We start from the raw sequence: 44023 nt of genomic DNA, 5'->3' as shown, positions 1-44023 counted from the left end.
CCAGCCCACGCCGCCCCGCCAAACCAGCAGCAACCCAGAGCCGCTTGTGAAGTTGCTGTTGCAGTTGCCGTTGCTTGAGAAAAGCGGTGCAGCCGCAGGCTGCAAAACACCCTCAATCCTGATCGTGCGCGCGCGCCGCCTCCGCCTGGGTCTCCTCCTGCGCCGCCATCTCGCGTGCGATCCATGCATCGATCATGTGCCGCTGGCGCTGCGCTTGCCGCCGCTCGCGCGTGTACTCCTGGTCCAGCACCCGGTACAGCGACACCATCACCAGCACCATCAGCAGCGCGAATGGCAAGGCCGCGATGGTGATGACCCCCTGCAGCGCGTCCAGGCCACCGGCCAGCAGCAGCGCACCGGCGATCAACGCAACCCCCACGCCCCAGGCCAGCTTGCGCTTGGGCGGCGGATCGCCGGCTTCATCGGTGGACATGCTCGCCAGTACCAACACTGCGGAATCAGCCGAGGTCACGAAGAAAATCATCAGAAGCACCAGCGCGATGCACGACAGCAGCAACGGCAGCGGCATGCTGTCGAACATGGTGAACAGCACCGTTTCATAGCCATTACCCAGTGCCTGCAGTAGATCGGCCTGGCCGAAGATCTGCATCCAGATCGCCGTGCCGCCGAACACCGAGAACCAGAAGAAGCCGAGCAGCGTTGGTGCCAGCACCACGCCGATGACGAACTCGCGCACGCTGCGCCCGCGCGAGATGCGGGCGATGAACGAACCGACGAACGGTGCCCAGGAAATCCACCAGGCCCAGTAGAAGATCGTCCAGTCGGCCACCCAGGTGCTGGACGAGAACGGTGACATGCGCAGGCTCATCGTCACCAGCTGGTTCAGATACGAGCCCAGCGTGGTGGTAAAGGTGTTGAAGATCGCGCCGGTGGGGCCCAGCACCAGCACCAGCGCCAGCAGCAGAGCGGCCAGCGCCAGGTTGAAATTCGACAGCCACTTCACGCCACGCTCGACACCACTGAGCGTGGAGGCCATGTACAGCACGAACGCGACTGCGATGACGGTCAGTTGCAGCGGAACGCCTGCGTGCAGGCCGAACACACGCTCCATGCCGGCCGCGATCTGGATGGTGCCGAAGCCCAGCGTGGTGGCAACGCCAATCGCGGTGGCGACGACGGCGGCGATGTTGACCACGCGCCCGATCCAGCCGCGGTGATGGCGGCCGATGATCGGCTGCAGCATGTCGCTGACCAGGCCGCGGCCGTTGCGGTTGAACTGGAACCAGGCCATTGCCAGGCCGATCAGCGCATAGATGGCCCACGGGTGCAGGCCCCAGTGGAAGAACGCATAGCGCATTGAGGCGCGCGCGGCATCCATGCTTTCAGGTGCCAGCCCTTCCGGTGGCTTGCTGAAGTGCGAGATGGGTTCGGCGGCACCCCAGAACACCAGGCCGATGCCCATGCCGGCGGCGAACAGCATCGACATCCAGCTGGCGCGCGAGAATTCCGGTTCAGCGTCTTCGCCACCGATGCGCAGGTTGCCGAAACGACCGAAGGCCAGATACATCAGGAACACCAGCGCGAGGAACACGACCAGCAGGTACAGCCAGCCGATGCCGCGGATGAGTTCACCGAGGATGCTCTGCACCACGGCATTGAAGGGGCCCGGTGCAACACCGGCAAGCAGCACCAGAAGCAGAACCAGTGCGATGGAAACGCGAAACACCATGAAGGAGCTTCTCCGATCAAGGGATTGAGGGGAGCGAGCAGAGCTTGCTGCGAGGGGCCGGCGACATGCAGCACAGACCGGGCAGGGGCCGCGAAGGCGGCGAGGAAAACACCGGCCGCAGCGGCACGATGCGCGTGCACGTTACTGAACGCGATGTCACGGTTCTGTTAATGCCGATGGAGCAGCGCCACGCCATGCATGGATGAACGGCCATGAGCTGCAGTGCTTTCTATGCTCTAATGCACGCCAAGAAGCGGGGGTACCGCGGCCATGTGGCCACGGTTGAGACAGTCCCTTGGAACCTGATCCGGCTCATACCGGCGTAGGGAAGCTTTGCAATGCAGCCGTGCCCGGACTCCGCCCAAGGACCGTCCGTGCGCGGTCGCAGTGCGCCGCCGCTTCGTCCCTGACCTTCCTGGACGATGCCCGATGAACGCACAGCTCTCCGCCCTGCAGCAACAGGCCCAGCAACTCTCCGAATCCGTGACCCGGCCGATACCCGGTTCGCGCAAGATCCATGTGCCCGGTTCACGCCCGGATCTTCAGGTGCCGATGCGCGAGATCGCGCTGACCCGCACGCCGACGCTGTTCGGCGGTGAAGAGAATGCACCGGTCACGGTCTACGACACGTCGGGCCCGTATACCGATCCGGACGTGCGTATCGATCTGTCCGTCGGCCTGCCGACGCTGCGTCGTGGTTGGGTGGAGGAACGCGGTGATACCGAACAGCTCGACGGCCTCAGCTCGTCGTTCGGCCGCGACCGTGAGCATGATCCAAAGCTTGATGCAGTACGCTTCCCCGCGCGCAGCCTGCCACGGCGTGCACGCGCAGGCGCGAACGTCACCCAGATGCACTACGCGCGCCGCGGCATCATCACGCCGGAAATGGAATTCGTCGCCATCCGCGAAAACCAGCGACTGGACGCGATCCGCGATGCCGGCCTGCTGCAGCAGCACCCGGGCGAGGCGTTCGGGGCTTCGATCCAGAAGATCATCACACCGGAGTTCGTGCGTGAGGAGATCGCGCGCGGCCGCGCGGTGCTGCCCAACAACATCAACCATCCGGAAAGCGAGCCGATGATCATCGGCCGCAACTTCCTGACCAAGATCAACGCCAACATCGGCAACAGCGCCGTGTCTTCGGGTATTGCCGAGGAAGTGGAGAAGCTGGTGTGGGCGATCCGCTGGGGCGGTGACACGGTGATGGACCTGTCCACCGGCAAGCACATCCACGAAACCCGCGAGTGGATCATCCGCAATTCGCCGGTGGCGATCGGTACCGTGCCGATCTACCAGGCGCTGGAGAAGGTCGATGGCCGTGCCGAAGCACTCACCTGGGAGATCTTCCGCGACACGCTGATCGAGCAGGCCGAACAGGGCGTGGACTACTTCACCATCCACGCCGGCGTGCTGCTGCGCTATGTGCCGCTCACCGCCAAGCGGGTCACCGGCATCGTCAGCCGCGGTGGCTCGATCATGGCCAAGTGGTGCCTGGCGCACCACAAGGAGAATTTCCTCTACACGCACTTCGAAGAGATCTGCGAGATCATGAAGGCCTACGACGTGACCTTCTCGCTGGGTGACGGCCTGCGCCCGGGCTGCATCGCCGATGCCAACGACGCGGCGCAGTTCGGTGAGCTGGAAACGCTGGGTGAACTGACGAAGATCGCCTGGAAACACGATGTGCAGACCATGATCGAAGGCCCTGGCCACGTGCCGATGCAGCTGATCAAGGAAAACATGGACAAGCAGTTGCGCGAGTGCGGCGAAGCGCCGTTCTATACGCTGGGGCCGCTGACCACCGACATCGCACCGGGCTACGACCACATCACCAGTGCAATCGGTGCGGCGATGATCGGTTGGTTCGGTACGGCCATGCTCTGCTATGTGACGCCGAAGGAGCACCTCGGCCTGCCCAACCGCCAGGACGTGCGCGACGGCATCATGGCCTACCGCATCGCTGCGCATGCGGCCGACCTGGCCAAGGGCCACCCCGGTGCGCAGGTACGCGACAACGCGCTGAGCAAGGCGCGCTTCGAGTTCCGCTGGGAAGACCAGTTCCACCTTGGCCTGGATCCGGAGAAGGCCAAGGAGTTCCATGACGAGACCTTGCCGAAGGATGCGCACAAGCTGGCGCACTTCTGTTCGATGTGCGGCCCGCATTTCTGTTCGATGAAGATCACCCAGGACGTGCGCGACTACGCCGAGGCCGGCATGAAGGAGAAGTCGGAGGAGTTCCGCGCTGCGGGGGCCGAGGTCTACCACCAGGGATGATGCGGAAACGGGGGTGCCGGCCAGCGGCCGGCACTACCGCTCATCACGCCGCGCCCGGCTATGCTCCGCCCATTGCCCAGGGGAAAGGACGCCATGCCCGTTGCCATGACCACCCGTTGGCTGGCCATCGCCCGCCGCCATCCTTCGGCCTGGCTGCTCGCGGCCCAGTTGATCGCGGTGCTGCTGTATCCCGCACTCGATGACACCGCTGGCGGCCGTGCGGCGCTGGGCATGTTCGGCATGGCGGTGCTCGGCCTGGCGCTGTGGGTGGTCCAGCGCAGTCCGCTGGGTACGTGGCTGGCGCTGCTGCTGGCCATCCCCTCGGTGGTGTTCTCGCTGGCCGGCGCGCTGTTGGACCGCACCGGCCTGCTCACCACGGCGCAGCTGCTGGAGAGCCTGCTGTATTTCTATACGGCGGGGGCGTTGATCGCCTACATGCTGCAGGACCATAAGGTCACCCGCGACGAACTGTTCGCTGCGGGCGCGACCTTCACATTGCTGGCCTGGGCGTTCGCATTTGCGTTCGCCGTATGCCAGCAGTGGTATCCGGGCAGTTTCCACGGCACCGGCGGTGGCGATCAGCGCAGCTGGATGGAGCTGCTTTATCTGAGCTTCAGCTTGCTGTCCGGGGTGGGATTGAGCGACGTTGTACCACTGCATCCGCAGGCGCGTGCACTGGTCATGCTGGAGCAGTTTTCCGGCGTGATGTACGTAGCTTTGGTGGTTTCGCGACTGGTCGGACTGACCATGTTGAGGCGCATGTGAACATGAACGCCAGATAAAAATTTCGCGCCCCGAAGGGCGCGAATGGTGCTGCAGATTATGTGAATTCGTCGGCGAGAGAGAGCCTGGATGTCGACCACGCGATAGGCGAGGTAACCCGCATAGGCTAGTATTCGCCCGCTTCATTGTTTTTGCGGTATGCGCCGATGCTTTGTGCGGAGTCTGGCTTTTTGCTGTTCCCAGGACGGGAGGGTATCGAAGGCAAACGCTGCCCCGGACCTGTCTCTACTGTGTAGCGGAAAATGAACAGCAGTGAAAACCAGCCCCCCGGATTCGATCGGATCCGGATAGGAGAGTGCACTGTCACTCTGTCCTCGCGCGAAGTCGAGGTCGTCGGTGCGCGTCGCCCGCGTCGGCTGACGCCGAAGGCGCTGGGCGTGCTGCGTGTACTGCTGCGCCAGCCGGGGCGTGTTGTCACCCGCGACGAACTGTTCGCGGAAGTCTGGCCGGACACGCTGCCGACCAATGATGTGCTGACCCAGGCCGTCACCCAGCTGCGCAAGGCGTTCAGCAACGACGATGACAACGGCCAGGCCTACATCGAAACCATCGCCAAGACCGGCTATCGCCTGCTGGTACCGGTACAGGTGCTGGACGATGTCGAGTCGACACCGACAGGATCGTCCGACGACCACGCTGTGGATGTGCAACCCGCGCTGGCCGTCGGAGTGGCACCCGCAGTGCCTGGGCAGCCCTCACGCCACCGTTGGCGCCATGTTCGCCGGCGTGCGCTGCTGGCAGTGGGCGTGCTGCTCCTCGCTACCGTGGTGGTGCTGGCCGCGCTGTTGCTGCGCCGGACACCGGCTGGCAGCTCGCCCGTGGATGCGGCCGTTGAGAACGGCACGCGTGTGATCGGCAGTCCGCAGCGTCCCTATCGACTGATCACTGCGACCAGCGGTTTCGAAACCTATCCCACGCTCTCGCCCGATGGTTCGCTGGTGGCCTATGAAGGTGCCAACGAGGATGGGTTGGGGGGTGGTGCCATCAAGGTGCAGACTTCCGGCAATGCGCCGGCGCGGCAATTGCTGGCTCCGCCAGCGGGTTCGGTTGATCGCTTCCCGAGCTGGTCGCCGGATGGACGCGAGATTGCTTTTGCACGCTTCGGTGACAATGGCAGCTGCCAGGTGCTGATTGCCAGCGCGACCGGCGGCGCACTGCGCCAGGCCACGCGTTGCGATGGCACCGAACTGCTCAGTTTCGACTGGACGCCGGATGGTCGCGGCCTGGTGTTCGGCAGCATGGTGGGCCGCTATGCCCATCGCGGGATCCGGACGCTTGATCTGGCCAGCGGCCAATGGCAGGCACTGGACTACGCTGTCGATGCGGATGACTTCGACTATGCGCCCCGCTACTCGCCCGATGGCAACTGGCTGGTGTTCGTACGCAACCCACAGCTGGGCGACCTGTGGCGCATGCCGGCCACGGGGGGAACGCCCGAGCAGTTGACCAACGAGGCGGCGGAGTTGCGCGGTTGGGCCTGGCTGCATGATGGCCGCACGATCGTGTTCGGGCGGCGTGTCGACAGTGAAGTGCGTCTCTACTACCTGGATGTTGAAAGCCGCACGCTGCGCGACGCCGGGCTGGACGACGCGCAATGGCCGGCGACATCGCGTCGCGGTGGCATGTTGGCGTTCGTCCACCGGCGCGCGCAGTTCGGCATCTTCAAGGTACCGGTGGAGGGCCACTCGCCGCCCGTCCGCCTGTTCGCTTCCAGTGGCCGCGATGGTCAACCCATGGCGGCGCCGGATGGACGGCAACTGGTGTTCACGTCTGATCGTTCAGGCAGCTTCGCGCTGTGGTGGGCGGACATGGATCGTCCCGACTCGCTGCGACCGATCGAGGGATTGCGGCCGGAGGCGCGCCAGGCCCCGGACTGGTCAGCCGACAGCCGGCGATTGCTGGTGGTGGGGCGCGACGAGCATGGGCGCACGGTGGTCTACGAGATCGCGCCGCGTGATGAACGCCTGCAGCCACTGCCCGTGCCTTCGGAGCAGCCCCTGCAGGCGCTGTACGGAGCAACGCCCGACCAGTTGCTGGTGGTCGAACGCGATGACCAGCAACAGACCCGGCTGAGCCTGTTCGATCGCAGCGTTCAGCCGTGGCGTCGGCTGGCCAGCATCGATGGCGTGTCGCAGGCCCGGTTCGACCGCAGCAGCGGACGGGTCCTGTTCACGCGGTTGGCGGCCGGAGGACTGTGGTCGGTGGACGCCGGGTTGGCCGCGGACAGCGTGCAGCAGATCAGTGATGACCGACCCAGCCGTTGGCGGTACCGGGCCTGGACCGTGGCCGGCAACAGCGCGATTGGTTACCTCGGCACGTCCACCACCTGTGGCACCACGCTGGTGCGGATCCAGGCCGGACGCGAGGAGCCGGAACGCTGCCTGGACGCGGAACGGCTCAGCGCTGGCAATGGGCTGAGCGCCAGCGCCGATGGGCGCTCGCTGTTTGTCGCGATGGCGGTCAGCGACGGTGCCGACATTGGTGTGATGCGCTTGCCCGAACGCTCGCCAGCGCTGCTGCCGGCATTCTCCAAGTTGTTGTTGTTCAAAGGAAATGGGCCTTCGTAAGTTTTTCGTCTGGACCTCGTCGCGAATTCGTGGCGATCTCGTCTGACTTTCCTGACGCGGTGCCGCCTGATTTGGCAAAACGGAGTCCTGTACTAGGCAAATCCGTGGTGCCCCCATGCGTCAACTCTCGCTGGCCGATCGCGGCCAATCCGTCTCTCTGGACCGGTCGCTCGATGATGCTGCGCCGACTTGCCTGGGCGTGGCCCGGCTGGGCAGCCTGCAGACCGCCGGCAGCAGCTTCACTGTCTGGATGCAGGTGCGTGGAAGCTCCTGGGTGGAAGCCAAGGAAGGACGCTTCCGCTTGCGCCAGGGCGAGTGGATCGCCTTCGAGAAGGAATCGCGGCCGCTGGTGCAGGCCGGCCGAAACGGGCTGTGCGTCGGCCTGAACCTGAACGCCGAAGCGCTGCGCGTGCTGGCCGAGATGGCCGACTGTGGCCTGTATGCAGGTCGTGGCCGCATGAACCGTGGCGATGCCCGCGTTGCGTTGCGCCTGTGGCGCGACGCGCTGGCCAGCGGGCAGCCGGCACAGGCCCTGCGGCCGTTGCTGTTGCACCTGGCAGGCCTGCAGCGTGGGCTGGCCGACAACGTACAGCGTTGCCCGGGCCGTTCGCGCAGCCGCAAGCGCCAGGTGTTCGGCCGCATGCAGCGTGCCCGCCTGTACCTGGAAGGCAACAGCCACCGCGTGGTGCGCATCGGTGAACTGGCCGAGCTGACCAATTTCTCCAGCTGGTATCTCTCCAAGACCTTCCAGAGCCTCTACGAAGAAAGCCCGCAGTCGCTCTCCGCACGCCTGCGCCTTGAGCGCGCCGCCGACCTGCTGCGTGACACCGACATGATGGTCGGCGAGGTCGCTGCGGCCAGTGGTTTCGACAACTGCTGCAGCTTCGCGCGTGCGTTCCGTGCCCGCTACGGCCAGTCGGCCTCGCGCTTCAGGGAGAACGGCGGCTTGCTGCCGCCACAATCTGCAAAGTCTCCGGTTGGTTCGCGCAAATACAGCGCTGCAACGCAATCGTAACGTGCTGGGGTGTTTTAACACGCTGCTAACACGTACCTTGGAGAGATTGATGAACGTTCGTAATCCCGCAGTGCGGTTCGGCTTGCTGCCGGCCGGCATCGCGCTGGCGCTGGCGCCGGCCTTTGCTTCGGCTCAGGAAGCAAAGGGCACCACCGACCTGGACCGCATTTCGGTCACCGGCTCGCGTATCCGTGGCGCTGCAGTCGAAACCCAGCAGCCGGTCGTTACCCTCAGCCGTGAGAACCTGGAAAAGCAGGGCTACACCTCGGTTGCCGACGTCCTGCAGAACCTGACCTCGGCCGGTTCCCCGGCCATCTCGCGTTCGGAATCGCTGGCTTCCGGCGAAAACGTCGGCGGCTACTACGTCGACATCCGCAACCTGGGCGCCCAGCGCACTCTGGTGCTGATGAATGGCAAGCGCCTGGGCGCGACCACTTCGGGTTACCAGGATCTGAGCCAGATCCCGATGTCGGCCATCGAGCGCATCGAAATCCTGAAGGATGGCGCCTCCGCCATCTACGGTTCGGACGCGATCGCCGCCGTGGTCAACGTGATCACCCGCAAGCGCTTTGACGGTGCTGAAGCCAGTGTCTATGTCGGCCAGTACGGCAAGGGCGACGGCGACACCACCACCTATTCGTTCACCCTCGGCAGCGAAGGCGAGCGCGGTGGTGTGACGCTGGCCGCCGAGTACTCCAAGCAGGACCCGGTGTGGGCCAAGGACCGCTGGTTCAGCCGTGACGGCAACGCCGGCCCGAACTACCCGGGTTCGGGTGCCAGCCCGATCAACCAGAAGGGTGGCTTCTGCGACCCGTGCGTGACCCCCGACCTGAAGAAGGGTGAGCCCGGCTACATCGGTCCGAACGACCAGCGCTGGTACACCCTGCGCGATGGCGGCGACCCGACCAAGCGTTCGGACTACCGTCTGGAAACCAGTGCTGACGCCGTCAATGCCAACGAGCAGATGATGGTGCAGACCGGCATCGAGCGTAAGTCGCTGTACGTCAACGGCAACTACGACTTCACCGACTCGATCGCGTTCAATGCGGACGTGATCTACAACGAGCGCACCACCAACCAGCAGATCGCCGGTTACCCGTACCAGTCGGCTTCGTTCGATACCCCGCTGTCGAAGGACAGCGCGTTCAACCCGACCGATCAGGACCTCACCTTCCGTCGCCGTCTGTGGGAAATGCCGCGTACCACCGAAAGCAAGCTGAAGACCCTGCGCTTTGCGCCGAGCGTCAGCGGCTTCTTCGAGTTCGCCGGCAGGACTTTCGACTGGGACGTCGGTGCGCTGTGGAACCGCAACGAATCGACCAAGACCGGTCACGGCGACATGAGCCTGATCGCCTCGCGCAAGGCGCTGGGTGCTTCGTTCGTTGGTCCGGACGGCGTGGCCCGTTGCGGCACCAGCATGGCTGACCCGCTGGCCACCAGCAATTGCCGTCCGTGGAACCCGCTGCTGCCGTACGGCGTGGCAGGCAATGGCTCGCTGGCTGACCCGGCTGCCCAGTCGTTCCTGTTCCCGTACTTCACCGACACCGGTTTGACCAAGACCACCAGCTTCACCGCCAACCTGTCCGGTTCGATCGTGACCCTGCCGGCCGGTGATCTGGGCTTCGCCGTGGGCGTGGAGCACCGCAAGGAAGAAGGCCGCTTCTCGCCGGACGCCTTCGCACAGTCGGGTGAGTCCACCGGTCTGGGCAAGCAGACCACCCAGGGTGACTACTCGCTGGATGAAGTCTACCTGGAGCTGAACGTGCCGGTCCTCGCCGACATGCCGTTCGCCAAGGAGCTGACCCTGAATGCTGCGACCCGTTACTCGGATTACAGCAACTTCGGCAACACCCTGAATTCCAAGTTCGGCTTCACCTGGCGCCCGCTGGACGAGCTGCTGGTCCGTGGCACCTGGGCTGAAGGCTTCCGCGCCCCGACCATCGATGATCTGTACGGTGGCCTGAGCAGCAGCTTCGAGTCCTACACCGATCCCTGCGGCGTCACCGCTCCGGGCTCGGTCAATGGCAACGGCGCTTGTTCCTCGCGTGGTGTGCCGGTGGGTTACACGCAGTTGGGTCAGGGCCTTGTTCCCTGCACCTCGACCCCGTGCGCTACCCCGGACCAGTTCATTTCCGGTTCCAACTCCGCACTGAAGCCGGAAACCTCCAAGAGCACCACCGTGGGTGTGGTGTGGAGCCCGCGTTGGGTGCAGGGTCTGGACATCTCGCTGGACTGGTACAAGTACGAAATCAGCGACATGATCATCGCCGACAGCGTCGATCGTATCCTGCGCGACTGCTACGTGCTGGGTGATTCGGCCCGTTGCGCCGGTCACACCCGTGCTGGCGATGGCCACATCTCCGCGATGACCTATGGTTTGGCCAACCTGGGCCAGATGGAGACCCAAGGCTACGATCTGGGTATCAAGTACCGCCTGCCGGAACTGGCGATCGGCCAGTTCAACATCGATTGGCAGACCAGCTATCTGTCCAAGTACGACGAGCAGGGCCAGAATGCTGATGGCAACAACATCACCATCGGCCGTGTCGGCGAAGCCGGCCTGTTCCGTCTGCGCTCGAACGTCGGTGTTACCTGGTCGAAGGGTGACTTCGGTGTGTCCTACATGGCGCGTTACTACTCGGGCATGAACGAAGCCTGCGTGGCCAACCGTCCCTGCGACGTCGCCGACCGTTATCAGAACGGCGAGAAGTCGCCGCTGCGCAAGACGGGCTCGAACACCTTCCACGACCTGCAGGTCAGCTGGAAGGCGCCGTGGGATGCCACGATCGCCCTGGGTGCCAACAACGTGTTTGACCACAAGGGTCCGATCATGTTCACCCAGCCGAACTCGAGCTTCGCCTATTACGGCGGCTTCGACGTCGGTCGCTTCCTGTACATGAAGTACACCCAGCGCTTCTGATCGTTCGAAGTGCGATAGCAGTACCGGGAGGGCGGACCGAAAGGTCCGCCCTCTTTTTTTGTAGGGAAATTCCGAAACATGTTGGAAGGTGAGTGGAGTCTCATTCCTGTCATGTCGTATTCAACACAGTTGACGGGTCCACTCACGGACGCCTGCACATGGAGAGAGAGATGAAGAGCACGCTGTTGCACAAGCTGTCTGCCGCTGCACTGATCTATGCGACGCTGGTCGGTGCGGTGTTTGCCCAGACCGGGGGCGTCTGTGGTGGCGGGCTGTACTGCGAGGAGCTGCGTCAGGAATGCCTGGCCGCAGGCAAGTCGAAGGTTCTGTGCGATCTGCAGTATCGTCACTGCGTGCAGGACGCCTGCGGCGCGCGCTGATGCAAAAAAGGGCGCGCCGTCAGGCGCGCCCCTTGAGTCTTCCTGGCATGCAGGGGGCTCAGGCGTCGCTGGGTACCAGTCCCATCAACGCATTGGCATGCTCCCGCCACTGCGGCAGCCTGTTGAGTACACCCGCGCGTTGCAGGTAGTCCTCATCCACCGGATCGCCGTTGACCAGCGCCAGCGCCACATGCACCGCTCCGGTCACCCAGAAGCTGCGCGTATTGGCGCGTTGCGGCTGCAGGTGGAACGCCACCGCTTCGATGATGGGCATCGGCAGGCCCCACAGGCCGAGAAGATAAGCGCCGGCTTCCGCGTGGCCCGGGCGCGTGTCACCGGCCAGCGTCGGCTCGCTGCGTTCGTTGCGTACGCCGGGCAGCAGCAGGCCGATGTCGGCCAGCAGTGCGGCGGTCGCGCCCAGTTCGGCACTGGATTCGGGCAGCAGGCGCGCGGCCAGGCGCGAAGCGAGCAGGGCGCGCTGCTGCAGCGAATTGCGTTCGGCGGTGGACAGCGTGGGTGCGGAAAACACCTCGCTGGCCAGCACCAGGTCGCGCAGTGTCGACAGGCCCAGGCGGGTCACTGCCGTGCGCAGGTCGGCGATGGTGCGTCCCTGGCTGAAGAACGCCGAGTTCGACAGCTGCAGCACCTTGGCGGCAATGGCCGGGTCGGCCGCCACCAGCTTGGCGACGTCGGCGCTGTCGGCGTCGTCGTCATGCTCCAGCGCCTGGGTCAGGCTCAGGTACAGGTGCGGCGGCGAAGGCAGTTTCTCGATACGGCCGATGGCATCGCGCAGGCGTGGGCTGTCCAGTACTTCGCGCAGCTCTTCCAGGCTGGTCAGCGCTTCCAGCAGCACTTCCGGTGCCAGTGGCAACGGCAGGAAACGGTGAGCGACACCGATCAGGCGTGCCGGCGGCGGCCGGTTGCCATGCTGGGCATCCACCAGCGCAATGCGGATGGTTTCCGGGCGCAACGTCCGGATCTGGCCCAGCAGCGTGGTGGCATTGAGGTCCGGCAGCTGCGGGCAGACGATCACCGCATCCACACCCTGCGTAGCCACCGCGGTCATCGCGGTCTGGCCATCAGTGGCGGTCAGCGGCTGCCAGTCTTCCCCAAGATCGGCAATGAATTCGGTCAGCTCGGCCGGCAGGCTGGCTGCATCCCCAACAAGCAGAATACGCACGACACATTCCCCTGGCTGTCTCGACGATGGATGTCGATGACGTGTGAAGTGACGCAATTTACCTAATACGGCGGCACGTGTGATGTGCCGTCGTCGTGAAACGTGACCCGCATCGCTCCGGCAGGGCCTGCCGGAGCAATCCGGTTCAGGCTCAGGCCTTGCTGTCGAGATGGCGCTGGTGCGCCTCGATCAGGATCTGCTTGGCCTCAGCGGCGCCGCCCCAACCGTCCAGCTTGACCCACTTGCCCTTCTCCAGGTCCTTGTAGTGCTCGAAGAAGTGGCCGATGCGCTCCAGCCAGTGGCTGGACACCTGGGCGATGTCTTCGACGTGGGCATAGCCACTGAAGATCTTCGAGACCGGCACGGCCAGGATCTTCTCGTCGCTGCCTGCCTCATCGCTCATCTTCAGCACGCCGACCGGACGGCAGCGCACGACCGAGCCCGGCACCAGCGGCAGCGGCAGCACCACCAGCACGTCGGCCGGATCGCCGTCGCCGCACAGGGTGCTCGGCACGTAGCCGTAGTTGCAGGGGTAGCGCATCGGGGTGGACAGGATGCGGTCGACGAAGATCGCGCCGGTTTCCTTGTCCACTTCGTACTTCACCGGCTCCGAGTCCTTCGGGATCTCGATGATGACGTTGATTTCTTCCGGCGGGTTCTTGCCGGGCGAGACGAGTTCCAGACCCATGGTCGTGCTCCAGGTGGGGGATATAGACGGATAGCCCCCCATTTTATGCCTTTGCCGGGCGCTGTGCAGGGGAGGGTGCCGACAGTACGGCACGGCGGCCGCCCACACGTGCTGGTGGGGTTGCCCGATGGGGACGTCGGGACGCCGGGTGCAGGCTGGAACCCTCATCCCAAGGAGCTCCCGCATGAAAGCATCTGCCCTGCCGTTCGGCCTGAGCTGCGCGCTGCTGATGGCGCCGCCGGTACAGGCATTCCCCTATGTCGACCTGATCGACTACCCGCACCAGGAGGCCAACTGGGACCGCTTTTTTGCTCTGGAAGGCCGTTTGCAGCATGGCTTCGACGCGATCTGTGGCGACACCTTCTGCGAGGGCGAATACAGCGACATCCGGGCGCTGCGCCTGCGCTGTTCGGTGGATGCGGTGCGGGGAACCATCCATGAGTGCCTGTGGGCATTCGCCGCCAGCGATCTGGAGGTGTCCCGCAGCGATGGCGCGATCGTGGCCCGGCAACCGACCTGGCTGTGCCGCTTGCCGCTGGTGACGGGAACCCCGGTGGAAGCCTTCCATGCCGCGCTGGTCGCGCGCAATCCCCTGCATGACCCGCTGCCGGGGACCTCGCAGAGCGTCTATGACGGACTGACCGGGTGCATCCATTGATGCGAACGTGACTGATTCTCATTAACGGAGTAGCATGCGCGGCGCCTTCCGTCTGTCGTCCCGGTTCCGCGCATGTCCTCCAATGCCGCCTCCCTCACCGAACTGCTGATCCGCGAGCGGCCCGCGCTGCTGCGCCGGGTGCAACGCATCCTGGGGGGCGACAACGGCGCCGAAGACGTGATCCAGGCGGTGTGGTTCAAGGCGCGCGGGGTCGACGACAGCCAGGCCATCGACAACCCGCGCGCCTATCTGTACCGGCTGGCCGCCAACCTGGCCACCGACCATGGCCGCGAATCGACCCGGCGCAACCGTCTGCTGGCCGACCACTACCTGTGGGGGCCGGACGAGGTGATCTCGACCGAGGAGCAGGCGATGGCACAGGACGAGCTGCAGCGGGTGCTCGACGCGGCGGGACACCTGCCGGAGCCGACCCGCACCATCTTCCGGCTCAACCGCCTGCAGGGCCTGACCCAGGCCGAGATCGCACGCCGTCTGGGTGTGTCGGTGACTACCGTCGAGAACCATGTGCGCACCGCGCTGCAACGCCTGGCCTGGGCGCGCAGCGGCCGATGAACGCCCCGGCTTGGGGCTGGCCCTCGCTGAAACGTCTTGATCACTGGACCGTGGATGCGGTCTAGTTCCTCCGCCCGCGCTTGAATGCGCCTGTCCGCCAGCCGATGAGCCCGCCGAACACGCTGCCCGCCGCCAATGACGATGCCCTGGCCGAACAGGCCCGGAGCTGGATCGCGTGGCTGGCCTCGGGTGACATCGGCGAGGGGCGCATGCACGAGTTCGAGCACTGGCTGGCACAGCCGGGGCACCGCCGCGCCTTCGAGCACGAGCGCGCGCTGTGGCGCAGCGTCGGACCACGCCCGCAGGCCCAGCCCGTCGAACGCCGGCGCCCGCATCGAATGCGCTGGGCAATGGCCGCTGCAGCTGCGTTGGCGATGCTGGTGGCATGGCCGGAGGCCTGGTTGCGGCTGCAGGCTGACCATCGCAGTACGCATGTCGTGCAGAGCGTGAATCTGCCCGATGGCAGTCGCGCCGTGCTGGATGCGGACAGTGCGATTGCTGTGCGTTTCGATGCACATGCGCGCGAGATCGAGCTGCTGCGCGGGCGGGCCTGGTTCGAGGTCAGCCCGGATGCGCAGCGACGTTTCAGCGTGCGCGCTGGCAATGGCCTGGTCGAAGACATTTCCACTGCCTTCAGCGTGGCACGCAGCGATGGCCGGGTGGAAACCCAGGTCGGGCAGGGCAGGGTGCGTGTGGCCAGCCCGGTCGACGGTGGCTGGACCTACCTGCAGGTGGGACAGCGTGCGGTCTATGGCGAGCACAGCGGCGTGACGCGTCTGCAGGATGTGGTGGCCGACAGTGTCGGCGCGTGGCGGCAGGGCGAACTGCTGCTGGAGCAGGCCAGCGTCGCCGACGCCGTGCAGTGGGTCGGGCGCTATCGCGCTGGCCCGACCTTCGTGCGTGGCGATCTGTCGCAGCTGCCGGCTGTCAGTGCGGCGTTGCGCATTGATCGCCCGGAGCAGGCGCTGGATGCGTTGGCGGCAACAGCAGGTCTTCGGGTTACTCGTCTGCCATTCGGCGTCGCCATCGTGCAGTAGATCCACGCCATGCGTGGATGACCGTCCCTGTGCCGCCCAGCGGTCGGCACCTGCCGCGGCCGCAAATCGCTCTTGGGGTTGCCACGCTGTCATCCGTCTTACTCCGTGAACGTACCCGCCGCCGCCAGTACGTCGCCGTGTCCGCCCGTGTTGCGGATGTCGCCGCGCCCGCGGCACCGATTACCTGACAGGTTCCCCCATGTTCGATCTCCATCGTCCGGGCCGCATGCCGCGCCCGTCCCGCCTGTGCATCGCCCTGCTGGCGGCCGGCCTGGCCAGCGCCGCGCCGTCCGTACTCGCGCAGGATGCAAGCGGTGACCACGCTGCCGTGCAGCGCTTCGATATCCCCGCGCAGCCACTGGACGAGGCGCTGCGCAGCTACATGCGCCAGTCCGGCGTGCAGGTCGTGTACCCGGCCACCCTGGCCCGGGGTGTGACCTCGCGTGCGGTCAGCGGCAGCCTGTCGGCCAGCGAGGCTTTGCAGCACCTGCTGCAGGGCAGTGGCCTGGCGGTGCGCCGGGTCAGTGCCGATGCGGTGACCCTGGAAGCAGCAGCATCGGCGCAGGCCGACAGCGGTGTGATCGTCACCGATACGCTGAGCGTGGCCGGCGACCGTATCGACAGCGGCGCAACCAGCGACGAGGCGCGGCTGCTCGACGGCTATCGCAGCGTCGGCTCCACCACCAGGCTCAACCGCACGCACCTGGAGCGATTCCGCGGTACGTCCAACGGCGACATCGTCAAGGGCGTGGCTGGCGTCACCGCCGGTGATCCGCGCGTGGGCAACGGCTTCGACGTCAACATCCGTGGCATCCAGGGCCAGGGCCGCGTGCCGGTGATCATCGACGGTGGCCAGTCCAGCATCGATACCTACCGTGGTTATGCCGGCCAGTCGCAGCGCACCTACCTCGACCCGGACCTGATCTCCAGCCTGACCATCACCAAAGGCCCGAGCCTGCAGGCCAACGCCTCCGGTGGCATCGGCGGCGTGGTCGAGATGGAGACGCTGAAGATCGGTGACGTGCTGCGCGAAGGCCGGGATTTCGGCGTGCGCGTGCGTGGCGGCCTGGCCAACAACAGCGCCAACAACCTGCCTTCCTACAGTGCCGCGCCGCGCAACGATCGCAGCGCCACCGGCAGCCAGTTCTTCAACGTCGCCGCTGCGGGACACTGGGATCGCTTCGATCTGGTCGCCGCCTACGCCTACCGCGACAATGGCAACTACTTCTCCGGCAAGCACGGCTACGACGACTTCCCGCAGACCCGGCGCACACTGGCGCCGCTGAACCCGCCGCGTACCGAGGTCTTCAATACCTCGGCCCGCTCGAAGTCGGCGCTGCTCAAGGGCACCTGGCGCATCGACGATGCACAGACCCTGGAAGCGGGCTACCGCCGCTACGAGGGCACCGCCGGCGAGATCATGGCCTCGCAGATCATCCGCGTCGATCGTGACCGCATTCCGCAATGGGATCCGGGCCACGTCGACATGGACAGCTACACCCTGCGCTATCGCTTCAACCCGGACAGCGAGCTGGTCGACCTGCGCGTCAATGCCGCGTACACCGACACCGACAGCGTGATGTACAACAGCCTGACCGGCATCACCCCGTGGTATTTCGATCGTCGTACCGAGTGGTACGACGCGCCCAGCTTCAGTGGCGACCCCGGTTACAAGGATGCCTACCGCAATCCGCTGCGGCAGAAGCGCTTCGGCCTGGATGCCAGCAATACCTCGAAGTTCGATACCCGCGCCGGTGCATTCACCCTCGACTACGGCCTGTCCTACAGCGATGAGGACATCGCACCGGGCAGCTCGGGGCCGGTCATGCACGATGACCTGATCAACAACCGCTTCCTGCGCAACGCCGAGCGCAAGGAATACAGCGCCGTGGCCTCGCTGAAGTGGCAGCCCGATGAGCACTGGGAACTGCTGGCCGGCGGCCGCTGGAACCGCGTGGACGTGCACGACCGCAACCGCCTGGCCACGCCCGATGCCTACGAGGTGCAGGGCCAGTACCGCTACACCGAGCTGCTCAATGGCAACCCGGCGCTGCCGTCGTGGCGGGCCAAGCGCATCGCGCTGCTGAACTGGTATCCGGACGCCAACGGCAACTTCACCCAGGAATCGCTGCTGGCTTCACCGTACAAGAAGGGCACGGTGGGCGACATCGGTGGCTGGAACTTCTACGACGCCGGCAAGGCGCAGGACCTGGAAGTGCCGGTCAGCTGGACCTGGTCGCAGCCGATCCGTCGCCGCGACACCGCGTTCTCGCCGACCGCCAGCGTGGCCTACCGCTTCAGCGAAGACACCATGGTCTACGTGAAGTACGCCGAAGGCACCAAGCTGCCGAGCCTGTTCGAGACCACGCTGGGTCTGTTCACCGCCGCCAAGCCGGTGGGCGAGCTGAAGCCGGAGCGTGCGCGCAGCTGGGAGATCGGTGCCAGCACCATCCGCTATGACCTGTTCACCGCCGGCGACCGCCTGGCGCTGAAGCTGGCGTACTTCGATACCCGCATCGACGACCTGATCACCCGCGACTACCGCACGCTGTCGGCTGGCCTGATCCGCAACGTCGACCAGTTCAAGGTCTCGGGCATGGAGTTCCAGTCCAGCTATGACAGCGGCAAGGTTTTCGCCGACCTGTCCGCGCACTACTACTTCAAGGCCAAGACCTGCGCGCCGGACATCGCCGCCGAGCGCCGTGCCTATGGTGCGCAGCGCAGGAACGATGAGCTGGCCAACACGCCCAACTGCGTGGACGGCGGCTTCGAGGGCTCGTACACCAATACCCAGAACCCGCCGCGCTACATGGTCAACCTGACCCTGGGCTCGCGCCTGTTCGACGAGCGCCTGACCTTCGGCACCCGCGTGGTCCACAACGCCGGCCCGATCAGCAAGCTGGACAAGGACTGGAACGTGGGCCTGTCGGCGATCCAGCAGCTGTACCGGCCGACCACCCTGGTCGACCTGTTCGCCAGCTGGAGCTTCAACGACCAGCTGTCGGTGGAAGCCGGCGTGGACAACCTGACCGACCGCTACTACCTGGACCCGCTTGCCCTGGGCGTGATGCCGGCCCCGGGCCGTACCGCGCGGTTGGCGTTGACCTGGAAGTACTGATCGGTCGCGGATGAGTGGTGGGGTCGGATCCCTTTCCTGCGGAAAGGGCTCTGACCCCAGCGAGCCTGCGTAGCCCGCTTACAGCCCGGTCGCCGCCTTCACCGCATCTTCGTGCAGCGACTCGTTCAGCTCATCCACCACTGTGCTCCATGCAGCATCGGCCTGCAGCGACTCGGACAGGAACTGGCGCTGGGCATCGTTCCAGTACGGTGCTTCGACCACTTCCACGTCGGTGGCCAGCTGGTGTTCGCGGATGAAGCGGGCGATGCCCTCGGCGCTGGCATCCAGGCCCAGCTGCAGGAACAGGTTGGTCATGCGCGGTTCGGTGGTGATCATCGTCGGTTCCTGCGGGAAGAAGGGATGCGCCATTATCGGTGCACATGGCCTTGGGGAAAGCCCCGTGGCGAACGTCTACAGCAGGACGACCCCTTTGGCATCCCCATGAACGCACACATCGCCCCTGAAGACAGCCGCAGCCTGCGGCTCAAGGCCGCCACCCGCGACAGCCATGGCGCGCTGGACAAGCGCATCATGGCCGGCGACATCTTCGCCGACCGCAGCAACTTCGCCCGTTTCCTGCGCGTGCAGTACCGCTTCCACCGCAGCATCGATGCGTTGTATGCCAATCCTGCGCTGGACGCACTGCTGCCGGACCTGGGCGAGCGCCGCCGCCTGACCCAGGTCGCGCGCGACCTGCAGGATCTGGAGCAGACCCTGCCGGGGGCCGACATCGCGGCGTTGCCGTCTGATCTGGAACTGCCCGCCGCGTTGGGGTGGCTGTATGTGGCCGAGGGCTCCAACCTGGGCGGCACGGTGCTGTACAAGATGGCCGCCAAGCTGGGCCTGGACCGCGATTTCGGCGCCCGCCACCTGGCCGCGCATCCGGATGGTGCTGCGCGCCACTGGCGTGAATTCACTGCTGCGCTGGACGCGGTGCCGCTGAGCGCCGAGCAGGAGCAGCAGGTGATCGATGCGGCCGATGCTGCGTTCCGCAGCGTGCACGGCCACGTTGAAGTGGAATTCGCCTGATGCACGCCTCCCGCCTATCGGCGCAACGCTGATGCGCTGGCTCTGGTTCGCGCTGGGCTGGCTGATGGTCGGCCTCGGAGTGATCGGCGCGCTGCTGCCGGTGATGCCGACCACCATCTTCCTGATCCTGGCCGTGGGCTGCTTCGCGCGCAGTTCACCAAAGTTCGAACAGCGCCTGCTGGCGCATCCGCGCTACGGCCCGTCATTGCGGCTGTGGCGCGAACAAGGCGCGGTGTCACGCAAGGGCAAGGCGTTCGCCAGCGCCGGCATGGCGGTGGGCTTCGCACTGTTCTGCTGGGGTGCGCACCCGTCCTGGCGCCTGCTGCTGGGCGTAGGCCTGTTCTTCGCGGTCAGCGCCGGCTACGTGCTCAGTCGGCCCGCACCGCGGCTGGAGCCCAATCCGGTCGTGGAAGTGGACGACGCCAATGATCCGCGCGCGGCCCGCCACCGCGCAGCGACACCTGATGCTGATGGAAACCGAGACGATGCTGCCTGCTGACCTGGCCCCCGTGGCCGCCCACGCATTGACCCCGTGGGGCATGTACCTGGCCGCCGACGTGGTGGTGAAGACGGTGATGATCGCGCTGGCACTGGCGTCGCTGGCCACCTGGACCGTGCTGCTGGCCAAGGGCTGGGAGCTGGCTCGCCAGGGCCGGCAGCTGCGCGCAGCGCGCACGCTGTTGCTGCAGGCGCCGAGCCTGTCCGGCGAGAGCGCCGAGGCCTGCCTGCAGCAGGGCACCGCACTCGCCATGCTGGACGCTGTCCGCACCGAGCTGCGCCTGTCGCAGGAACTGGACAGCCGCGACGGCATCAAGGAACGCGTCGCCTCGCGCCTGGACCGCATTGAACTGGAAACCGCGCGCGTGCAGCGACGTGGCATCGGCGTGCTCGCCAGCATCGGCGCGGTGGCGCCGTTCGTCGGCCTGTTCGGTACGGTGTGGGGCATCATGAACAGTTTCATCGGCATCGCCCAGAGCAACACCACCAACCTGGCGGTGGTTGCGCCCGGCATCGCCGAGGCCCTGCTGGCGACCGCGCTGGGTCTGGTCGCAGCGATTCCCGCCGTGCTGGTCTACAACCACTTCAGCCGTGTACTGGCCGGCCTGCGGGGTCTGCTCGGCGATCTGTCGGCGGCCGTGCAGCAACTGGTCTCGCGCGATCTCGATCGTGCCGTTCCGCGTACCGCAGCGGCGCCGCTGCGTGCGGTGCACTGAGGCGCGGCGATGGCGATCAGGACCGCATCCGACCGCGACGATGCCCTTGAAGAAGCGCATGAGATCAATGTCACGCCCTTCATCGACGTGATGCTGGTGCTGCTGATCATCTTCATGGTGGCCGCACCGCTGGCCACCGTGTCGGTGCCGGTGCAGCTGCCGGCCAGCAGTGCCAGCGCCACGCCGCCGGAACAGGCACCGGTGTACGTGACCGTGCAGGCCGATCTGTCGCTGCGCGTTGGCGAACAGGCCGTGGCGCGCGACGGCCTGGCGGCCGCATTGCAGGCGGCCACTCACAGTGACACCACACAGCGCATCTTCCTGCGTGCCGATACCCGCGTGCCCTATGGCGAACTGATGGCCACGCTGGATGCGCTGCGAGCGGCCGGCTACCTGAAGGTGGCGCTGGTCGGCCTGGAGCAGGGCGCACGATGAGTGGACTGCGGCGCTGGGCGACCAGCCTGGCGATCGTGCTGCTGGTGCATGCGCTGTTGATCGGCGCGGCCTGCTGGTGGGCGGCCCGTGCGCCGGCGCTGACGGCTACGGTTCCGCCCGCGGCGCTGATGCTGGAACTGGCGCCGATGGCGCAGGCACCGCCGGTGCCGCCGCGCGAGGTCGCGACCGGGCCGTTGCAGCAGCAACAGCAGCGGCAGGTGCCAAGGCCGGCCCTGCGTGAGCAACCGAAGGCGCCGGTGCAGCCGCAGGGCGACCTGCCACCGCCGCGTGCACCGGAGCCGACGCCGTCGCCGGACACCGCTGACGCCAACGTCGCGCAGACCAGCGCACCGCCGCAGGTGGCGGCCGACGCAGCCGCACGCTACACCGCGCCGCAGACCACGGCCGGCGAACGCAGTCGTGCCGAGGCAAGCTGGGAAGGGCGCCTGCTCGGGCATCTGCAGAGGCATCGGCGCTATCCGCGCCAGGCCGAGCGGCTGCGCCAGCAGGGCGTGGTCTACGTGCGCTTTGCCGTGGCCCGCGATGGCGCGGTCTCGGGGTTGAAACTGGGCCGCAGCAGTGGCTTCGCGCTGCTTGACCAGGAGACGCTGGACACCGTGCAGCGCGCCAGCCCGGTACCGGCGCCGCCGGCCGACGTGGCCGGCGACCCGGTGGAAGTGATGGTGCCGGTGTCGTTCTTCCTGCGCGGGCGGTGATTGACGATGGGGTCGGATCCCTTTCCGGAGGAAAGGGCTCTGACCCCATCGGGCATCTCATCCACGCATGGCGTGGATCTACAGCAGCGGCACCAGCAGCAGCGCCACGATGTTGATGATCTTGATCAGCGGATTGATTGCCGGGCCGGCCGTGTCCTTGTACGGGTCACCGACGGTATCGCCGGTCACCGCCGCCTTGTGCGCCTCGCTGCCCTTGCCGCCGAAGTGGCCGTCCTCGATGTACTTCTTGGCGTTGTCCCAGGCACCGCCGCCGGTGGTCATCGAGATGGCCACGAACAGGCCGGTCACGATCGTGCCGATCAGCAGGCCGCCCAGTGCGCGCGGCCCCAGCAGCAGGCCGACCACCACCGGCACCGCCACCGGCAGCAATGACGGCACGATCATTTCGCGGATCGCCGAGCGGGTCAGCATGTCCACCGCCTTGTCGTACTGCGGCTTGCCGGTGCCCTGCATGATGCCGGGGATCTCGCGGAACTGGCGGCGAACCTCTTCCACCACCGCACCGGCGGCGCGGCCGACCGCTTCCATCGCCATCGCACCGAACAGGTAGGGAATCAGGCCGCCGATCAGCAGGCCGATGATCACCGTGTGGTCGCTGAGGTCGAAGCGGAATTCCTGCCCGGGATGCGCGGCCTGCAGGTTGTGGGTGTAGTCGGCGAACAGCACCAGTGCCGCCAGCGCCGCCGATCCGATCGCGTAGCCCTTGGTCACCGCCTTGGTGGTGTTGCCAACTGCATCCAGCGGATCGGTGATGTCGCGGATCTCCGAGGGCAGCTCGGCCATTTCGGCGATGCCGCCGGCGTTGTCGGTGATCGGTCCGTAGGCATCGAGGGCGACGATCATGCCGGCCATCGACAGCATCGCGGTGGCGGCGATGGCGATGCCGTACAGGCCGCCCAGCGCGAACGCGCCCCAGATTGCCGCACACACTGCCACCACCGGCAGTGCGGTGGACTTCATCGAGATGCCGAGGCCGGCGATGATGTTGGTGCCATGCCCGGTGGTCGAGGCCTGCGCCACGTGCTGTACCGGCTTGTACTGGGTGCCGGTGTAGTACTCGGTGATCCACACGATCAGGCCGGTCAGCACCAGCCCGATCAACGCGCAGCCATACAGCGCCATCGGCCCATGCACGTTGTCACTCATCAACCCGGTGGTGATCGGGTAGAACGCGATCGCAGCCAGCACGCCGGAGACGATCACGCCCTTGTACAGCGCACCCATGATCGAACCGCCCGGCTTCACCTTGACGAACAGCGCGCCGATGATCGAGGCGATGATCGACACGCCGCCCAGCACCAGCGGATACAGCACCGCGTTGGCGCCGGCCTCGGCCAGCATCAGGCTGCCCAGCAGCATGGTGGCGATGACAGTCACCGCATAGGTCTCGAACAGGTCGGCGGCCATGCCGGCGCAGTCGCCGACGTTGTCACCGACGTTGTCGGCGATCACCGCCGGGTTGCGCGGGTCGTCCTCGGGAATGCCGGCTTCGACCTTGCCGACCAGGTCGGCACCGACGTCGGCGCCTTTGGTGAAGATGCCACCGCCCAACCGCGCGAAGATCGAGATCAGCGAGGAGCCGAAGGCCAGGCCGACCAGGGCATGCAGCGCCTGTTCCATCGGCAGGCCCATGCGCAGCAGCAGCGCGTAGTAGCCGGCCACGCCCAGCAGGCCGAGTCCGACCACCAGCATGCCGGTGATGGCGCCGCCGCGGAAGGCGACGTCCATCGCCGCGCTGATGCCGTGGCGTGCAGCTTCGGCAGTACGCACGTTGGCGCGTACCGACACGTTCATGCCGATGTAGCCGGCGGCGCCGGACAGCACCGCGCCGACCGCGAAACCAATCGCGGTGTACCAGCTGAGGAAGATGCCGACCAGCACGAACAGCACCACGCCGGCGACGCCGATGGTCAGGTACTGGCGGTTGAGGTAGGCACGCGCACCTTCCTGGATCGCGGTGGCGATCGCGATCATGCGTTCATTGCCGGTGGGTTGGCGCAGGATCCAGCGCGCCGAGACGATTCCGAACAGGATCGCGAGAATGGCGCAGCCCAGCGCCAGTGACAGCCCGTGACGTTCCAGCATTAGACCCCTCCGCAGAATGGATGTAGGCATCCAGTGGCGATGAACGGCACCACGAGGGGGACGACGGGCTGCAGCCTGGAACCAACCCGTACCGACCTTGGTGGTCGTCCGACGTATGGCGGTGTTCAGCATTCCCTGGTGCCCGCAGTATGCGTGCCGCGCACTGTAGAGTCGAGCCGTGCTCGACTGGTTTTTACGAGCTCCGCCGCATGCCGCCAGTCCATGGGCATGATTCGAAAGCTGCAGGCCTTTGCACCCCGTTAAGCCAGCCTCTGCAAGCCTGCGCGGAGTCCTGAAGGAGATCCCCCATGCGCCTGTCCCTGTTGATGCTTGCCGCCCTGGTCCCGGCCGTACCGGCACTCGCCGCGGAAACCCCGGAGCTGCAGCGCGCCGTGGGTGCCCCCCAGGCCGTGGGCGCGGTGCACACCCTGCGGCAGATTCCCGAGGCCTGCGCGCGCCTGGAAGGTGCCTTCACCGGTCAGGCGGCCGAGCCGTATCGCTTCTCCGCCGTGCGTACCAGCGAGCAGTGCCAGCCGCGCGCGCGCTTCGTCGACTACGCCAAGGCGCAGCCAAGCGCCGACAAGGGCTGGAAGCTCAATGATGTGATCCGCGTTCCCAGCGCCGCCTGCCCGGCACAGCAGGCCGTGGTGCGGGTATGGCGCCTGCCGTCGAGCAACAAGGTCGAGCTGGACGGGCAGGGCCAGTCGCGCATCTATCTGGAAGAGGCCAAGAAGCAGGCCGCCGCCGGCCAGATTCCGCAGGTGACGATGTTCGCCGCGCAGCTGCAGATGGAAGGCAAGGCCTGCAATTGAGGCCGTCCAGCAGCGCGCATCAACGCATGGCGTGGATCTACTGACGTGCCCGGCGCTGCGCATCCACGCATGGCGTGGATCTACTTCGCTGCGCATCGGTAGTGCCGGGCCATGCCCGGCGGGCAACCTGGTAGTGCCGGCCGCTGGCCGGCAACCCTGCAATCATCACTCCGCCAGCGTCGCCCCGCGCGCCACCAGCAGCTCTCGCAGGGCCCTGCGATGGCAATGCGCTTCATCCTCGCAGTAGCACCCCACGCTGATGTCGCTGTGCTGTGACATCGCGGCCAGCAGGTCCAGCGCGTGGGCCGCGTCCGGCGCCTTCATCTCGGCCTTGTAGTGGCGGAAGAACGCATTCCAGTCGGCCGCGGTTTTCGCTTCGTGCGCCCGCTTTACCAGTTCCGCGCTGGGTGACAGGGTCGGGAACCAGACGTCGTACCAGTCCTGTGTCGCGAATTCGCTGCGTGGCACGCCGCGCGGTGGTCGTCGCACGGTACCGATACGCAGGCCCTCGCCGGGAGCGCGCGGCGTACCCAGTCGAACAACTCGCAGTGCCAAGGTGTGCCTCCACTAAAAAGGGGACGGAGGGGATTAAGTCGTATCCGACCCACTGCTGACGCTGTAGGAGATGACGGAGGGGCAGATGCGACTTAATCCCCTCCGTCCCCTTTTTCGGCTCAGCCCTCGAAGGCTGGCAGCTTCTGCTTCACCGCCACGTTCTTCAGGGTGACGTACTTCGGCAGGCCGTCGCTGCCGTACGGCAGTGGTGCTTCGCCCTTGATCAGCGGCGACAGGTAGGCGCGTGCCTTGGCGGTGATGCCGAAGCCATCGCGGCGGATGAAGCCTGCCGGCATCTTCTTCTCGTGGTTGGCGATCTTCGACAGCGGCGCGGCTTCGATCTTCCAGCGGTACGGCGCATCGCTGCTGCGCACGATCACCGGCATCACGCCGTTCTGTCCCTTCAGTGCCAGCTGCACGGCGGCCTTGCCCACCGCCTGCGCCTGCTCCCAGTCGGTCCTGCTGGCCAGGTGGCGGGCCGAGCGCTGCAGGTAATCGGGCAGCGCCCAATGCACCTTCAGGCCGAGTTGGTCCTTGACCCGTCCCGCAAGGTGGGCCGCCACGCCACCCAGCTGCGAATGACCGAACGAGTCCTTGCCGCCACCAGCGTCGGCGACGAAGCGGCCATCGGCGGTCGCGATACCTTCCGAGGCCACCACCACGCAATAGCCGACACGTTCGACCACGGCCTTGACCTTGGCCAGGAACACCGCCTCGTCATAGGCGCGCTCGGGCAGCAGGATGATGTGCGGCGCTTCGTCATCGCCGTTGCCGGCCAGGCCGGCGGCCGCGGCCAGCCAGCCGGCGTGACGGCCCATGGCCTCGTAGATGAAGACGCGGGTGGAGGTCTCGGCCATCGCCGCCACGTCCAGCGCCGCCTCGCGCACCGACACTGCGGTGTACTTGGCGGCCGAGCCGAAGCCGGGGCAGGTGTCGGTCACCGCCAGGTCGTTGTCGATGGTCTTGGGCACGCCGATGCAGGTCAGGTCGTAGCCGGACGCCTTGGCCAGCTGCGAGACTTTCAGCGCGGTATCGGCCGAGTCGTTGCCGCCGTTGTAGAGGAACCAGCGCACGTCGTGGGCCTGCAGGACCTCCAGCAGGCGGTCGTAGCGGGCACGGTCGGCGTCCAGCGATTTCAGCTTGACCCGGCACGAGCCGAAGGCGCCGCCCGGGGTATGGGCCAGCGCGAGGATGGCCGCAGCGCTCTCCTTGCTGGTGTCGATCAGTTCCTCGCGCAGCGCGCCGAGGATGCCGTTGCGGGCGGCCAGGACCTTGATGCCCTTGGCCCGGGCCTGCTCGATCACCGCTGCCGCCGTGGCGTTGATGACGGCGGTGACGCCGCCGGACTGGGCGTAGAGGAGAGTACCGTTGCGCATGCTTCTACCTGCTCGGGGGAGGGGACATTGCAGGGACATTACCCGGATGCGGTAAAGTGGCGCTATTGCGGTGCAGCGATACCGGTCCGTCCGGGACGCGAACCTTCTTTGTTTTCAACACGTTGGAGTCAGGTCAATGCGATTGGTTCTGTTGGGACCGCCCGGTTCGGGCAAGGGGACACAGGCGACGCGCCTGAAGGAAAAGCTGGGGATCGCCCACATTTCGACCGGTGACATGCTGCGCGCGGAAATCGCCGCCGGCACGGACCTGGGCAAGCAGGCCAAGACGGTGATGGATGCCGGCAACCTGGTGTCGGACGACATCCTGCTGGGCATGCTGGAGTCGCGCCTGACCCAGGCTGATGTCGCCAAGGGCTTCATCCTCGATGGCTACCCGCGCAATGTGGCCCAGGCCAATGCGATGGACGGCCTGCTGGCCAAGATCGGCCAGCCGCTGGATGCCGTGGTGCAGCTGGACGTGGCCACCGAGCTGCTGGTCGACCGTATTGCCGGTCGTGCCAAGGAGCAGGGTCGCGCCGATGACAATCCGGAAGCGGTGCGTCAGCGCCTGCAGGTCTACAACGACCAGACCGCTCCGGTGGTCGACTTCTACGCCGGCCGTGGCACCCTGGCCCGCGTCGACGGCGTCGGTGAGCTGGACGAGATCGAAGCCCGCATCCTGGCGGCGATCAAGGCCTGATCCGGCCGGGCCGGCGCGAGCTGCCGGCCCCTCGGGCGCAAAAAAACACAGGCCTGGTCCGCGAGGATCAGGCCTGTGTCGTTTGATAGGCGCCAGCAGAGGGCTTGCTCAGGGCCCCGCAGCATGAGCTCCCTTGGGGATGGCCTCTTGGGGAGTAGGACCGGTTCGGGTACTGCGGCTGGCAGTTCGAATTGTGTCCGGGTTCACAGAACATCGCTATCGGGAATTCCCTGACAGAAGATTGGAGTTTTCTCACATCCCGTGTAGGACTTGTCTTACCCGGGAGCGGACATTGGCCCTATACAGCCGTCATCGGTCACAATCCTCGGTCATGAGCAGCGTACATATCCTTGCAATCGCCGGCACCTTCATGGGCGGCGTGGCCGCCCTGGCGCGGGAACTGGGCCATTCGGTCAGCGGCAGCGACCAGGCCATCTATCCGCCGATGTCGACCCAGCTCGAGCAGCTGGGCATCACCCTGGACCAGGGCTACCGCGCCGACAGCGTGCCGGCCGGGACGGACGAAGTGGTGATCGGCAACGCGCTCTCGCGCGGCAACGCAGCCGTGGAAGCCGTGCTCGATGCTGGCCAGCGTTACATTTCGGGCGCGCAGTGGCTGTCCGAGCAGGTGCTGCCGGGCCGCGACACGCTGGCCGTGGCCGGCACCCACGGCAAGACCACTACCACCACCATCCTCACCTGGCTGCTGGAAAGCGCCGGGCGATCGCCGGGCTTCCTGATCGGCGGCGTTGCCGAGGATTTCGGCGTCTCCGCCCGCCTGGGCCAGGGCCGCGAGTTCGTGGTCGAGGCCGACGAGTACGACACCGCGTTCTTCGACAAGCGTAGCAAGTTCGTGCACTACCGGCCGCTGGTGGCCATCCTCAACAACCTTGAATACGACCACGCCGATATCTTCCCGGATGTGGCCGCGATCCAGCGCCAGTTCCACCATCTGGTGCGCACGGTGCCGGCGCGTGGCCGACTGATCGTCAACGGCGAGGACCCGCATCTGGCCGAAGTGCTGGCGATGGGCTGCTGGACCCCGGTCGAGCGCTTCGGATTCGATCCGTCGCTGGAATGGCACGCCGAACTGCTGGCCGCCGATGGCAGTGCCTTCCGCGTGCACCATCGAGGGCAGGCACTGGGCGATGTGCAGTGGTCGCTGCTGGGCCGCCACAACGTGCTCAACGGCCTGGCCGCGCTGGCCGCCGCGCATGCGGTGGGCGTGGCACCGGCCGACGTGATTCCGGCGCTGACGCGCTTCCGCAGCGTCAAGCGCCGCATGGAAGTGATCGGCAGCCATGACGGCATCACCGTCTACGACGACTTCGCCCATCACCCGACCGCAATCGCCACCACGCTGGAAGGCCTGCGTGCCAAGGTCGGCGATGCGCGCATCGTGGTCGCGATGGAACCGCGCAGCAACTCGATGCGGCTGGGCGCACATGCGCAGGCCCTGGCACCCTCGCTGGCGCTGGCCGATGAAGTGGTGTTCCTGCATCGCCCGGAACTGGCCTGGGATGCCGCTGCGGTGATCGCCGCAGTGCGCGGCGAAGCACACGCGGTACCGGATACCGACGCATTGCTGGCGCAACTGCAGGCCAGCGCGCGCAGCGGCGACCACGTGGTGTTCATGTCCAACGGTGGCTTCGACGGCGCGCCGCGTCGCTTCCTCGCCGCCCTGCAGGCCCGATGAGCGTCGACGATTCGCTGCCGCTGTTTCCGCTGCACACCACGCTGGTACCGGGTGCGGCGGTGGGCCTGCGCGTATTCGAGCGCCGCTACCTGGACCTGGTCCGCGACAGCGGCCGCAGTGGTGAGGGGTTTGGCGTCTGCCTGATCCTCGATGGCCAGGAGGTCGGTGCACCAGCGACGCCGGCCGCCTATGGCGTGCAGGTGCGTATCGAAGACTTCGATGTCGGCGCCGACGGCGTGCTGCAATTGCGCCTGCGCGGCACCCGCCGCTTCCACGTCGAGCGCACCCGCGTGCGCGACAACGGCCTGGTGGTGGCCGACGTGCGCTGGTGCGAGGAAGACCCGGACGATGAACTGCGGCCGCAGCACGCGCTGCTGGCCACGCTGCTGGGGCACATCATCGAACAGGCTGGCGAGGCCTATGCGCCGGCCAACCCGGCACTGCTGGACCAGGCCAGCTGGGTCGGCTGGCGGTTGGCCGAACTGCTGCCACTGAGCGAGCAGCAGCGCCTGCAGCTGCTGCAGATGGACGACCCGCACCAGCGCCTGCAGCAGTTGCTGGGCTGGATGCCGTAGCAGCCATCCACGCATGGCGTGGATCTGCTGTAGAGCCGAGCCTATGCTCGGCTTGATGGATCCCGCGAAGAGCAGCCGAGCATGGGCTCGGCTCTACAGTGGGTGATCGCGCACCGGTGCCGGTCAGGGCGCGGTGGTCTTCAACCGCAGCACCGGCAATCCGGTTTCGCTGTGCACATCCTCGTGCTGCGGCAAGCCCTGTACGGCTTCCTTCACGGCATTCATGGCCGGGTCGACGCCACGCAGCGGGTGCCACATGCCGATCCATTCGAAGTGGCGCTCGTAGCGCAGGGTCTGTGCGCTGCCCAGCCACAACGGCGTGTTGCCCGGCTGCAGCTGCGCAGGCGCCGGCCACAGGCGCAGCACGTAGCGCTCATCCGGCTGCGCGCCCTGGCGCACCATCAGCAATGCTTCCACGCGGGTGTCCAGCGTTGCCGGCAACACCGGCAGCTCGTCGGCGCCGGTGTTCTTGTCCAGCATCAGCAGCGCCTGCTGCCAGCCGGCCTGCTCCTGCCGCTTCCAGCCACGGGCTTCCAGCTGCGCCTGCAGCGGCGCCAGCGGGCCCGCCACCTGCACGTCCAGCGGCCAGCGCTGGTCGTCGTCGAACTCGTTGCGGCGCGCCGGCAGCGTGGCCCAGTCGTGCTGCCACCACGCCTGCATGTCCATCGCCTGCGGTGCCGGCAGGGTCGGCTCGAAGCGTTCCAGCTTCACCGGGATATGGCGCGGTGCGTACCACATCGCCGCCACGGCGAAGACGCCGTAGAACAGCCAGGCCACCGGCTTCACCCAGAACGAGCGGTTGAAGCGGCGGCGGTAGGCGATGCCCAGCACCAGCAGCCAGAACGTGCCGAACAGCATGCCGCCGATCACATCGCTCAGCCAATGCGCGCCCAGGTACAGGCGTGAGAAGCCGATCAGGCTGACCACGATGCCGGACACCAGGTACGGCCAGACGCGGGTGCGGCCGGGCATCTCGCGGGCGATCAGCACTGCGAAGAAGCCGAAGGTGATGGTGGCCATGGTCACCGACACCGACGGGAAGCCGAAGCCGCTGCTGGCGTCGACCGGGCGCACCACATCCACGGTGGCACCGAGCAGCATGGTCAGCGCCAGGCCGAAGGCAAGCGCGGCCAGCCAGTGCGCGGCGGCCATCCAGCGCCGGCGCCAGATCAGGTAGCCCATCGCCGCCGCCGTGGCCGGCAGCAGTACCTGCCAGGCCCCCAGCGACGCCAGCGCGGCCATCGGGTAGTCGGCCAGCGGGTTGCGCAGTGCCAGCATGGCCTGGTGCACCAGCAGGTCGATCGCCAGCGGCTCGCCGTGTGCGACCACCACGGTCAGCAGCGCGAACCAGCCCCAGCCCAGTACCAGCAGCATCAACGCCAGCATCGCCAGCGGCACCGATTCGCGGCGCTTGGGATCAAGCACGCCGACGGTGTAGCGGCCCAGCGTCGGGTGACGATTGGACCAATCCAGCAGGCGCGCCAGCCAGTTGTCCATGCGCGCGGCCGACCAGCGATAGCCGTACAGCACGATGGCCCAGACCAGGCCGAGGATCACCGCCAGCAGGCCGACCACCACCACCAGACGCCCGGCCACCGCCGCGACTGCGTCGTAAGCTTCGCCAAGAATCCAGCCCGGCGCCAGGAACAGCACCGCCCAGGAGATGCTGGCGATGCCGCTGGCCTGCACGTAACGGCTGGCGGGCATCTTCATCATGCCGGCGATGGCCGGCACGAACGGTCGGATCGCGCCCACGTAGCGTGCGATCAGGATGCTCTTGAAGGCATTGCGGCGGAACAGGTTCTCACCGCGGTCGAGCAGCTGCGGGTAGCGGCTGAACGGCCACACGCCGCGCAGGCGGTCACCCCAGCGGCGGCCGATCCAGTAGCTGATGCCATCACCGGCGAACGCGCCCAGTGCCGCTGCCGCCACCGCGTACGGCCCGGAGATCTGGCCCAGGCCGATGAACACGCCCACCGCGAACAGCAGCGGCAGCGCCGGCACGATGGCGCCAAGAATGATCACCGCATCGCAGAAGGCGATGAGGAAGATAACGGCACCCGCCAGCACGGGGTGAGCGGCAATCCACGCGAGCGTGGCGTCGATCCATGAAGAGTCCATTGCCCGATTATAGGGGCGTGAAGGTGACTGGTTCCCAGCCGCTTCGTGACCGTTTGCAACCGTCGCCATCGCCTAGAATGGGCCCATGCCGCATTCGCCAGACGCTCCACCGCACGCATTGAAGGCCGACAGCTTCGGCCAGATCCTTCTTGTGAAAGGGCCCGATGGCCCCTTCGTGCGCCGTGATCTGGGCGCCACGCCGCTGTGGCTGCGGCTGCCGGCCTGGTGGCTGGCCCGCCGCGAAGCACGCGCGCTGCGCCACATCCACGGCATGGCCGATGTGCCGCAGCTGCTGGCGTGGGATGGCCGTCATCTCGACCGCAGCTTCATGGCCGGCGATGCCATGTACCAGCGTCCACCACGCGGTGACCTGGCCTGGTTCCGCTCGGCGCGTCGGCTGCTGCAGCAGCTGCACCGCAATGGCGTGGCCCACAACGATCTGGCCAAGGAAGCCAACTGGCTGGTCACCGAAGACGGTCGTCCAGCGCTGATCGACTTCCAGCTGGCGGTGATAGGCAACCCGCGCTCGCGCTGGATGCGGCTGCTGGCCCGCGAGGACCTGCGCCACCTGCTCAAGCACAAGCGCATGTATTGCCGCGAGTCGCTCACCCCGGTGGAGAAGCGGTTGCTCAAGCGCACCTCGTGGGTGCGCGAACTGTGGTTTGCTACCGGCAAGCCGGTCTATCGCTTCGTCACCCGCCGCATCCTGCATTGGGAAGACAACGAAGGGCAGGGGCCGAAGCCGTGAGCAGTGCGTCCGTCGTGAGCAGGCCGCCAACTGCCTGCAGTGTGCTGCGTGCGCAGTTGCCCGGTGCCGACTTCGTGCACGCCTGCCAGGCGACGACCCGTCGCGATGGGCGCTCGGCCTTGCAGGCCTATCGCGATATGGCGGCGACCATTCCCGGCTGGTTCGATGGGCTGATGGCGCTGCGCAATCGCGGCATGCGCCTGCTCGGCATGAAGCACCTGGGCTCGTTGCGTGCGGTGCAGGTTGTTGAGGATCCGCAACCCGGCCAGCGGCTGGGCATCTTCACCCTGCAGTCGCTGGACGACGATGCCATCGTGCTGGAAGACGACGACCGCCATCTTCGCGTGCAGCTGGCGCTGCAGTGGCAGGGTGACCTGCTGGAGGTGGCGACGGTGGTGCATACGCACAACGCGTTCGGGCGCGTGTACATGCTGCCGGTTGCGCCCGTGCATCGGCTGATCGTGCCGCATCTGCTGGAGAAGCAGGTGCGGTTGTACCGGTAGATCCACGCCATGCGTGGGTGCTGTTCGCAATTCAATGATTGCGCACAGACGCCAGATAATTGGCGCTGAGAACATCTTTCATCTGCTCGTGGTACTCACCTAGAATCGAGAGCGAGAGAGTCGCATGGAAGCGTCGTCGCGCCGCCCTTGCGCGGGCTCGCATGCGGACGCGAGGGGAATGCTGTGAGTCGATTTTCTGCTTGGCAGTACCGCGCTGTTGCGGTACTGGTGCTGTGTGTGGGTGCGGGAACGGTCTCGGCGGTCCAGCCGTATCAGGAGAATCGCAAGCTCATCGAGTCCGCGCAGAATCTGACCGCGCTGAAGGACGATCTCTTTGGTGAGAGTGTCAGCCTCTACAACGGCAAGACCGCATTTGCCGTGACCGATGTCAGCCTTCCCGGCAACAACGCACTGCCTGTGCAGATGCGGCGTCGCTTCAGCGTCGAGATGGATCTGGTGGGGGCTGGAAACTTCAACGCCAACATCGAGGGAACCGGCGGAAAGGTGAGATGATGATTGATTCTGATGAATTGGCTGATGTGGCGAAAACTATTGCTTGGTACAAGAGCAATTTCTTCGAAGGCTGTGAAGAGGACTTTGTTGCAGACTTTATGGTTTTTTGTTGGCAGGCGGTTGATCCCGGTCGCGTCGCTTCCCTGGATTTGGATGACGAAACTGTAGATGCATGTGCCAATATGCTCTCTGAGTTGAAGCTCTTCGTTGATGAGAAACGCGGGAAATGGGGGGTGGCTGGTTTCTGGAGGCGCTACATCGATTGGGCGGATTACGCCATAGATTTTCCGCTTGATGAGTGCAGGCGATTCATGCGAGAGACTGTTGGTTATCTTGAGCCCTCATTTTTCGTATTTACGGCCACCGGTGGTGCCGAGATGAGGTCCGAGGCAATGGCGATTTTTGCCGAGTACTCACAGTCCGGCAAGGCGCGGGCTACCTATGTTAGATCGGTAATTGAAAGCCGGTTGGCGACTGAATCATTCTATCGACGATCCCTTTGATTCTCTCCGTCGCGAAATATGAGGTACTGCCGCTCTGGTCGTCGTTCGGCTTTTGGTCAGGGGAAAGCCAATATCCACGGTCCGCTCGGTCGATGTCGCCGGGCATGGCCCGGCGACCACAGCATCGCGACGCTCAACGCCTTACGGCGTCGCCGGCACCACCTGCTGGCCGATGAAGTTGCGCTTGGCATCGAAGTCATAGGCGATCTGCAACTGCCCCACATCCGGGCAGGCGTGGCAGTCGCGCAGCGGCGTGCGGTACAGCAGGCGGATGCCGCCGTTATCCAATGGCGAAGCGCCGGCCGACTGTGCCGGCGCGAACGGCGTGGCCTGCGGGCTGGCCTTCAGCAGTTCCTGCACGGTCGGGTCGGCACGCAGGGTGTCGTCCAACTGCACGGCATCCACGTCGATGCGCTTGCCGCTGGCATCGACCAGTCGCGTGCCCTCGTTGGTATTGGCGCGGAAGGGATACTCGACCGTGGCAATGCCCAGCCCTTCGTTCTCGTGCCAGGCGGTCACATAGGCCAGCTCACCGCCGCTGGACAACTGCTCGGCGGCAGTGATGGCATCGGTGCTGGCGCCACCCGCGCGCATCGCATCGCGCAGGCAATCACGGGTCGCAGCATTCTCGCCCTGGCGGCAGGCGTTGAGGTCGCCATCCCAGACCACCGCCTCGCTCCAGCGCATCTTGCCGTCGGCGGCGGCCTTCTCCGCGCTGGGCGCGTCACCGGCGGGCGGCTCCTTTCCGGGTTCCGGCGAACGGCCCTGGCAGGCAGTCAGCAGGGCAAGCCCCAGAGCAGGCAGCAACAGGCGGGAACGGCGCATGGCGTGGACCTCGTGCGTTGTCTGGAGGCCTGAGTATCGTCAAGGCCGGGTGAACTCCGCGTCGGCGCGGCATACTAGCGGCTCATTGCATACGCTGGAGTGTGGAACGTGGGCAGTCTGCAGGGCAAAACCCTTTTCATCACCGGTGCCTCGCGTGGCATCGGCCTGGCCATCGCACTGCGCGCCGCGCGCGACGGCGCCAACGTGGCCATCGCGGCCAAGTCGTCGGTGCCGAATCCGAAACTGCCGGGCACCATCCACAGCGCTGCCGAAGCGGTAACGGCGGCCGGCGGCCAGGGCCTGGCCCTGAAGTGCGACATCCGCGAGGAAGAGCAGGTGCAGGCGGCGGTGGCGGCCACGGTCGATACCTTCGGTGGCATCGACATCCTGATCAACAACGCCAGCGCGATCTGGTTGCGCGGCACGCTGGATACGCCGATGAAGCGTTTCGACCTGATGCAGCAGGTCAACTCACGCGGCAGCTTCCTGTGCGCGCAGGCCTGCCTGCCGTACCTGCAGCAGGCGCCGAATCCGCACATCCTGACCCTGGCACCGCCGCCGAGCCTGGCGCCGAAGTGGTGGGCACCGCACACCGGCTACACGCTGGCGAAGATGGGCATGAGCTTCGTCACCCTGGGCCTGGCCGCAGAATTCGGTCCGCAGGGCGTGGCGGTGAATGCGCTGTGGCCGCGCACGGTGATCGCCACCGATGCGATCAACATGATTCCGGGCGTGGATGCGGCCGGCTGCCGCACGCCACAGATCATGGCCGATGCCGCCCATGCGGTGCTGGTGCGCGAAGCGGCCGGCTTCCACGGCCAGTTCCTGATCGACGATGAAGTGCTGGCGCAGGCCGGTGTCACCGATCTTTCCGGCTATGCAGTGGATCCGTCGCGCGCGTTGTTGCCGGACCTGTTCCTGGATTGACCGCGCGTCGCCGGAAGAGGCCGAGGGCTGCGACCCTCGGCCTGCTGCGCTAGAATGCGTGGCTGTAATCGTTTTCAACAAGGATGTGAGCACATGTCACGCACTCTTTCCGTCGCGGCGCTGGCCGCTTCGCTGTCGTTGATCCTGACCGCCTGCGGTGGCAAGGCCCCCGCAGCTGCAGGCGGCGCCGCTGCCTCCGGCACGCCGGAGGCCAGCGCGGCCCCGTCCGATACACAGCAGCAGTTGACCGCCAAGCTCAACGCCTACATCGGCTGCTTCAACGCGCTGGATTCGAAAACCCACGGCAGCATCCAGTCCTACACGCGCTGGATCAAGGATGTCGACGCTGGCCCGACCGGACGCGAGACGCACGTTTACGGTCCGTTCGAGATCAGCGGCTACGACATGAAGCAGTGCGACGCTCCGGTGACCGAGGCGATTGCTGCCAAGCCGGCGCTGGCCGATCTGGATGCCGCTGCAGGCCATTACCAGCAGGCGCTGAAGGCGCTGGTGCCGCTCAGCAAGGACGCGCATGACTACTACGATCGCCAGGACTACGAAGACGACCAGTTCGCCAAGGGCAAGCAGCTGCACGCGCCCTTGATGGCCGCTTTCAAGGATTTCGTGGCTGCCAGCGAAACGTTCAATGCCGAGCTGGAGCGCCAGAACGATGCTGCCCAACGCGAGCAGCTCAAGGTTCTGGAGCAGGCCGAGGGGCGCACGCGCGAGTACTACCGTCTGGCGATGATGCTGGAAGCCAAGGCCATCATGGATCTGATGAGCGAGGATGATTTCGATCAGGCCAAGGCCCGCGAACGCCTGGATGCCTTCAACCGCATTTCCGATGAAGCGCACGCCAAGGTTGCCGACCAGGAACCGGGCAAGTCGGACTGGGAAGGCTTCGAACGAGTGGCCGAGAATTTCCGGCGCGAAGGCAAGGAGCGGCTGCAGCGCGTCAGCGAGAAGAAGCCTTACACCGATTTCGAACGACGCATGCTTGATTCGCCGTCGATGGCGCCGCGTGGCTCTGCCAACAAGCTGATGCAGGAATACAACACGCTCGTTTTCCAGAGCAACCGCCAGTAGCGCTCCCGCTCATCGCGTGATCAGCGAGCGCCGGTGTACATCGCCGGCGCCCGCATCAATGACTGAACGCATCCGGCAGCTGGCCACCACACTTGCGGCAATGGCGCGCATCCGGCTCGTGCCCTTCCAGTCCACACTCCGGGCAGCCACGTGCATCACGACGCGCGGCCAGCTCGGCTTCGCGCATGGTGCTGGCCAGTTCGGCGGTGTAGATGCCGGTGGGCACGGCGATGATGCTGTAGCCGATCAGGATCAGTACCGAGGTGACGAAGCGGCCGAGCACGGTCTGCGGCACGATGTCGCCAAAGCCGACCGTGGCCATGGTCACCACCGCCCAGTACATGCTGGCCGGGATGTTGGTGAAGCCGTGTTCGGGGCCCTCGATCACGTACATCAGTGCGCCGGCGATGATGGTGATGGTGATCACCGTGAACAGGAACACCAGCACCTTGCGCCGGCTGCGCCACAGCGACGTCATCAACACGCCGCTTTCCTCGATGTAGCGGGTCAGCTTGAGGATGCGGAACACGCGCAGGATGCGCAGCGCGCGCACCACCAGCAGGCTCTGCGCGCCGGGGATGAACATCGACAGGTAGGCGGGCAGGATCGACAGCAGGTCGATGATGCCCCAGATGCTCACCGCGTAACGCAGCGGGCGCTTGACCACCGCCAGCCGCAGCAGGTACTCGGCGGTGAAGATGATCGTGAAGCCCCATTCCAGGATGTACAGGCCGGTGGACCATTCGGCATGCAGGTGCTGCACGCTGTCGATCATCACCACCAGGATGCTGGCGATGATCGCCACCACCAGGATCAGGTCGAAATTGCGCGAGGGCCGCGAGTCATGGCGGTAGATGATGTCGAACCACCGACGGCGCCAGCCGGTCTCGGTGGCGGGGTTCAGCTGGGGGGCGGAAAACGGTCGCATGGGCGCATTGTGCCGCAGGGGTTCCGGCGCGAGAATGGGGATTCCTGAACCCTGTCGACTGCCATGACCGCCGCTACCGATCCGCTGATCTCCCTTTCGCACTATTACCTGCCGGTCTACAAGCCCCGCCAGGTGGTACTGGAGCGAGGCCAGGGCGCCCGCGTGTGGGACAGCCAGGGCCGTGAGTTCATCGACCTGGCTGCCGGCATCGCCGTGTGCGGCCTGGGCCACAACGACCCGGACCTGGTGGCCGCGCTGGTCGAGCAGGCCGGCAAGCTCTGGCACACCAGCAACGTGTTCTACAGCGCGCCGCCGCTGCACCTGGCCGAGGAGCTGGTGAAGGCCAGCCGCTTCGCCGAGCGCGTGTTCCTGTGCAATTCCGGCGCCGAAGCCAATGAAGTGGCGATCAAGATGGTCCGCAAGTGGGCCTCCAGCCAGGGGCGTCCGGCCGACAAGCGGGTGATCATCACCTTCCGCGGCAGCTTCCACGGCCGCACCATGGGCGCGGTGACCGCCACCGCTCAGCCGAAGTACCAGGAAGGCTACGAGCCGCTGCCCGGTGGCTTCCGCTACATCGATTTCAACGATGAGGTGCAGCTGGAAACCGCGATGGCTGCCGGCGACGTGGCCGCAGTGATGCTGGAGCCGATCCAGGGCGAGGGCGGCGTGATGCCGGCCAAATCCGGTTTCCTCAAGCGCGTGCGCGAGCTGTGCGACCAGCACAACGCGCTGCTGGTGCTGGACGAGATCCAGGCCGGCATGGGCCGTACCGGTACGCTGTTCGCGCACTGGCAGGACGACGTGGTGCCGGACATGGTCACCCTGGCCAAGGCACTGGGTGGTGGCTTCCCGATCGGCGCGATGCTGGCCGGCCCGAAGGTGGCCGAGACCATGCAGTTCGGTGCGCATGGCACCACCTTTGGCGGCAACCCGCTGGCTGCTGCGGTGGCCCGCGTGGCACTGCGCAAGCTGGCCTCGGCGGAGATCGCCGCCAATGTCAGCCGCCAGTCAAAGGCACTGCGCGATGGCTTTGCCCGCATCAATGACGAGTTCGGCGTGTTCAGCGACGTGCGCGGCCGTGGCCTGATGCTGGGCGCGGTGCTGAGCAAGGACTTCGCCGGCCAGGCCGGGGCGATCCTCGACCATGCCGCCGAGCAGGGCCTGCTGACCCTGCAGGCCGGCCCGGATGTACTGCGCTTCGTGCCGTCGCTGAACATCACCGACGAAGAAGTGGCCGAAGGCCTGAAGCGCCTGCGCGCGGCGATTGCCGCGTTCATCGCCGCGCGCTGAAGCCATGGCGCTGGGATCGGATCCCTCTCCTGCGGAGAGGGCTCTGACCCCGATCAGCTCACCGCGTAACGCTTCAACACCTTGCCCAATCCCCGGCCATCGCGCACGGTTTCCGCGTGCAGGCCGGCGGCGCGTGCGCCGCGCACGTTGGCGAACAGGTCATCGACGAACAGCGTGCGCGCAGGTGCCACGCCGAGCGCTTCCAGCGTACGCAGGAATACCGCAGGCGCCGGTTTGCGCAGACCGAAATCCGCGCTGCAGAACACGCGGCCCTGCAGGGCAGGGAACAGTTCCGGTAGCAGGGTGGGCAAGGCCTGCTGCATCAGTGCGCCATTGTTGGTCAGCACCGCCATCGGCAGCTGCAGTGTCTGCAGCCGCTGCAGCACGGCCGGCTGTGGATGGCTGGCGGCCTGTCGCGCCGCGATCCAGGTGTGCACATCAACGGTGCGGCCCAGCTGTTTGCTCAGCTGCGCCAGATAGGCCGGGCCATCCAGCGTGCCATTGTCATGCGCCGCTTCCAGCCCGCTGTCGTACAGTGCGGCCTGCACGGTTTCCGGCGCGACATCCAGCGCCTCCGCCAGGTGCAGCACACGCTGCGTGCGCTGGTACTGCACCAGAACGCCATCCACATCCAGCAGCAACAGGTCGATCCGCATTGGTCGAGCATGCCATTGCAGTGAACACGCGGGAAACCCTGGAGTGGGCATGCGACAGACGGTCGCAGACGGCGCCGCAGGGGCCTGCCTAGAATGGCGCCTAGATCCGCAGGAGATGCAACGATGAAGGCTTGGATGGTGGCAGTGGGACTGGGCGCGCTGATGCTTGCGCCGTCGGCGATGGCGCGGGTATGTGCGGTCAGCATCGACAGCACCGACCAGATGAGCTTCAGCAGCCGCGAGATCAAGGTGGCGGCCGACTGCACCGCCGTGGATCTGACCCTGCGCCACACCGGCAAGCTGGCCACTACCGCGATGGGCCACAACTGGGTACTGACCCGCAGCGCAGATTACCAGCCGGTAGCGATGGCCGGCATGCGCATGACCCTGGCCGACAGCTACCTGCCGAAGGCCGACAAGCGCGTGCTGGCGCACACCAAGGTGATCGGCGGCGGCGAGACCACGCGCGTGCGCTTTTCCACCCAGGGCCTGCAGAAGGGTGGCGACTACACCTTCTTCTGCTCGTTCCCCGGCCACTTCGCGATGATGAAGGGCAAATTCGTGTTCGGTTGATGCCGCCTGTAGAGTCGAGCCATGCTCGACTGCTCCGTGCTAACCAAGGTTGGCACCTACCAGATGCAACAGTGCCAACCAAGGTTGGCACCCACCAGAGCGGGATCAGCCCTTGGCGGCCTTGAACGCCACGCGTGCAGCGGCGAGGGTGGCCTCGATCACCGCATCGTCGTGGGCGCTGGACAGGAAGCCGGCTTCGTACGCCGACGGTGCCAGGAACACGCCCTGCTCCAGCATCGCGTGGAAGAAGCGATTGAACGCCGGAATGTCACAGGCGGTGGCCTGCGCATAGGTCTCCACCTTCTCACTGGTGAAGAACAGGCCGAACATTGCGCCCACGCGGGTGGTGGTTACGGCTACGCCGGCTTCGGCGGCGGCCGCCTCCAGGCCGGCACACAGGCGCGCGGTGCGCTCGGCCAGATCGGCGTGGAAACCCGGTTGCTGGATCAGCTCCAGCATCGCCAGGCCAGCGGCCATCGCCACCGGGTTGCCGCTCAGCGTACCGGCCTGGTAGATCGGGCCGGCTGGTGCGATCTGCTGCATCAGCTCGCGACGGCCGCCGTAGGCGCCCACCGGCATGCCACCGCCGATGATCTTGCCGAAGGTGGTCAGGTCCGGGGTGATGCCGTAGTGCGCCTGTGCACCGCCAAGGGCAACGCGGAAGCCGGTCATCACTTCGTCGAAGATCAGCAGCGCGCCATGCTTCGTGCACAGGTCGCGCAGGTGCTGCAGGTAGCCTTCGCGTGGCGGAATGCAGTTGGCGTTGCCGACCACCGGCTCGATGATCAGGCCGGCGATGTCATCGCCCTGCTGCTCGAACAGTGCAGTGGCCGCTTCGAAGTCGTTGTAGGGCAGGGTCAGGGTCAGTTCGCTCAGGCCGGCCGGGACGCCCGGCGAGGTCGGCACGCCCAGGGTCAGCATGCCGCTGCCGGCCTTGACCAGGAACGAGTCACCGTGGCCGTGGTAGCAGCCTTCGAACTTGACGATGCGGTTGCGGCCGGTGGCGCCGCGCGCCAGCCGGATCGCCGACAGCGTGGCTTCGGTGCCGGAGTTGACCATGCGCACCATCTCGCATGACGGCACCAGTCGGGTGATGGTCTCGGCCATGGTCACTTCGGCCGCGCACGGCGCGCCGAACGACAGGCCGTTGTCGATCGCCTTCTTCACCGCCTGGCGCACGGCCGGATGGTTGTGGCCGACGATCATCGGGCCCCAGGAACCGACATAGTCGATGTAGCAGTTGCCGTCGACGTCGTACAGGTAGGCGCCGTCGGCACGCTCGACGAAGAACGGTTCGCCACCGACCGACTTGAACGCGCGTACCGGCGAATTGACGCCGCCCGGCAGCAGCTGCTGGGCGCGGGAGAACAGGGCGTGGGACTGGTCGTGGTTCATGCGGATTTCCTGGGCATTACGCGAACTGGGCGAGGTAGGCGCGCTGGACCGCGACCGGGTCTTCGGCGGCGAACACGCTGCTGACCACGGCGACCAGATCGGCGCCGGCGTCGATGATGGGACCGACATTGTCCGGCGTCAGGCCGCCGATCGCCACCCGCGGCACGCCCAGTGCGGCGCTTTGCCGCAGCAGGTCGGTATGGGCGCGGCTGGTGGTGATCTTGGTGGTGGTCGGGAAGAACGCGCCGAAGGCCACGTAGCTGGCGCCGGCGGCCACGGCCTGCTCGGCATTGGCCAGCTGGTCGTAGCAGGAGGCGCCGATGATGGCCTCGGCACCAAGCAGCGCGCGCGCGTTGGGGATGTCACAGTCGGTGCCGCCCAGATGCACGCCGGCGGCGCCGACCGTCTTGGCCAGCACCGGGTCGTCGTTGACGATCAGCGGCACGCGGTGTTCCGCGCACAGCGCCTGCAGGGCGGTGGCCTGCTCCCGCCGCAGCGCGCCGCTGGCGGTCTTGTTGCGGTACTGCAGCCAGGTGGCGCCCGTGGCCAGCAGCGGCGCGGTGCGGGCCAGCAGGCGTGCGGTATCGGGCTCGTCCGGGGTGATCAGGTAGACGCCGCGGGGCGCCGGGGAAGCAGAAGTCATCGATGGCTACCGGTGAGTGGACCGCGATGGGACAATGGCGGCCCGTGAATCCAGCCCTGATTATCCGATGAGCGATGCCACCCCCACCACCTTGCGCACTTGGATGTGCGTGGTCTGCGGCTTCCTTTACAGCGAAGCGGAAGGCTTGCCGGAGGAGGGCATCGCGCCGGGGACGCGCTGGGAGGACATTCCCGAGACCTGGACCTGCCCGGATTGCGGGGTGACCAAGGCTGATTTCGAGATGGTCGAGGTCGATTGATGGCGGGGCCTGCAGGCCCTTCTGTGGGTGTGGACCGTTGGTCCACACACCGGACACCCTCAATGCAGCCGCGGCATCGGCCCGCCGAGGTCGATCAGCTTCTCGCGCAGCCACTGCGCATCGCTGGCCTCGGGATTGCGCTTCAGGTACTGCCCCAGGTCGTGGCGGGCGCCGGCCAGGTACTCCAGCTGCAGGTAGGCCAGGCCGCGGTCGCGCAGCGCGTCGTCCTGCTCGGGGGCCAGTTTCAGCAGGCGGTCGGCACTGCGTGCAGCGCGGTCCCATTCGCCTGCTTCGGCATACACGCCGTGCAGGTTGCGCAGCATGCGCATCAGGATCGCGCGCGCTGGCGCCGGGTCGAGGATCTGCGCCAGCACCTGGTCGTCGGGCATCTGCCCGCCCAGGTGTGACTTGGCCCGCTCGCGCAGTTCGTCCACGTCCAGCGGGCGGCCGCCATTGAACGGGTCCATCACCAGCACACCGTCGTCCACCGGCAGGCGCACCAGGAAGTGGCCAGGGAAGGACACGCCGTCGAGCGGAATGCCCAGCCGGCGCGCGACTTCCATCTGCACCAGTGCCAGCGAGATCGGGTTGCCCAGGCGGCGCTCGAATACCTGGTTGAGGTAGCTGTTGCGCGGGTCGTAGTACTCGTCGTGGTCGCCGCTGTAGCCCAGTTCGTCGAACAGGTGGCGGTTGATCGCCGCCATCTTCAACGGGCTGTTGTCGATGCTGTCCACTTCCGAACGGAGGTGGTCGACATGGCTCTGGATCAGCGCGTCGTAGGTGGACGGCTGCAGATCGGGGTATTCATCGCGCGCGATCAGCAGCGCGGTCGGCAACAGTGGCAGCGCCTCGTCTTCGAGGTCGGCCAGTGCATCCCAGTCGGGGAGTGAGATCTGGTCCTGCATGACCACAGACTGGCGTCATTCGCAGGCGGTTTCAAGCGGTGCCGCGTGAAA

The 44023-nt window shown here is 66.3% G+C and carries 42 protein-coding genes and 1 riboswitch; of the genes, 28 read left to right on the top strand and 14 right to left on the bottom strand.

Annotation, left to right across the window (positions count from 1 at the left end):
* Positions 1–112: 112 nt before the first annotated feature.
* Positions 113–1690: a BCCT family transporter gene (locus N5D91_RS17935; RefSeq protein ID WP_110713556.1), complete on the bottom strand. Its 1578-nt coding sequence runs from the start codon at positions 1688–1690 to the stop codon at positions 113–115.
* Between the two features lie 245 nt (positions 1691–1935).
* A riboswitch (TPP riboswitch) is annotated at positions 1936–2037 on the top strand.
* Between the two features lie 82 nt (positions 2038–2119).
* Here N5D91_RS17935 and thiC point away from each other — a divergent pair.
* From thiC to N5D91_RS17905, 6 genes are all read left to right on the top strand, one after another.
* Positions 2120–3964: a phosphomethylpyrimidine synthase ThiC gene (gene thiC / locus N5D91_RS17930; protein WP_180854341.1), complete on the top strand. Its 1845-nt coding sequence runs from the start codon at positions 2120–2122 to the stop codon at positions 3962–3964.
* 93 nt (positions 3965–4057) lie between these two features.
* Positions 4058–4729, top strand: a complete 672-nt coding sequence (locus tag N5D91_RS17925; protein ID WP_110713554.1) for an ion channel — start codon at positions 4058–4060, stop codon at positions 4727–4729.
* Positions 4730–4989: 260 nt separating this feature from the next.
* Entirely contained in the window at positions 4990–7314 is a 2325-nt protein-coding gene (locus N5D91_RS17920; protein WP_110713552.1) for a winged helix-turn-helix domain-containing protein, read from the top strand.
* A gap of 115 nt (positions 7315–7429) precedes the next feature.
* A complete protein-coding gene (locus N5D91_RS17915; RefSeq protein ID WP_110713550.1) occupies positions 7430–8329 on the top strand; it encodes a helix-turn-helix transcriptional regulator in 900 nt (299 codons plus the stop codon).
* A 49-nt stretch (positions 8330–8378) separates the two neighbouring features.
* Complete coding sequence (locus N5D91_RS17910; RefSeq protein WP_180854340.1) at positions 8379–11249, top strand: TonB-dependent receptor; 2871 nt, start codon at positions 8379–8381, stop codon at positions 11247–11249.
* A 170-nt stretch (positions 11250–11419) separates the two neighbouring features.
* The gene (locus N5D91_RS17905; RefSeq protein ID WP_010483987.1) at positions 11420–11629 is read left to right on the top strand and encodes a hypothetical protein; all 210 of its coding nucleotides are present in this window, start codon (positions 11420–11422) and stop codon (positions 11627–11629) included.
* Between the two features lie 58 nt (positions 11630–11687).
* Here the strand turns inward: N5D91_RS17905 and N5D91_RS17900 are convergent, their stop codons facing one another.
* Positions 11688–12809: an HDOD domain-containing protein gene (locus N5D91_RS17900; RefSeq protein ID WP_110713547.1), complete on the bottom strand. Its 1122-nt coding sequence runs from the start codon at positions 12807–12809 to the stop codon at positions 11688–11690.
* Between the two features lie 151 nt (positions 12810–12960).
* Complete coding sequence (gene ppa, locus N5D91_RS17895; protein ID WP_005410935.1) at positions 12961–13497, bottom strand: inorganic diphosphatase; 537 nt, start codon at positions 13495–13497, stop codon at positions 12961–12963.
* 184 nt (positions 13498–13681) lie between these two features.
* On the opposite strand from ppa, the gene N5D91_RS17890 reads away from it, so the two are divergent.
* The 4 genes from N5D91_RS17890 (at position 13682) to N5D91_RS17875 (ending at position 18883) form a co-directional block, all read left to right on the top strand.
* Positions 13682–14155, top strand: a complete 474-nt coding sequence (locus tag N5D91_RS17890) for a hypothetical protein (protein ID WP_180854339.1) — start codon at positions 13682–13684, stop codon at positions 14153–14155.
* 72 nt (positions 14156–14227) lie between these two features.
* Positions 14228–14728, top strand: a complete 501-nt coding sequence (locus N5D91_RS17885) for an RNA polymerase sigma factor (RefSeq protein ID WP_014038389.1) — start codon at positions 14228–14230, stop codon at positions 14726–14728.
* 104 nt (positions 14729–14832) lie between these two features.
* Positions 14833–15765 (top strand): FecR domain-containing protein, encoded by a 933-nt coding sequence (locus N5D91_RS17880; protein ID WP_110713544.1) that lies wholly within the window; start codon positions 14833–14835, stop codon positions 15763–15765.
* A gap of 199 nt (positions 15766–15964) precedes the next feature.
* Positions 15965–18883 carry a TonB-dependent receptor gene (locus N5D91_RS17875; protein ID WP_110713543.1) on the top strand — a complete coding sequence of 973 codons (2919 nt, stop codon included), beginning with the start codon at positions 15965–15967 and terminating at the stop codon, positions 18881–18883.
* Between the two features lie 78 nt (positions 18884–18961).
* Here the strand turns inward: N5D91_RS17875 and N5D91_RS17870 are convergent, their stop codons facing one another.
* A complete protein-coding gene (locus N5D91_RS17870) occupies positions 18962–19219 on the bottom strand; it encodes a DUF2789 domain-containing protein (protein WP_010483993.1) in 258 nt (85 codons plus the stop codon).
* 105 nt (positions 19220–19324) lie between these two features.
* Here N5D91_RS17870 and N5D91_RS17865 point away from each other — a divergent pair, with 105 nt between their 5' ends.
* The 5 genes from N5D91_RS17865 to N5D91_RS17845 are packed head-to-tail and all read left to right on the top strand — an operon-like array spanning position 19325 to position 22277.
* The gene (locus N5D91_RS17865; RefSeq protein ID WP_012512028.1) at positions 19325–19912 is read left to right on the top strand and encodes a biliverdin-producing heme oxygenase; all 588 of its coding nucleotides are present in this window, start codon (positions 19325–19327) and stop codon (positions 19910–19912) included.
* 31 nt (positions 19913–19943) lie between these two features.
* Positions 19944–20411, top strand: coding sequence for a YbaN family protein (locus tag N5D91_RS17860; RefSeq protein ID WP_164161146.1), 468 nt, complete (start codon positions 19944–19946; stop codon positions 20409–20411).
* The gene (exbB, locus tag N5D91_RS17855; RefSeq protein ID WP_180854338.1) at positions 20398–21126 is read left to right on the top strand and encodes a tonB-system energizer ExbB; all 729 of its coding nucleotides are present in this window, start codon (positions 20398–20400) and stop codon (positions 21124–21126) included. Before N5D91_RS17860 ends, exbB begins: the two co-directional genes overlap by 14 nt.
* Before the next feature lie 9 nt (positions 21127–21135).
* On the top strand, positions 21136–21561 hold the full coding sequence (exbD, locus tag N5D91_RS17850) for a TonB system transport protein ExbD (RefSeq protein ID WP_180854337.1): 426 nt from the start codon (positions 21136–21138) through the stop codon (positions 21559–21561).
* A complete protein-coding gene (locus N5D91_RS17845) occupies positions 21558–22277 on the top strand; it encodes an energy transducer TonB (protein ID WP_180854336.1) in 720 nt (239 codons plus the stop codon). The genes exbD and N5D91_RS17845 overlap by 4 nt, the downstream gene beginning before the upstream one ends.
* A 78-nt stretch (positions 22278–22355) precedes the next feature.
* Here N5D91_RS17845 and N5D91_RS17840 read toward each other — a convergent pair whose 3' ends face one another.
* Positions 22356–24383, bottom strand: a complete 2028-nt coding sequence (locus tag N5D91_RS17840; protein WP_071228169.1) for a sodium-translocating pyrophosphatase — start codon at positions 24381–24383, stop codon at positions 22356–22358.
* Positions 24384–24691: 308 nt separating this feature from the next.
* Between N5D91_RS17840 and N5D91_RS17835 the strand changes: the two genes are divergently transcribed.
* The gene (locus N5D91_RS17835; RefSeq protein ID WP_153854462.1) at positions 24692–25195 is read left to right on the top strand and encodes a hypothetical protein; all 504 of its coding nucleotides are present in this window, start codon (positions 24692–24694) and stop codon (positions 25193–25195) included.
* Positions 25196–25360: 165 nt separating this feature from the next.
* Here N5D91_RS17835 and N5D91_RS17830 read toward each other — a convergent pair whose 3' ends face one another.
* Positions 25361–25750 (bottom strand): DUF488 family protein, encoded by a 390-nt coding sequence (locus tag N5D91_RS17830; protein WP_180854335.1) that lies wholly within the window; start codon positions 25748–25750, stop codon positions 25361–25363.
* A gap of 119 nt (positions 25751–25869) precedes the next feature.
* Positions 25870–27126 carry a 6-phosphofructokinase gene (locus N5D91_RS17825; RefSeq protein WP_180854334.1) on the bottom strand — a complete coding sequence of 419 codons (1257 nt, stop codon included), beginning with the start codon at positions 27124–27126 and terminating at the stop codon, positions 25870–25872.
* Positions 27127–27262: 136 nt separating this feature from the next.
* Here N5D91_RS17825 and N5D91_RS17820 point away from each other — a divergent pair, with 136 nt between their 5' ends.
* The 3 genes from N5D91_RS17820 to N5D91_RS17810 all read left to right on the top strand — a co-directional run bounded on the left by N5D91_RS17820 (position 27263) and on the right by N5D91_RS17810 (position 30097).
* Entirely contained in the window at positions 27263–27826 is a 564-nt protein-coding gene (locus N5D91_RS17820; protein WP_110713530.1) for an adenylate kinase, read from the top strand.
* Positions 27827–28157: 331 nt separating this feature from the next.
* Positions 28158–29522, top strand: coding sequence for a UDP-N-acetylmuramate:L-alanyl-gamma-D-glutamyl-meso-diaminopimelate ligase (gene mpl / locus N5D91_RS17815; RefSeq protein WP_180854333.1), 1365 nt, complete (start codon positions 28158–28160; stop codon positions 29520–29522).
* Positions 29519–30097 (top strand): LON peptidase substrate-binding domain-containing protein, encoded by a 579-nt coding sequence (locus N5D91_RS17810; protein ID WP_110713526.1) that lies wholly within the window; start codon positions 29519–29521, stop codon positions 30095–30097. Before mpl ends, N5D91_RS17810 begins: the two co-directional genes overlap by 4 nt.
* 123 nt (positions 30098–30220) lie before the next feature.
* Here the strand turns inward: N5D91_RS17810 and N5D91_RS17805 are convergent, their stop codons facing one another.
* On the bottom strand, positions 30221–32218 hold the full coding sequence (locus N5D91_RS17805) for a bifunctional DedA family/phosphatase PAP2 family protein (RefSeq protein ID WP_153854459.1): 1998 nt from the start codon (positions 32216–32218) through the stop codon (positions 30221–30223).
* Positions 32219–32303: 85 nt separating this feature from the next.
* On the opposite strand from N5D91_RS17805, the gene N5D91_RS17800 reads away from it, so the two are divergent.
* From N5D91_RS17800 to N5D91_RS17785, 4 genes are all read left to right on the top strand, one after another.
* Complete coding sequence (locus tag N5D91_RS17800; RefSeq protein WP_110713522.1) at positions 32304–32966, top strand: serine/threonine-protein kinase; 663 nt, start codon at positions 32304–32306, stop codon at positions 32964–32966.
* A complete protein-coding gene (locus N5D91_RS17795) occupies positions 32963–33469 on the top strand; it encodes a DUF2867 domain-containing protein (protein ID WP_180854332.1) in 507 nt (168 codons plus the stop codon). The genes N5D91_RS17800 and N5D91_RS17795 overlap by 4 nt, the downstream gene beginning before the upstream one ends.
* A 183-nt stretch (positions 33470–33652) precedes the next feature.
* A complete protein-coding gene (locus N5D91_RS17790; protein ID WP_164161139.1) occupies positions 33653–33982 on the top strand; it encodes a hypothetical protein in 330 nt (109 codons plus the stop codon).
* Entirely contained in the window at positions 33982–34485 is a 504-nt protein-coding gene (locus N5D91_RS17785) for a hypothetical protein (RefSeq protein WP_180854331.1), read from the top strand. Before N5D91_RS17790 ends, N5D91_RS17785 begins: the two co-directional genes overlap by 1 nt.
* Positions 34486–34626: 141 nt before the next feature.
* Here N5D91_RS17785 and N5D91_RS17780 read toward each other — a convergent pair whose 3' ends face one another.
* Positions 34627–35310 (bottom strand): hypothetical protein, encoded by a 684-nt coding sequence (locus N5D91_RS17780; protein WP_164161135.1) that lies wholly within the window; start codon positions 35308–35310, stop codon positions 34627–34629.
* 108 nt (positions 35311–35418) lie between these two features.
* Here N5D91_RS17780 and N5D91_RS17775 point away from each other — a divergent pair, with 108 nt between their 5' ends.
* Positions 35419–36237 carry an NAD(P)-dependent oxidoreductase gene (locus N5D91_RS17775; RefSeq protein WP_180854330.1) on the top strand — a complete coding sequence of 273 codons (819 nt, stop codon included), beginning with the start codon at positions 35419–35421 and terminating at the stop codon, positions 36235–36237.
* Between the two features lie 93 nt (positions 36238–36330).
* On the top strand, positions 36331–37323 hold the full coding sequence (locus N5D91_RS17770) for a YiiG family protein (RefSeq protein ID WP_180854329.1): 993 nt from the start codon (positions 36331–36333) through the stop codon (positions 37321–37323).
* A gap of 55 nt (positions 37324–37378) precedes the next feature.
* Here the strand turns inward: N5D91_RS17770 and N5D91_RS17765 are convergent, their stop codons facing one another.
* A complete protein-coding gene (locus N5D91_RS17765; RefSeq protein ID WP_110713514.1) occupies positions 37379–38251 on the bottom strand; it encodes an ion transporter in 873 nt (290 codons plus the stop codon).
* A 63-nt stretch (positions 38252–38314) separates the two neighbouring features.
* On the opposite strand from N5D91_RS17765, the gene N5D91_RS17760 reads away from it, so the two are divergent.
* Positions 38315–39541 (top strand): acetylornithine transaminase, encoded by a 1227-nt coding sequence (locus N5D91_RS17760; protein ID WP_006467246.1) that lies wholly within the window; start codon positions 38315–38317, stop codon positions 39539–39541.
* 53 nt (positions 39542–39594) lie between these two features.
* Here the strand turns inward: N5D91_RS17760 and N5D91_RS17755 are convergent, their stop codons facing one another.
* Positions 39595–40197, bottom strand: a complete 603-nt coding sequence (locus tag N5D91_RS17755) for an HAD-IA family hydrolase (RefSeq protein ID WP_164161127.1) — start codon at positions 40195–40197, stop codon at positions 39595–39597.
* 123 nt (positions 40198–40320) lie between these two features.
* Here N5D91_RS17755 and azu point away from each other — a divergent pair, with 123 nt between their 5' ends.
* Positions 40321–40770, top strand: coding sequence for an azurin (azu, locus tag N5D91_RS17750; protein WP_164161125.1), 450 nt, complete (start codon positions 40321–40323; stop codon positions 40768–40770).
* A gap of 105 nt (positions 40771–40875) precedes the next feature.
* On the opposite strand, the gene hemL is transcribed toward azu, so the two are convergent.
* Together hemL and thiE are read right to left on the bottom strand one after the other, a co-directional pair.
* Positions 40876–42165 (bottom strand): glutamate-1-semialdehyde 2,1-aminomutase, encoded by a 1290-nt coding sequence (gene hemL, locus N5D91_RS17745; protein ID WP_180854328.1) that lies wholly within the window; start codon positions 42163–42165, stop codon positions 40876–40878.
* 16 nt (positions 42166–42181) lie between these two features.
* On the bottom strand, positions 42182–42808 hold the full coding sequence (gene thiE / locus N5D91_RS17740) for a thiamine phosphate synthase (RefSeq protein ID WP_180854327.1): 627 nt from the start codon (positions 42806–42808) through the stop codon (positions 42182–42184).
* Positions 42809–42842: 34 nt separating this feature from the next.
* Here thiE and N5D91_RS17735 point away from each other — a divergent pair, with 34 nt between their 5' ends.
* Complete coding sequence (locus N5D91_RS17735) at positions 42843–43067, top strand: rubredoxin (protein ID WP_014038358.1); 225 nt, start codon at positions 42843–42845, stop codon at positions 43065–43067.
* A 59-nt stretch (positions 43068–43126) separates the two neighbouring features.
* Here the strand turns inward: N5D91_RS17735 and N5D91_RS17730 are convergent, their stop codons facing one another.
* Complete coding sequence (locus N5D91_RS17730) at positions 43127–43972, bottom strand: SirB1 family protein (RefSeq protein ID WP_110713505.1); 846 nt, start codon at positions 43970–43972, stop codon at positions 43127–43129.
* Between the last annotated feature and the right edge of the window lie 51 nt (positions 43973–44023).

Origin of the sequence: Stenotrophomonas sp. GD03794, assembly GCF_029842145.1 — a bacterium.
Taxonomy (GTDB): Bacteria; Pseudomonadota; Gammaproteobacteria; order Xanthomonadales; family Xanthomonadaceae; genus Stenotrophomonas; species Stenotrophomonas riyadhensis.
This window is presented reverse-complemented; position numbering and strand designations above follow the sequence as displayed.

Excerpts from the sequence above, each read along its gene's own strand:
- N5D91_RS17825 (WP_180854334.1), bottom strand. The coding sequence starts at position 27,126 with ATGCGCAACGGTACTCTCCTCTACGCCCAGTCCGGCGGCGTCACCGCC.
- N5D91_RS17755 (WP_164161127.1), bottom strand. The coding sequence starts at position 40,197 with ATGCGGATCGACCTGTTGCTGCTGGATGTGGATGGCGTTCTGGTGCAG.
- N5D91_RS17835 (WP_153854462.1), top strand. The coding sequence starts at position 24,692 with ATGCGCCTGTCCCTGTTGATGCTTGCCGCCCTGGTCCCGGCCGTACCG.
- N5D91_RS17875 (WP_110713543.1), top strand. The coding sequence starts at position 15,965 with ATGTTCGATCTCCATCGTCCGGGCCGCATGCCGCGCCCGTCCCGCCTG.
- exbB (WP_180854338.1), top strand. The coding sequence starts at position 20,398 with ATGCTGCCTGCTGACCTGGCCCCCGTGGCCGCCCACGCATTGACCCCG.
- N5D91_RS17865 (WP_012512028.1), top strand. The coding sequence starts at position 19,325 with ATGAACGCACACATCGCCCCTGAAGACAGCCGCAGCCTGCGGCTCAAG.
- N5D91_RS17925 (WP_110713554.1), top strand. The coding sequence starts at position 4,058 with ATGCCCGTTGCCATGACCACCCGTTGGCTGGCCATCGCCCGCCGCCAT.
- N5D91_RS17800 (WP_110713522.1), top strand. The coding sequence starts at position 32,304 with ATGCCGCATTCGCCAGACGCTCCACCGCACGCATTGAAGGCCGACAGC.
- N5D91_RS17735 (WP_014038358.1), top strand. The coding sequence starts at position 42,843 with ATGGCGGCCCGTGAATCCAGCCCTGATTATCCGATGAGCGATGCCACC.
- N5D91_RS17860 (WP_164161146.1), top strand. The coding sequence starts at position 19,944 with ATGCGCTGGCTCTGGTTCGCGCTGGGCTGGCTGATGGTCGGCCTCGGA.
- N5D91_RS17760 (WP_006467246.1), top strand. The coding sequence starts at position 38,315 with ATGACCGCCGCTACCGATCCGCTGATCTCCCTTTCGCACTATTACCTG.
- N5D91_RS17840 (WP_071228169.1), bottom strand. The coding sequence starts at position 24,383 with ATGCTGGAACGTCACGGGCTGTCACTGGCGCTGGGCTGCGCCATTCTC.
- N5D91_RS17810 (WP_110713526.1), top strand. The coding sequence starts at position 29,519 with ATGAGCGTCGACGATTCGCTGCCGCTGTTTCCGCTGCACACCACGCTG.
- N5D91_RS17770 (WP_180854329.1), top strand. The coding sequence starts at position 36,331 with ATGTCACGCACTCTTTCCGTCGCGGCGCTGGCCGCTTCGCTGTCGTTG.
- N5D91_RS17890 (WP_180854339.1), top strand. The coding sequence starts at position 13,682 with ATGAAAGCATCTGCCCTGCCGTTCGGCCTGAGCTGCGCGCTGCTGATG.
- mpl (WP_180854333.1), top strand. The coding sequence starts at position 28,158 with ATGAGCAGCGTACATATCCTTGCAATCGCCGGCACCTTCATGGGCGGC.
- N5D91_RS17915 (WP_110713550.1), top strand. The coding sequence starts at position 7,430 with ATGCGTCAACTCTCGCTGGCCGATCGCGGCCAATCCGTCTCTCTGGAC.
- N5D91_RS17845 (WP_180854336.1), top strand. The coding sequence starts at position 21,558 with ATGAGTGGACTGCGGCGCTGGGCGACCAGCCTGGCGATCGTGCTGCTG.
- N5D91_RS17785 (WP_180854331.1), top strand. The coding sequence starts at position 33,982 with ATGATTGATTCTGATGAATTGGCTGATGTGGCGAAAACTATTGCTTGG.
- N5D91_RS17920 (WP_110713552.1), top strand. The coding sequence starts at position 4,990 with ATGAACAGCAGTGAAAACCAGCCCCCCGGATTCGATCGGATCCGGATA.
- exbD (WP_180854337.1), top strand. The coding sequence starts at position 21,136 with ATGGCGATCAGGACCGCATCCGACCGCGACGATGCCCTTGAAGAAGCG.
- N5D91_RS17870 (WP_010483993.1), bottom strand. The coding sequence starts at position 19,219 with ATGATCACCACCGAACCGCGCATGACCAACCTGTTCCTGCAGCTGGGC.
- ppa (WP_005410935.1), bottom strand. The coding sequence starts at position 13,497 with ATGGGTCTGGAACTCGTCTCGCCCGGCAAGAACCCGCCGGAAGAAATC.
- azu (WP_164161125.1), top strand. The coding sequence starts at position 40,321 with ATGAAGGCTTGGATGGTGGCAGTGGGACTGGGCGCGCTGATGCTTGCG.
- hemL (WP_180854328.1), bottom strand. The coding sequence starts at position 42,165 with ATGAACCACGACCAGTCCCACGCCCTGTTCTCCCGCGCCCAGCAGCTG.
- N5D91_RS17905 (WP_010483987.1), top strand. The coding sequence starts at position 11,420 with ATGAAGAGCACGCTGTTGCACAAGCTGTCTGCCGCTGCACTGATCTAT.
- N5D91_RS17935 (WP_110713556.1), bottom strand. The coding sequence starts at position 1,690 with ATGGTGTTTCGCGTTTCCATCGCACTGGTTCTGCTTCTGGTGCTGCTT.
- thiC (WP_180854341.1), top strand. The coding sequence starts at position 2,120 with ATGAACGCACAGCTCTCCGCCCTGCAGCAACAGGCCCAGCAACTCTCC.
- N5D91_RS17730 (WP_110713505.1), bottom strand. The coding sequence starts at position 43,972 with ATGCAGGACCAGATCTCACTCCCCGACTGGGATGCACTGGCCGACCTC.
- N5D91_RS17885 (WP_014038389.1), top strand. The coding sequence starts at position 14,228 with ATGTCCTCCAATGCCGCCTCCCTCACCGAACTGCTGATCCGCGAGCGG.
- N5D91_RS17805 (WP_153854459.1), bottom strand. The coding sequence starts at position 32,218 with ATGGACTCTTCATGGATCGACGCCACGCTCGCGTGGATTGCCGCTCAC.
- N5D91_RS17780 (WP_164161135.1), bottom strand. The coding sequence starts at position 35,310 with ATGCGCCGTTCCCGCCTGTTGCTGCCTGCTCTGGGGCTTGCCCTGCTG.
- N5D91_RS17820 (WP_110713530.1), top strand. The coding sequence starts at position 27,263 with ATGCGATTGGTTCTGTTGGGACCGCCCGGTTCGGGCAAGGGGACACAG.
- N5D91_RS17910 (WP_180854340.1), top strand. The coding sequence starts at position 8,379 with ATGAACGTTCGTAATCCCGCAGTGCGGTTCGGCTTGCTGCCGGCCGGC.
- N5D91_RS17880 (WP_110713544.1), top strand. The coding sequence starts at position 14,833 with ATGAGCCCGCCGAACACGCTGCCCGCCGCCAATGACGATGCCCTGGCC.
- N5D91_RS17765 (WP_110713514.1), bottom strand. The coding sequence starts at position 38,251 with ATGCGACCGTTTTCCGCCCCCCAGCTGAACCCCGCCACCGAGACCGGC.
- thiE (WP_180854327.1), bottom strand. The coding sequence starts at position 42,808 with ATGACTTCTGCTTCCCCGGCGCCCCGCGGCGTCTACCTGATCACCCCG.